Genomic DNA, 56123 nt, shown 5'->3' with positions numbered 1-56123 from the left:
CGCTGCGGACGATGGTCTTTCCCGTGATACACGACCTCGAGCCGGTAGCCGTCGCTGTGCGCCAGTCCGCTCAGGCGCCCACCCGCGTCGTACGCCAATGCGATCGTGTTGCCGGACAGATCTTCGATCCGCTCGAGGCGCGACGAATGTCCCTCGACCAGCGGCGCGAAGACCAGCAACTGGCGGGTATTGCGGTCCAGAATCCGCGGTTCCTGGCGACTGCCAATAAGCCGATAGCGCGGCTCACGCAGGTTGACGCCGTCGAGCGCCACGTCCGGGGCGTCGAAACCAATCGCCAGTCCGGTACCGTCGTGGAATCGCACGAACCGCCCGTCGTCGATTGTCAGGCGTTGCGACCAGTTGTCGGACCAGCGGTAACCCAGCAACCCCTTGTCGTCCGACCGGGTGCGATAACGGCGCCTGAGCGCGAGCGGCAATACCCCGGGAATGGCCAGATCGGTGCGAATTTCCAGCATTTCGCCGGTCGCGACATCCACCGGGTCTTTCTTGCAGGTCGAAACCTCGTCATTCTTGCCGCTGATTTCCGCGCTTTCTGTCGGCTCGGGCGTTTTCAACGCCTCGCCGAGCATGCCGCCAATCCTTGCGCCGATCAGGCCGCCCAGCAAGCCGGCAAGGAATTCCTCAGCGGCGGAGAGCTCGGGATTCCTGGGACCGTATTGTCCAGTCGTCGTGTCGGCCCAGACGCTCTTGCGCCCCGAATTGACCTTGGCGCTGCAGTGAGTGGAGTGCCCGATCCGAACGAGCGGCAAACCATTGATCGTGATCGTCCGGCTACCCTCGACCAGAGGCTCGGGCGAGCTGGAATGTTTCGAACAGGCGACCACATCGGTCACTCTTGCCGCCTTCCGCCCTTCGAACGTGACGTCGGACGAGCCAGTCGTTATCTTTCCGCAGTTGCTGCCCATGTGCTGGCTTGCCGCCGCGAGGGCGCCGCCAAGGCTGAGCCCCCCGGCCATGCAGGCGCCGACAATGAGCGCGCCGGCCAGACCACCGGTCGCCACCGTCGCCGCCACCATTGCGCCGATCGCGACGCCGGTGGCGAGGCCCGCCACCATCCCCCAGAATCCCGACGAATGGGCAATCTCGTCATCCACGCATGCGGGGTGAGGATCGCCATTCCCGATGGTCAGGCCGAGCGCATCCCCTACGCGCTCGGCTCCCTTCTCAATTGCACCGGTTACGCCTATCTTCCCCAGTAGCCACGCCCCCCCCAGCGCCACGGCAGCCGGCACGGCGGCAAGGGCGGCGGCGCCTGCCGCCGCCGCGCCCGTGGCACCCGGCGCAGCGAGCGCCGCCGCCCCGGCTGCGTAGCTGCCATAGCCGACATCTGCGCCCAGCATGCCGTAGTTGGCGCCGTCGACCCACTTCATCTGCTGCTGTTTGGTCGCGTCGCCGTCTTCGAGCGTATTGAGGTATGCGAGCCGCTCGTCCGCACTGCCGGAGGGTACTTCGGAGTCCGTGTTATTCACGTCCTGGTCGGCCATGATCGCGTATCGCTCAGTTCGGTTCGTTTAACTTGAGGCTCTGCACGACGGCCTGCACCTGCGCTCTTTGCGTGTCGCTGAGATGGCCGGGAACCGTGAACGTGAGCATCAGCACCTGCTTGCCATGCTCGACCATCGTGATCAACTGCTGGACCGGCGAGCCGTTATTCAACCATTTGAAGTCGTGCACCGAGGCCTTGCGCCCCGACACCTGCGACTCGCTCGCAGCCACGAACTCGTAACCCGGGACCTGCTTTTCCAGCTTTCTGGCCTCCCCCGCGGTGTACTCCTCGAACCGCATGCCCCAAGGCAGGCGCTCCCGCGTAATCACGAAGCTCACACCCTCGGTGCCCGTCGAGGCGGACACAAACACGTTCATCGTCTTGTCGAGCCACTCGGGTGGCAACGACAACGTCCCTTCCTGCATCTGGTACATGATCTCGTCCGTTCCTGTGGCTCGGCTGGTCAGCCCTCAGGGTTTGTTGTCGGGGTTGATGTGGGTATTGCTCGCCTGGACCTTGATTTGCGATCCGTCGATCGTGATCTTCGACGCGCCCTTGTAGATCTCGATCGCATCGCCGGTCATGTGGATCTTCGTGCCGTCGTCGCCGCCCACCTTGATCCAGAGTTCCTTCGTTTCGATCGTATGGGTGCCAGCCGGCGTCTTCTGGTTCGTATCGCCCTGCGTTACGGTGTCCACCAGATTGCCCGCCGAGACGGTAGTTTTCTGGTCCCCCTTTTCAACCGTGATAGTTCGGTCACCACCGAGAACCTGCGTCGTCTGCGCGTCCTCGACAACGACGTTCATGTCTTTTTCCGCCTGCAGCCATAGCTCCTCGGCCCCCTTCTTGTCCTCGAAGCGAATCGCATTGGCCGTGCTATAACTGCCCGTTGTGGAGCGTGACAGGATGCCGCTTTGCGTCGCATTTTCGGGGAGCTTCCATGGCGGCGGGTTCTGCTGGTTGTAGACGCGGGAGATGATGAGAGGGCGATCCGGGTTGCCGTCGAGAAACGACACGACCACCTCGTCGCCAACCCGGGGAACCTGGACGGCGCCGAAACCCGAGCCGGCCCACGCCTGCCCAACCCGCACCCAGCACGAACTGCGGTGATCCATCTGCCCGAGCCGGTCCCAGTGAAACTGCACTTTCACGCGGCCCAGTTCATCCGTATAAATTTCTTCGCCCTTGGGACCCACCACGATAGCGGTCTGCGGCCCCGCGATCATCGGCTTGGGTGTCGTGAGAGAAGGCCGGAACGGAATCTTCTTGCGAATGCAGACGAAACTGTTGGAATAGGTCGCCGATCCCTGCGCGCTTTGAAAGTTGTTGGTGCCGTGATGACTGACGGCAATCACAAGGAACTCGCGCTCCTCATCCTGGCCGCTGTCGTGATCGTAGTGGCCCGTCAACTGGAAGGTGCGGCCAGCCGTAAGCGTGCGGCAGTTGCTCGCGCCGATGAAAACCTTGCCCTCCGCCTCCAGCGCTTCAAGGCGAAACCGCATCAGTTCCTCACCGCGATCCGTCGAATCGAAACCGTGAGCGCCGAGATAATCGTAGATCTCGTACTTTTCGACATCGCCCTGATTCGTCAACGTGTCGCCGGAGACGTAACGGCGGGCGGCGGGCGCCTTGTAGTCCGCGGTCTTGAGACTGACACGGCCTGACTCCAGCTTGCGGTCCGCGCGAAACTGGGTAACGACGTTTTCCTCGTCGAACATCTCTCCGGTGGCATACCGCAGCACCGGATTGCCGTCGATAGGCTTTGCTACCACGGAGTCGTCCGTAATGATCAAGGTGTGGCCTTGCTCATCATGTTCGAAATAGAAAAAAAGGCCGTCCTGCTCGAGCAACCGCTTGAAAAAATTCAGGTCCGACTCCCTGTACTGCGTGCAATAGCTGTACGGCTTCAACGTCCTGCGGACCCGGAATTCGAATTTGGCGATCGCGCCATACTGGGAGAAAACCTCGCGAAGAATGGCTTCCGACGTTTTCTCCTGAAAGATGCGGATATCGTACCGGCGGCCGAGCATCCATAACCACGGCCGCAGCGTTGCCGAATAGGTCGACAATCCGCCATCCGTGCCGAGATGCACGAAACGCGTCACATAGCCGTGAAAATACCGGGTGGTGCCGTCCTGCATGCTCAGATCGACCGTTAGATCCTTGGCGATCAGCTCTTTCAGTTCAATTGTCGAATCCTGGGACGTCAGCCCTAACTCGATCGTATAGACCCGCGACAATTCCTCGTGATAGGCGAAATCGTTAACAAGCAGTTGCGACTGGCCGGATAACGGGGTCTTGAGCGAAAAGAGCCTGTTATTCTGCAAACTCAGGATCTGGGTGAAATCGGACATCTGCATGCGGCTCCCCTATGCGCATACGGCGCTATCCACGAGAGATCGTGGTTTTTCGACACGAAGGCGGTTAAAATCTTCCCGGCGATTATAGATGGATTTTCCTGCGCCCGAAATCAGTTGTAGCCGGCTTTAACAGTTTGGTCGCCATAGCATTGTGCAATATATAGCCGGTCAGAATTTCCTCGTTGCCAACCCATCTTAAGCAAGTCAGGTAAAAATGGCTGATACCGATTTTTATGCTTGTACGGCGGAAAATCCGGGGGCGCTGTACGGACATCCCGGACTGCTCGGACCGGGAGCGGGCCCCGGGATCGGCCCGGTGCTGGGCATGGGTACCGACGTGGCGGCTACGACTTTCGATATTGGTGGCAGCTATCCGGCCGATCCGGGGGCGGCAAGCCGTTATCTGATTGCAAAGCTCAAGTACGACACTGAAATGACACCGGACGAGCGTCTGAATACGCTTGTCCAGCTTCGGCAGGCATTGCGCGATGCCGAACAGAGTTTCAGCAAGACGGAGTTCGGCAAGCTTTACAAGGAGGCGCAGAGCGTGCCGGGATTGGGCGGCGACGTACTAAATGGTCTCTACGCTCCGACCAACATCGGTTCGACGCTGGCAACGGCTACCGGCGCAGCACTCTCCGCAGCCCAGAAAGCTCCAACGTCCGACTTGCTGGACATACCGGAAGACGTGCGTCAGAAGTTGTTGGCGTGGGCGAGAAAAAGCGGCAATCAAGGGATCAAATCGGCGCGCAAGCGGTTTGGCGACGTGCTGAAACTGACGCGTGTCGACGGCAAATGGATGTTCGAAATTCCCGCCGGCAAAAAGGCGGCGGGCTATGTCTTGCGAAACCGCGCCGCTCAGAACGTGGTCCGCATTCCCGCCTATCGACAGGCGGCACTGGAAGCGCTTGAAGCCAGGAACCGGCTGAACATCGACGGCTTCGGCGAAACAGTCGGCGGTCACATTACCGGCGTAAGCGCGGGTGGTCTGCTTGCGTTAGGGCCGCAGGCCATTTTCGATGCCATTGACGCCGACAACCTGCACCAGTTCATGAGCCTCGAGGCACACAGCCAGCCAGCTAACGCTGCTGGCTGGCTGGCAGGTTGGGGAGCAGGAGCCTATGTACCCGGCATTATCGTCGCAACCCTGGGCCTCCCCGCCGAACTCCCGGCACTGGCTGTTCTGGCAATCGGCTTTGGCGTCGGCCTCGGCGTGCAGGTACTCGTGTCGCATTACGCAGGAAAGCGCATCGGCAACGCATGGGACCGCTTCATGGCAGAACATCATTGGTAAGCAGAGACATGGAACAGGCACTCATCCGTACACCCATTGCTCTGTTTGTTATGACCGTCGTAACCAGCGGATTGGTCGCACTATGTTTCCCGCCGACCACGTGGCTTGTTCTTCCCCTATTGGCTATCGTACTTGCGTATAGCCTGTTCGCGTCCTTCTTCGCGACCCGGTACACGACTTACCATGAGGGGCTGAAATGGCTGCTTACGCTCAATTTCTTTTTATTCATCGCCGCGATGACCCAAACGGCGCTCGATCCGTGGTTGCCACAAGCGGTGCGAATCGCGGTGATAATTACTTACTTTGTTCTGCTGACAATCACCTATCTGATTTGCTACCACAAGGAACGGCGTAGAAGCTGGAGTGAGTTTGATAAAACACTCTCGAATCCCGCGCTCGTCATCGAAAAAGGGAAAGTTCGGCGAATCGTGCGAACCGGGGAATCTGGCAAGAAAACATCGCAGACAAATGCCGTGGCAAGTATCGGAGCGGCACTTGGGATTGCCATGCCCGGTCTTGTCGGGGCACTCTTCGGCGCGACCGGAAAGACTCTGCTACTGATGATAGTGGTGGCGGCATTCATGGTGTCGCCGCTCTTTCTGCTGCGCTATTTCGTTACCTATGGAATTGGTATCCGCGAGGTTCGTAAAGCCGAACGACAACGCAACCAACGTTTCGAGTTCGACAACGTTGCTGCACTTCAAGAAGCCCGCCGCACCATTTTTGTCGCCCGGTTGCTCAATCCCCGCCTGCGCTATCGGGATTGAGCGCCACGAGGCAGATGCCGCCGGATCACTCCGCCTTCACCCCCAACAACTCTCGCAGATACGCAAGCGACCCGTCGTCCTTCACGACGCTCTCAAGCCACACATGAAGCGGCATCTCCGACCACTCCGCCGCTTTGTCCGCGAGATAGGCAACGGGGCTATGCGGCTCCGTCTGCCGGAAGTACCGCGCAACGGCCCGCAACTGCGCCACGGCCTGCGAGCGGCTCCGGATTTCTCCGCCCCCCCCCGCATGCGGTGCCACTCCTGGCTGCGCGGGCGGTTGTTGCGCATGAAGCGGCGTCTTGAAGCCTGGCTCCACTCTCTCCGGCACATTGTCCTGCACCGGTTGGGTCTTTGGCGGCGTATCGCTATACCCCTGCTCTCGCGCGAATCGCTCCGCGAGCCCATACACGTTTTCATATGCATCGTGTAACTGCCGGAAGCTGGGCGCCGCATTGCCCGCATGCTGTTCGAGTTCCTTCTCGAATGCGTCGACCGCCGCCGCGAACACCTTCAAATCCGTGAGCAGCGCTGAATAGAACGCAACCGGCGTCATCCGTTTCGACGCGTCGATCTGCTCGACCGACGGCTTGCCGCGCGCAATGTCGTCAGCATGCTCCGGATTGCGTCGCACCGCTTGCGCCACGTGCTGGGCGACTTCCCAGTCGACCATGCTGAACGCATTAGAGTCGCCTTCGGTCAGTGGCACCGCGCGCAGCAGTTCCGCCGTACGAGCCACGAGCCACGAGACGTTACCAAGCCGATATTCGGCATCGTCACGATCCATTATGGGATGTACGCCTTCCCAGAAGTCGCGGCACAGCCCCTCCAGCAAGGCGTAACCTTGCGTCAATCCCTTGACGCCTTCGTCCATGCCAAGCGCTTCGGTCAGCCACACGGCAAGGCGCAGGTCTTTGGTTCGGGCGCGAAGCAACGTGGTCGATTGTTCGACCACGAAGCCCCAATCTGCTTCCTTGATCTCGGTAACCCACTCCCCCTGGTCGAGCGAGGGATCATCGAAGCGGCGTGCGTGCTGAATCGCATCAAAGTCGGACGAATACAGCAAGTCTTCGCCGCACGGTGAGGTGTCGCTGATCGGTGTCAGCAGTTCGGTCAGATTGATGGACATGGTTCAGGCAATCGAGGGATTCTTCAGTGCGTCATCGTGTGCCGCGCGCAGCAGCGTTCATGCAAGCGTGTACTCGAACTCGCCGGTGTCGTTGGCTCGCACCGTGATCCGGTCGATCGTTCCGCCTTCGGCGAGCCGCTCAAGCACACGAGTCGCAATCTCCGGCAACAGTGTTCCGTTCAGGATGTGATCGACATTGCGTGCGCCTGAATCGACTTCTGTGCAGCGCGCGAGCACCGCGTCGACGAGCGTTTCGTCCCACGAGAACGCGGCGCGATGATTGGCTTCGATCCGCCGGCGAATGCGCTCCAGTTTCAGTTCGATGATCTCTGCCAGCACCTCGTCGGAAATTGGGTAATACGGCACGACTTTCATCCGGCCAAGGAACGCCGGTTTGAACGTCTTGTACAGTTGTGGCCGCAAGGTTTCGGTCAGCGCATCCGGATCCGGCAGATCCTCGGCTGGCTTGTTCAGGCACGCCTGCATTACCGCGGACGAGCCCACATTTGACGTCAAGATGATCAACGTGTTGCGAAAATCGATTTCGCGGCCTTCGGCGTCGTCCATCATGCCCTTGTCGAACACCTGGAAGAACATTTCGAGTACGTCCGGGTGCGCCTTTTCGACCTCGTCGAGCAGCACGACCGAATAGGGGTTGCGCCGAACCGCCTCGGTCAGCACGCCGCCCTCGCCGTAGCCGACATAGCCGGGCGGCGAGCCTTTCAGCCCCGAAACGCTGTGTGCCTCTTGATACTCGCTCATGTTGATCGTGACCATCTTGCGTTCTCCGCCGTACAGGATGTCGGCAAGCGCGAGCGCGGTTTCGGTCTTGCCGACGCCCGAGGGGCCGACGAACATGAATACGCCGCGCGGTTTGTTCGGATCCTCGAGATTTGCCGTAGCGGTTCGCACGCGCTGTACGATGGCCTCAAGTGCATGGTCCTGACCCATCACGCGTGCGGCCAGCAGCGAATGCAGGTTCATCACGGTTCCGATCTCGTCTTTGACCATGCGGCCCAGCGGAATACCGGTCCAGGACGCAACGATTTCCGCAACCGCGTGTCCATCGACCTGCATCGGCACCATAGGCTCGTCGCCCTGAAGCGCATGCAGCGCCGCGACGCGCTCCGCGAGTGCCTCGCGCTTTGCCTGCACGTCAACCGACTTGCCTTCCGCGACGGAAGATCGCGCCGCATCGAGCGCCGCCCGCAGTGGTGCGATCTCGGCCACGATTGCCCGCTCGCGTTCGTAGCGTGCTTCATCGGCTGCCAACTGCGTGCTCGCGCCTTCGCGCTCGGTGCGCAGCTCACCAAGTCGTTCGTCATGCGAAGCACCTGCGGACACCTCGCGCTCGAGCGAGGCGATTTCGGCGTCGATCCGCTCGATCCGTCTCCTGGTGTCGTCGATAACCGAGGGCGTCGTGCTCTGGGCGAGCGCAACCTTGGCGCATGCGGTGTCGAGCACGCTGATCGCCTTGTCGGGCAGTTGCCGGCCGCTAATGTAGCGATGCGACAGACGCACGGCCTCCGTAATCGCATCGTCGAGAATGCGGACGTTGAAATGTTTCTCCATCAGCCCGACCATCCCGCGCAGCATCGACGCCGCGAGGGTCTCGCCGGGTTCCTCGATTTTCACGACCTGGAAGCGCCGCGCAAGCGCCACGTCTTTCTCGAAGTACTTCTTGTATTCGCTCCACGTGGTCGCCGCGATCGTGCGCAGTTCGCCGCGTGCGAGCGCCGGCTTCAACAGGTTCGCGGCATCGTTCTGGCCGGCCTGTCCGCCCGCGCCGATGATCGTATGCGCTTCGTCGATGAACAGGAGGATCGGATGCGGGCTTTTCTTGACCTCGTCGATCACGCCTTTCAGCCGGTTCTCGAATTCGCCCTTCACACTTGCCCCGGCCTGCAACAAGCCCATGTCGAGCATGTGGAGCGCCGCACCGCGCAGCGGCAACGGCACGTCATCAGCCGCAATGCGCAGCGCCAGCCCTTCGACGACGGCCGTTTTGCCAACCCCCGCTTCGCCCGTCATGATCGGATTGTTCTGGCGGCGGCGCATCAGAATATCGATCGTCTGGCGAATCTCGGCTTCGCGGCCAATCACCGGGTCGATCTTGCCGTCGCGCGCGCGCTGCGTGAGATTTGTCGTGTATGTATCTAGCGCGGGAGTCTTCGAGAGCCTCGCAGCCTGCGCCGCATCCGCCGGTTCGGTGCCTGACGCTTCCGGCGTCCCTGCGTTATGCGGCTCGGCCTCCGCCGAACCTTCGGTGAGGAGGTCGAACTTGTGTTTCAAGTCGGCCACGCGCACGCTGGCAAACAGCGCGGACATCTGCTGCGAAAGCTGGACCAGATCTGGCGCGCTCAACAACGCAAGCAGCAGGTGCCCCGACCGGATACGGCCGAACTCCGTATCGAGCGAAGCGATTAGCCACGCCTGTTCGAAAAGCGCGATCAGATGCACGGAGAACACAGGTGTACGCGTGTTGCCCGTCTTCAGCTTCGGCAGTTCGCGCTCCAGGTCCGCACGCACCGCGTGCACGTCGATGCGGCTCGCGCGCAGGGCGAGCGTCACGTCGGACGCGGGATCGTCGATCAGCGCCAGGAACAGATGCTCCAGTTCGATTTCGTAGTGGCCGCGCGAAAGGCACGCGCCTGCCGCACGCTCGGCTGCCCGCCTGCACAGCGGATCCAGTTTGGTGATCAGGGTCTTCAGAGGCGTACTCATGGAAACGGTCTCGCGTGGGTTCGTTGCGTCTTCGTTGTTTTCAGTGGATCACGTGCAGTTCGTAGCGCGCATCGTCGCGATGCCGCCCGGCGTCGCGCGTGCACAGAAAGGCATCCCAGCCAAGACGCGAGCCCGCGCCCAGTACGCTCGCTCCTACGTCTTCGCGGCGCAGCACGAGGACCACCTCGTATTCGATGGTGACGCCAGCGAGCAGCGCCAGCATCCGCTCGAGCGCAAGCGCTTGTTCGCCGCCAGGCAGGAACGCCCCGTAATGGCGCTTAGACAGCGGACCGATCACCAGCCGCACGCGCATGTCCCGTTGCCATACGCGCGCGCCGACGAGCGCGGTCGCTCCCAGCGTAACGTTGAAATTGCCAAGCACGCTAAGCTGGTCCGGCGGCACGTCGTACCACTTGCCGACGAACTGGTCGACGCGTACGGACACGCGAAAATAGTCGGACAGCACGCGCTGCAGATAGGCGGCCGACATCGGTCGATGTCGCGCGGCCAGCGCGTAGCCGGCAACGGCCTCGTCGAGCAGGCCGCCGCGCCCTGCTCCCAGCGCCTCGCTGACGTCGTCGCTTGCCACGCCCGCGATCGCGAGCAGCAGCGGGAGATAGCGTTCGTCACGGTCGGTTTCGTAATGCAACGGCAGCCGGTACTTCTTCCACGCCGTGTAGAACAACGCCGTCGCGCGGTTCGAAAACACGTCGAAGAAAGCGCGTGCTGCACGGTCGCGCTTCAAATGCTCGCGCGCAACGATCTGCTCGGTGTAATGAAGCGGTAAAGCCCCCTGGCTGCCGAGCAAACCAAAGAACGCGGGCGTGAGCTCGACATGGTCGAGTTCGCCAGATGCGAGCGCCGCACTGCGTGCGTCGACGCTCTTCAGCGGTGCGCCGGCTGCGTCAAACGATTCCGCGCTTTCGATCTCGCTCGCCGGAAAGCCGAGCGATAGCGTGTTTCGAAACCCGATACGCTGGGCAACGACATTACCCTGACGCCGGACCTCGGGCGCCTCGACCGCCTGCCGCGCAAACCAGCCCTCGAGCACGCGCACCGCCTGAAAGAATTCGAAGCGATACGGCTCGTCGAGCAACTGGCCGACTACACCAGGATCGATTCGCCGGTTCGGGGTTTGCATCGAATGATCTCCTCGCCGGTGCGCTTCGACACGACGATCAGTTGAACAAAGCTGTTCAGGTGCACATACAACCCGAAGAAGTGATCGAGCACGCGCACGAATGCCGCGAGACTCGAACCGACAAAGTGCTCCTCGTCGATCGTCACACGCACTTCGATACCGCGGACAAACGTCGCGAAGGGCTTGCCGGGCAGCCATTGCACGGCGCCGCGCTGCTCGATGCCGACAATGCCGTCTATCTGCCGCAGCGACACCGCGCTACGCCGCAGGTCATACAGCGTCAGCACTTCCTTCAGCGGTGCCAGCCCGTGATCGGCAAGCGACACGTGATTGAGCGCAAGGTGCGACACCAGCCGCCAGTGCACGGCATGGCCGCGCGCGAAGCGCGCACTGGGTGTCGGCCGGCGGAGCATCGAAATCAAATTTCCGGACTTCTCGCCCCCTTCCATAAACAGGTCGCCACCGGCCAAGCCGAACGCAAGCTGGGCGGGGAGATCGCGGTTCGTGCACGTGAGATCGAGACTCAGCGTGTCCGTTTGCGGCATGCTCGGCTCGAAGTCGATGTCGACGATCGAGATCTCGGTTTCGTACCCCGGGCTTTTCTGCGCGACCTGCTCGTCACGGCGCGCGAACCAGTAGTGGCCCATGCGCGCCGCCTCGCCGTGATGCAACGAATAAAAAGGACGAAACTCGATCACGCTCTCTTCGTGTTCCTTTTGCCGGACGAGCTTCACCGAATCGATCGAATAAATCTCGTATCCAGAAGCTCGCCGACCGTCCGCGATCACCGGATACGACAAAGCCCGGTGCGTGATCCGGATCGGCTCGCCATGTTGCTGGAACAGGTTCACGACCGGCGTGCAGAACAGGCGTAAGTGATTCGCGCTCAGCAGTTCGAGCAAGCGCGCGACGTGCGAATCGCCACGCACGTCCTGCAACACGAGATGCAGCGTTGCACGCCGGCAATGGCCAGCCGCCTGCGCAATCGACGCCAGATCGAAATCGACGAAATCGAACTTGTCCGGAAAAGCGAAGTATTCACTCAGCAGCCGGTACGCCGGATGAGACTTTGCGGGATAGTCGATAAGCGCGTCTGCCTCGTCGTAACCGACCTGGGCAACCGGTGAATTGCGCAGTTTGGTCCAGCGACCGTTACGCTCGGGCTCCACGTACGCGCCCAACACGCTGATGAACAGGCAATCGACAAGAGTCGCCACAAACGACTGCTCGCCTTGAAGATACGCGCGCAACGGTGAGGCTCGCAGCGCACCCAGATCGAGCTGGGGTGCGAGCGATTCGAACGTGATAGAAATGACACCCGTCGCATTTGCCGGCAGCACCGTTGAACCTGGCGCAAGCGCTACCGGTATGTACCGCGCTTCGGAAATACGGATTGGCACAAGCGTCACGTCGTACGCGGTACGGAATTTGCACTCCACGCCCCGTATCGGAAGGCTTCTCAGCGTAGTGCCTCGCGGCACCACACTGGCGCCCGTCTGCTGTCCCTGAGCGGCAGGTGCGAACTGCGCGATCGAACACGACGGAAAGGGCCGCAGATAATGCGGATACAGTACCTCAAGCAGCGCTTCGGTGAATTCGGGGTAGTCGTCGTCGAGCTTTTTGTTGATCCGTGCACCGAGCAGCGCAAACGATTCGATCATCCGCTCGACGTGAGGATCCTCGCAATGCTCGCCGGACAGCGCAAGACGCGCGGCAATCTTTGGGTAGCGCTCGGCAAAATCCCTCGAATAGCGCCGCAGATATGACAACTCGCGCTCGTAATACGGCAGCAGCTCTTCCATCGATGAACCCCAGACTTCTTTCGTTGCCAGATCGCGGGGCGTGCACCGGACGGTCCTCCGGCCCCGCGCGGCATCGAGCGTTACGGCGCTTTCGCGGCCCGTGTGCGCGTAACCGCGTACTGCAGCGTCGAAGGCTGCAGCATCGCATCGAAATTGACCGGCTCTTCGGCCGGATGCACGACAAGCATCGCCTGAATCGCGAAATAGAGCGCGTTGGTCGACTGCTGGTTGAGCTCGAACTTCACCTGCACCCGCTGCAGGCGTGGCTCGTGCCGCTCGATCGCCTGCTGAATCGACTTGCAGATGAACGCACGGTCGTAGTGACTCGCAAGACTCAGCCCGGCGAAATCGTTGAGCCCATAGGTCAGCACCGAATATTGGCACTCGGGGTGCGGCGCGAGATCCTCATCGGCAAACGCGATACGCGTGTTGAGGAGCGCCTCGACGTCACGGGCCACCGTGTTCTTCAGTTCGTCTATCGACAACTGCCGCATGGCCGCCGCGGCAGGCTGGTGCGGTTCGTCGTCGTACAGCTTGTCCAGAAAGCTCGGTTCGAAACGTTTCATCACGCAGCCCGGTCGAAACAAAAGCAGCAACGGAACGGGTGAAACGCCCCGTTGCCTCAGGCCCGCATCAGACCGCGTAGGTCTTGTCGTTCTTCGTCAGGCTCCAGGCGCCCTGCGTGTTACCGCCCTGGTTGCCGCCGATCTTCTGCTGCGTCTGCTTCCACTGCACCGCGGCATACTTCAGCGTGAACGTCTCGATTGGCAGGCCTTCCTGCTCGATGCTCGGCGCCACGCTCGAGATGATCACGTACTTGAGCTTGACTTCGAGATACTTGACACGATTGCCTTCGCCATCCGCGCGCATGAAATCGATCGTCACCTCGTCGAACGTCGTACCACCCGACGAGTGCTGATACAGCAGCGGGCTCGACGAATCGATCTCCTTCGTGAACTGCATGTCGCCGTGGTCGCAGCGCTCCGACGTATGGCCGCCGGACGTCGATGCCGTCGCCGAACGCGGCTGGGTGATCGTGTGGTTCCAGGACTTCAGTTCGACCCAGCCCGAGTGGTCCTTATCGGCGGATTCGCCCTTGATAACCGGATTACCAAACTTCATGTACATATCTAGCATGATGCTTCAACTCCCCATAGGGTGGTTTTAACGTCCTACCCGAGCAACCTCCGTCCGGGCGCTTCACTTACGCATTGGCAGGCTTGGGCAAATCAGCGACGAGACGCAAGGAAATCGAAAGTTCGTCGAGCTGAAAATGTGGCCGCAGGAACGCGACCGAGCGATACGAACCCGGCTTGCCCGGGATCTCGGCGACTTGAATGGACGCCTCGCGCAGCGGAAATTGCGCTTTTTGCTCCTGGGTGGCGTTGTCGTCGAGCAGCACGTATTGCGAGATCCACCGGTTGAGGAACGACTCGACATTCTGCGCGGATGCGAAACTGCCGATCTTGTCCCGCATCATGGCCTTCAGGTAGTGCGCAACACGCGATACCGAGAAGATGTACTGCAACTGGGCAGACAGAACGGCATTCGCATTGGCGCTGTCGGTGTTGTATTTCTTGGGCTTCTGCACCGACTGCGCAGCAAAGAACGCGGCATAGTCGGAATTCTTGCAATGGACGAGCGGGATGAAGCCGAGATCGCTCAGTTCCTTCTCACGACGGTCCGTGATCGCGATTTCGGTCGGGCATTTCAGCGCGATCTCGCCATCGTCGGTCTTGAACGTATGGGTCGGCAAATCTTCGACCAGACCGCCCCCCTCGACACCGCGAATCGCCGCGCACCAGCCGAAGTCGTCGAACGCGGCTGTCAGCCGTGCCGCAAAGGCCCACGCCGCGTTGCACCACAAATATTTATCGTGGTCGGTGCCGTCAACGTCTTCCACGAAGTTGAACGTCTCGGCGATCTGGCCGTCCTTCGGATTGAACGGCAGGCGGCCAAGAAAACGCGGCAGCGTAAGGCCAACATAGCGGGAATCTTCCGAGTCGCGAAACGATTTCCACTTGGCGTATTCGACCGTATCGAACACCTTGCCCAGATCGCGCGGCTTGCCGAGATCGGAAAACGATTCGAGGCCAAGCAGTTCCGGCGACGCCGAGGCGATGAACGGCGCATGCGCGGCTGCCGCCACATGTGACATCTGCTCGATGAAATACATGTCCTCCGGCTGACGCGAGAGCTCGAAGTCGCCGATCAGTGTACCGAACGGCGCGCCGCCGAAAGTACCGAACTCCTCTTCGTAGACCTTCTTGAAGAGCGCACTCTGGTCGAACTCGGTCGCGGCCTTGAAGTCGCGCACGATCTCGCGCTTCGACGCATGCAACGCCTTGATCTTGATCGTCTGGCCGGTATTGCTCTCCTTGACCAGATAATTGAGCCCGCGCCACGTCCCTTCGAGTCTCTGGAATTCCGGCGCGTGCATCACCGCGGAAAGCTGCGCGGAAATCAGCCGGTCGAGTTCCGCGACACGCGCATCGATCGTCGCCGACAGGTTGTCGGACACGATCACCGTGCCGTCCAGCACCTGATGCACGAGTTCGCCGATCAGATCCTTCGCGCGCGCATGCTCCGACTCGGACTTCGCCACCTTGCTCTTCTCGACGATCTCGTCGAGCAGCGTCGTCCCGCCGGCATATTCGGCATCGCCCGTCGGGACCACAGCGCCTTGCTGATTCAGCTGATTCATCTCGACACCCGTCCTCATTCGCCCTGTGAGTCGTCGCCGCCCGCATCCTTCGCAAGCGCCTGCAACTGCTGCGTGTTCTTCAACACTTCGCTCAGCAGATCCTCGAGCTTGTCGTTGCCGGCAAGCTTGTTGCGCAGATCGGCCAGCTTCGAACGCGCTTCGAGCAGGCGCCGGAGCGGCTCGATCTGCTCGACCACCTCGTCGGGACTGAAATCGTCCAGCCCGCGAAACTTGAGGTCGACGGCGAACTTGCCGCCTTCCTGGCTCAGGCGGTTCTCCACCTGAAACGCGGCGCGCGGCTCGATCGCCTTCATGACATCGTCGAAGTTGTCGCGGTCGATACTGACGAACTTGCGGTCGCGCAGCTTGGGCTGCTCGATCTCGGACTGCCCCGCGAGATCGCCCACCACGCCGACAACGAACGGCAGCTCCTTGACCTCGATCGCGTCGCCCTTCTCGACCTCATAGGTCAACTGCACGCGCGGCGGCCGCACCTTCTGCAAACGCTTCTGAATGCTTTCTTTCTTCGCCATCTGCGGCTCCCGTATCTAGTCTGGTCGTACCACGCGCATGCTCAGCGCAACGCGCTGAACGGATCCCCGGCCTTCGCCGGCGCGGGCGCCTGTGCCGCTGCCGTCGGTGCTGCGCCGGCCGGTGCCGGATTCGCGGGCGCGGCGGCGGCCGTTGCGTCGGCACCCGACGCGACGGCCGGAGCCTTCGCATGACGGACCACGCGACGGCGCTTCACCGGCTGCTTGGGCTGCTGGTCCGGCGGGAACAGCTCGGACTCGCCGAGCGTGTCGCGCAACTGGACCGCCAGCGCCTGGGCATCCGACTTCGCATCGCCCTGGAGCGCAGCGTCGTCGCGCAGCTCGCCAAGCGATTCGGTGGCGATGCGCAGGCCGGAAACCGCCAGCACGCTCTTCGCCGTGCGGTCGGTCTGATCGCGCTGCAACGCTTCCTGCGCGGCAACGATGGCCTGCCCATAGTGATTCTGCGAGAACTGGATCTGCGCAATGCGCGACCACGGCTCTTCGCGAGTCGGATCGGCCTTCGCCAGGTCCTGGTAAAGACCGATTGCCTTGTCCTGGTCGCCTGCCTTCGCCACGGCGTCCGCGTCGGCAAGCTGCTTGTTGAACTGGTCCGCGGTGGGCGGGACATTCTGCTGTGTCGACGCGCAGCCGGCCATCACGGCGCAAGCCACCCCACATGCCACCATTACCCCGGAGAATCTTGTAAACAAACGGTTTTTCATCGTTTTTTCACCGATGTGCACGGATGAAGTTTAAAGTTGGATATCGGTTCTTTTTCTTTTTGAGATGCGCCGGTATAGTACCGGTGATTTTTTCATAATTCAATCTTCGCGATCGAGTAAACCTTTATAAATAGTGCGGACGTCCGACAAAGGCGTACCCCAATATACTGGGTGATGCATTATGCATTAGGCGACCCCGTAACATTTACTTGGCAAGCAAACTACACCCCGATTAATCGGGCAAAATTTCCCTGAACCGCTACCCGTTAGTTGTATGCGCAATCGAGACCAGGACCGAGACCAGCACAAAATGGCGGCAAGCCGGATAAACATGAGCGCCCATCTGACTCGCCATGCGCTGCCGCTCGCCGCCTGCGCATTGCTGGCCGGCTGCGCGGCGGCCCCGCTGCTCGGCACCGCCGCGAGCGCCGTCATGCAGGTGGCCGGCATGGGCAAGAGCGACGCCCCGAAGCCGCCGCGCAACGTCGGCATCACGCTGTACGCGGCGCAGAACCTCAATGCGGCGACCGACAACAAGCCGCTCGCGCTCGTCGTGCGGCTCTACGTATTGAAGGATCCGACTTCGTTCCAGCAGGCGCCCTTCGACAGCTTTACCGATCCCGACAAGGAAAAGAGCGTGCTGGGCGCCGACCTGCTGAGCGTGCGCGAAATCACATTGATTCCCGGCCAGCGCTATACGGCGACCGAGAAAGTTTCACGCGACGCTCAAGCGTTCGGCATTGTCGCGCTCTTTAGAGATCCCGCTGTGCAGCGCTGGAAATTGACGTTCGACCCGGCAAAATCGGAGAAATCCGGCATAATCATCGGCCTGCATAATTGCGCGATGACGGTCACGGACGGCAGTGTGATCGCACCGGTTCAGGGAATGCCGTCGCAGCCGCTCAATATGCTTTCGTCGGTTAGCTGCGGTTAGCCGGCGGCCGAGTAAAATGAATGTCGATTTACAAAATTTAACAATTACGGATGCAATTCGGGGGGCTCGACTGCCGATCGCCCTGCTTCATTCATAAACCAGGTGTGACATGAGTTATTCGGCCAAGGTGCTGTGGGGAGAAGGACTGTTCCTGCGGCCGCAGCACTTCCAGCGGCAGGACGCCTACCACGAAGCCCGCCTGTTCGAATCGATCCAGGCCATCCAGCCTTACAACTGGGGCGTGCGCTCGGTGGAATTCGAACGCGACTCGCTCGCAAGTAATGTGCTGCGCGTACGCGAGCTCTCCCTCGTGTTCCAGGATGGCACGCTGTACTCGGCGCCGCAGGCCGACGGCCTGCCGCCGCCCATTGCGCTCGACACGCTGCCCGAAGGCATCAACGACTTCGTGTTCTATCTGGCGCTGCACCCGCTGCGCGAAAACGCCGCCAATTACAGCGACGATCCGGGCGGCGGCTTCAGAACGCGCTTCGTCAGCGAGCGTTCGAGCGTCGGCGACAACTTTACCGATGCGGCCGCAGCCGATATCGACTTCCTGAAGACGCAGGTCAAGCTCATCGCCGAAGGCGAGCCGCGCGATCAACTGCTTTCGGTGCCGCTCGTCCGGGTGCGCCGCACGGCCACCTCGGGATTCGAGATCGACGACAACTTCGTGCCGCCCAGTCTCGCGATCAACGCCTCGTCACTGCTGACCCAGCGGCTGCGCCAACTGATCGATGCGCTGCAGGCGAAGGTCAACGCGCTCTACGGCTTCCATCGCGAACCGTCGAAGAACATCATCGAGTTCCGTTCGGGCGACATTGCCTCGTTCTGGCTCCTGCACACGGCGAACGCCGCGTTCGCCGCGCTGGCGCATCTGCATCAGCATGCGTCGCTGCATCCCGAACGGCTCTTCCAGGAGCTGCTGCGCCTCGCAGGCCAGCTCATGACGTTCTCGAAGGGCTACGCGCTCGCCGATCTCCCCGTCTATCGCCACGAAGATCCGGGCCCCGGCTTCGCGCTGCTCGATACGATGCTGCGCGAGCTGCTCGAAACGGTGATCTCGACGCGCTACTTCGCGATCACGCTCGAAGAGGTGCGGCCGTCGTTCCACGTCGGCCGGCTCGACTCGGGCAAGATCGACGACAAGACCGCGTTCTATCTCGCGGTGTCGGCGGACATGCCGAGCGTCGAGCTCATCGACGCCGTGCCGGCGCGCTTCAAGGTCGGCGCCCCCGACGACGTCGACAAGCTCGTGCTCTCGGCCATGCCCGGCGTCCGGCTCACGTACACGCCGCAGGTGCCGCCCGCCATTCCCGTGCGGCCGGGCGCCTGCTACTTCGCGCTCGATTCGCGCGGCGCGCTCTATGAACGCATGCTGCAGGCCCAGTCCGCAATGATCTACGCGCCGTCTGGCATCAACGACCTGAAATTCGAACTGATCGCCGTCACATCATGAACTACGCTCCCTCCCTGCTTGGCGGCAGCACGCCGCCGCCCACGCGGCCAACGGCCTCGTCGACCGACAACGCGTTCCAGGCGCGCTCGCTGCTCGACTTGCTGTACGACGGGTTTTTCATGCTGTTTCTGCTGAAGAACGGCCGGGAACCCGAAAGCGCGCAGGAGTTCAGCACGCGAATCCAGGAATTTCTGGCCGAGTTCGAGCGCGGCGCGAAGCGGCTCAATATCGCGGCCGACGACGTGTATGCCGCCAAGTTCGCGTTCTGCGCGGCCATCGACGAGCTCGTGCTGTCCTCGCAGCTCAGGATCCGCGCGGACTGGGAACGCCGCCCCCTGCAACTCGTGCTGTTCGGCGAGCAGCTTGCCGGCGAAAAATTCTTCGAATATCTCGAAGAGTGCCGTTCGCGCGGCGCCGCGCGGCTGCAATCGCTCGAAGTGTTCCATATGTGCCTGCTGCTGGGATTTCGCGGCAAGTACCTGCTCGAAGGGCCGGAGAAGCTGGCCTATCTGACCGCGCGCATCGGCGACGAAATCGCCCACCTGAAAGGCAAGCGCGCCCCGTTCGCACCGCACTGGCCGCTGCCGGACCAGATCTCGCACCGGCTGAAGCGCGAGGTGCCGCTGTGGAGCATCGGCGCCGTGTTCGGACTCGTCGCGCTGCTCGCGTTTCTCGGGCTCAACTCGTATCTGAAAGACCAGACGCTCAAGGCGCTCGCGCCCTACTCGCAGATCATCAAGGTCGGGCCCGAATCGGCGAATCTGACGATCTCGCTGCCTTGAGCGGAGCCGGGACGGCGACCTTTTCACGCGGCGGCACATGAGCCATGACGGCGCACTTTGACTCGTTTCCGCGTAGCACGCGGGGCGTCGTGCTTTGCGCCTCTATCGCGCTATACGCCGTCTCGTTGTTTTTGCCCGCAATGTATTTCGAAAGGGAAGCGCCCCTGCCTGGAATCGCCCTTCTCGCTCAGGGCTGGTTCGGTCTTCTGGACGCGAACCCCGCATGGCTCGCCAATCCGTTTTATGCCATCGCCTTCGTGCTGGGCCTGCGCAGACGCTATGGCTATGCCAGCATTTTCTGCGGCGTGGGTGTCGCCTGCGCCCTGTACTCGCCGCTGACCACGAAGTGGTACTTCAACGAGGCCGAGGGAACGCCTGTCGCGGGCCTCGGCATTGCGTTCTACGCATGGCTCGCGGCACAGGTCGTGCTTCTCGTCGGCAGCTTGTGCCTGCGCCGGGAAAGCGCCAATACGCCTGCGAATCGATAAGCCGAGCGAACTCTCGCCGCGAGTCGTAGAATCGTTGGGCTATCCATCCGCTCTGCCCGATCCGGCCCGAAGCTGTCGCGGCGCTGCCCGGGCAACACTTGCGTGCCGGCAGGAGTTTCAGATGACCACCCTCACCGCTCTGTCCGTCAAGGACATCCGCTTTCCCACTTCGCGTTCGCTCGACGGTTCCGACGCGATGAACGCCGCGCCCGACTATTCGGCAACCTATGTGACGCTCGAAACCGATTCGCCCGCGGGACTGACCGGCCACGGCCTGACATTCACCATCGGGCGAGGCAACGAAATCTGCGTGGCCGCGGCGAAGGCGCTTGCGCCGCTCGTGATCGGCAGGACACTCGAAGAGATCGCCGGCAACATGGGCGCGTTCTGGCGCGCGCTGACCTCGGATAGCCAGTTGCGCTGGATCGGCCCCGACAAGGGCGCTATCCATCTCGCGACGGCGGCCGTCGTCAACGCCGTCTGGGATCTGTGGGCGAAAGCGCAGGGCAAGCCGGTGTGGAAGCTGCTCGCCGACATGAGCCCCGAAGAACTCGTGCGCTGCCTCGACTTCCGCTACGTCACCGACGCCCTCACGCCGCAAGAAGCCGTGGCGCTGCTCAATCGCCACGCGAAGACGAAGGGCGAGCGCGAGGCGCAAATGCTCGCGCAAGGCTATCCGGCCTACACGACGTCGGCAGGCTGGCTGGGCTACGACGACGACAAGATCCGCCGGCTCGCGCGCGAAGGCGTGGCGAACGGCTGGACGCACTTCAAGCAGAAGGTGGGCGGCAACATCGAGGAAGACATGCGGCGCGCGCGCATTCTGCGCGAAGAGATCGGCGAGGACCGCAAGCTGATGATGGACGCCAACCAGGTGTGGGACGTCGACGAAGCCGTCGCGAACATGCGGCGGCTCGCGGAGTTCGACCCGTGGTGGATCGAGGAGCCCACGAGCCCCGACGACGTGCTCGGCCACGCCGCCATCCGCCAGCGCATCCGCCCGATCGGCGTGGCGACGGGCGAGCATTGCCAGAATCGCGTGATGTTCAAGCAGTTGCTGCAGGCGCACGCCATCGACTTTTGCCAGGTCGATGCGTGCCGCCTGGGCGGGCTCAACGAAGTGATCGTCGTCCTGCTGATGGCGGCGAAGTACGGCGTGCCGGTATGCCCGCATGCGGGCGGCGTCGGCTTGTGCGAATACGTGCAGCACATTTCGCTCTTCGACTATATCTGCGTGTCGGCGTCGCTGGAAAATCGCGTGCTCGAATACGTGGATCATCTGCACGAGCATTTCATCGACCCCGTCGTGATCCGTAATGGCCGCTACATGCCGCCCCAACAACCCGGCTACAGCATCGAAATGCGTGCATCGTCTCTCGCCGCGCACACCTTTCCTGACGGCCCGGCGTGGCGGTCCTGAGGCGGCGCGGCAAGGGCAGCCGTCGCCGTGTGGACGCTTTTTGTCAGACGTTACGGCCCACCTGAACCGGAACGGTTCGCTTTCCCGCCATCATTCGCGTCGTTTTCGCGCTTAACGCCTATCCTGCAGGGAGACCATCGAACCTGACATGGGGCGGGAACCGGGAGAAAACATGAAAGCCGATCCGAAGGTTATCGAATATCTGAACGCCGAACTGAAACACGAACTCACGGCGATCAATCAGTACTTCCTCCATGCGCGGCTCTACGAGCACTGGGGACTCGAAGCGCTCGGCAAGCACGAGTATGAAGAGTCGATCGAAGAAATGAAGCACGCGGACAAGCTGATCGAGCGCATTCTCATGCTCGACGGACTGCCCAACCTGCAGGATCTGGGCAAGCTCATGATCGGCGAAGAGACGCTAGAGGTGCTTCACTGCGACCTCAAGCTCGAACAGACCGCGCAGGCCACGTTGAAGGAAGCGATTGCCTATTGCGAAACGGTAAAGGATTACGTGTCGAGAGAGATCTTCGTTGAAATCCTCGACGACACCGAAGACCATATCGACTGGCTGGAAATCCAGATCGATCTCGTCGACAAGGTCGGCATCCAGAACTACCAGCAATCGGGCATGGGCAAGGCAAGCTGAGCGGCCGCTGCAAGCGCACTCACTGATCGCACTGCAAATCCTTCTTCTGCACCGCGATGATCGCCGGATAGGTGCCGTGGTCGAGCTCCACGTGGGCGACGACGGCCATGAGCGTGCTGTCGATGTCGTCGTACACGCTCACGCGCTCGCTGCGCAAATCGTCGACGCCCGTGCAACCGGACGTGCGGCCGTCGTCCGAGACCTGGCACTGGATCGGATGGTCCGCGATATAGCGAACCCGGTCGCGCTCGGGCAGCGAGAGATATTCGCGCATGCTCTGCAGCGCGCCCCCGGCGCCGGTGACATAGCCAATGGAGCATTGATCCGCGGATGTGACGCCGCTGCTGGATGCCTGGGCTTGCGCTATCGCGCTGGACGTCGCCATGAGCGCTGCGACTGCCGATGCGAGAAGGTATTTCATGGCGCGGTAAGCTGGGGGATCGAAGTGCAGGATTGTAGTGGCATCCGGCATAAGCTGCCTGGAAACGGGCAGCGCCGCGAACAACCTACCTGAGCACCTCATCTCGACGGCGAAGCCGCGATCCTCGACAATGGAGGCGTCCAGGAACCGTCGAAGTCATGGGAAAAATCCAGCTCGAAACGCCATCGCTCGCCCTGCTGCCCGCCTACGTGTTGGCACTGGAAGCGGGCTGGTCTCCCGATAATATTCGAAAAGAAGCGGCCGCCAGAGAGCAGTTGGAGGCCATCGCGCAGGCGCCTGAGGCATTCGTTGCCAGCCTCGACGACCCGACCGCCGCCGGCGGCCCCATCCCCCTGCCCGACGGCACCGTCATCCCCCGCCTGCCAGGCATCACGAGATGGATCTTCGACGACCATTTCTGCGGCTCGATCGGATTCCGCTGGCAGCCTGGAACATCGATTTTGCCGCCGCATGTGCCGGGACATATGGGCTTCTCCATCGTCCCGTGGAAACGCGGGAACGGCTATGCCGGGCAAGCCCTGCGCCTGATGCTTGCCGAGGCGCAGGGCGAGGGGCTGGAATACGTGGAATTGACCGTGGATCCGGAAAATCTGGCGTCACAGAAGGTGATCGCGTCGTCCGGAGGCATTCTGGTCGAGCGGTTCAGGAAAGCGGCCGCCTATGGCGGCGCCGAAGCTCTGCGGTTCCGTATCGCCCTCGGCGATTAAATGAAGGCTGTTCCAGTGGGAGCCACGCCACCCCACCACGTCACGCTTCGTCCAGAGCATCCCGTGCGCCTCGCGATAACCTCAGAAGTCCTGATCAATGACTAGATCCTTAAACGGATCGCCACCGATCCCTCGCACCTGACGAAGCGAGCGTTTTTACGACAGGCATTGACATCCCCTCAGCCTGTCCGGCAAGATGTCCCGCATGATCTGCGCCCTCTTCACGACTGCGACCACCACCACGACCGCCTCGGGCGGGTCGTGTGGGTGAGACGCGAGCGCAAGATAACGAATCCCCCCCAAGGCCCCGCCCGCAACGGACGGGGCCTTGTCGTTTCTCCGTCCGCCACGGGCTCAACCGGAGAAACGCCATGCCTGAATCCCATCCGCCGCGTCGCGCGCTGCTCATCATCGACATGCAGCGCGGTCTGTTCGCCGGCCCCGATCTCCCGCACGACGGTGCACGCATCCTCGCCAACATCAACTCGCTCGTGCGCAAGGCGCGTGCTGCCCACGCGCCTATCTTCGCCGCACGCCATACCGGGCCTGCGGGTTCGCCCATCGAGCCCGGCAGCCCGCTCACGCACCTGCTGCCGGATCTGCTTGTCGATGACGAGCGGGACACCGTGTTCGACAAGACGCGGCCCAACTGCTTTCACGGCACGCCGCTCGCCGGCTGGCTGGCCGAGGCGTCCATCGGTGAACTGATGATTGCCGGCATGAAGACGCAGTACTGCGTGGACAGCACCTGCCGCGCGGCCGCCGATCTTGGCTTGCGCACGATCCTGATCGCCGATGCGCATACCTGCATGGACACGCCCGCGCTCCCGGCAGCGGCAATCGTCGCGCACCACAACGCCACGTTGACGGGCGCCTTCGTGCAATTGCGCGAGACACAAGCCTGCACGTTCTGACGTCAGCGAAAGCGCCATCGCGCGGAGGCCCATCGCGGAACCGTGATTGTCATATTGCGCGCCTACATTGAGGTTTTCGTTCGAAATCGCGTAATTGGACGATTTTTTCGTTGAATGTCCGCCATGACCCTCATCCAGATCCGCAGCTTCATCGCCGTCGCGCAGCACGGCGGCTTCACGGCCGCCGCGCGGGCGCTCTCCATGAGCCAGACGACCGTCACCTCGCAGATCCAGGCGCTCGAGCACGAGCATGGCGTCGAACTCTTTCACCGGCGCGGCCGGCGCGCGGAGCTTTCCGCAGTCGGGCTGGCGTTCCTGCCGCTCGCACGCCGCATCAGCGGCTACGAGAGCGACGCCATCTCTCTCCTGCACGACAGCGGCGTGCTCCAGCGCGGCACGCTGAAGATCGGCGCGGTCGGCCCGTTCCACGTCACCGAAATGATCGAGGCTTGGCACGCGCTGCATCCGCGCATGCATCTTTCGGTCACGCTCGGGAATTCGGAGGAAGTGCTGCTCGGCCTCGAACAGTACGCGTGCGACGTGGGGATCCTTGCGCGCGCATTCGAGGACGAGCGCTTCCATATGCAGCACTACGCAACATTCCCGGTGATCGCGTTCGTCAATGCTCAGCACCCCTACGCTATGCGCAGCTCGATCACGCTGAAGGATCTCGTGGGCGAGCCGCTCCTGATGCGCGAGCCCGGGTCCACCACGCGCCGCGCGCTGGAAGACGCCCTGCACGACGCGGGCCTCGCGCCGCGCGTGGCAATGGAAATCGGCAGCCGGGAAGCGCTGCGCGAAGCCGTCGCGCGCGGACTTGGCGTCGGCACGGTCTCCCAGGCGGAATACGTGCCCGACGAGCGGCTGCGGCCGTTGCGCATCGAAGGCGATCCCGTCGTCACGCATATCCACGTGTGCTGCCTGCGCGAGCGGCGCGAGAGCCGCCTCGTGGCGTCGTTCTTCGCGGCGGTCGAACGGTGCCGGCCGGTGGTGCGAGAATACCCGCTGCCTCGAACTTGACGAGCTTGCTGCCAGGCCGACGCTGCCGGCAGGGCTCTACCCGCCGCACGGGCGCGCAGGAACCAGACCATCAGGTCATCCGGCAGCGGGCCCCGTATTTCAGCGCGCCACGGCGGCCGGTTCCGCCCACGTCTCGTCAACGCCCTGCGTGCTGCCCTCTTCCAGCGAGACATTGCGCGTCTCACGGCCCTGCCACCACCAGAGCGCGGCGGCGAACGGCCCCGGCAACGCGAGCACGAGCAGCACGATCAAGGCCGAAGAAGGTGTGCCCGACGAAGCGAACACGCTCGTAAGCAGGAGCGGCGCGACCATGGCACCCACGCGGCCAACCGCCACCGAAACGCCCAGGCCCGTGGCACGGATGCGCGTGGGCAGCACTTCGGAGGAAACCACGTAACCGGAGATATACGCCCAGGTCACGCCGTACTGGACCAGGCAGTAGCCGATCACCATGCCGGCCAGCGTGTGCATCGCATAGATCACGCACACGGCGAGCGTGGTGAACGCATAGCTCACGAACAGCGACGCGCGCCGCCCCCACGCCTCGACCAGCAATGCGGCGGTCAACCCGCCGGCAAGCGCGGCGGCATTGCCATAAAGATAATAGATGGGCATGGAGGCGGCGGGCACCTTCATGTACGGCAGGATCACGAGCGCCATCAGCGAAAGCACGCCATAGACGATGGCCGCCTGCGAGAAGTTCAGCGCGCTCGCCAGCGCGCAACGCACGCGGTACTTGCCGAGCAGCGCGCCGACGTTGCGCCAGAAGGTGGGATGCTGCGGCACGAACGCGGTGGGTGCGTAACGTCTGGCCACGGCCGCGCACAGCTCGGCGGACGGGCGGTCTCGCGTGGCCGCGGCGGCGATGCGCTCGACCACGGCCTCGGCGTCGGCCACGCGGCCCTGTTGCAGCAGCCAGCGCGGCGACTCGGGAATCACGCGGCGAATCCAGAAGAACAGCAGCGCCATGGTGGTGCCGAAGCCGAAGCCCACACGCCACGATATGTCGAAGGGGAGATTATTCAGGACCACCCAGGAGACGGCGGCGGAAAGCAGCGCGCCCACGGGAAAGCCGGAGAGGATCATCGAATCGGTGCGGCCGCGATGGCGCTTCGGAATGAATTCGCCCATCGTCGCCGTCACGGCCGAATATTCGCCGCCCACGGCAAGCGCCGTCATCGCGCGGAAAAACAGGAACGATTCGTAGTTCCAGGCAAACACCGTGGCGACGCTGAACGCCGCGTACCAGAGCAATGTGGCGAGGAAGAGGCGCTTGCGGCCGAAGCGGTCGGAGAGATAGCCGAACGCAATCGCGCCAATCAGCATGCCCAGCACCCAGATGCTCACGGCCAGCGACCCCTGCGAGGGCGACAGATGCCATTGCGCCTTGAGTGCCCCGAACACGCTGCCGATGATGTTGGTCTCGAACGAATCGAGCGCCCAGCCCACGCCGAGCGCCACGGTCATCAGCGTGTGAAAGCGCGTCCACGGCATGTTGTCGAGCCGCGTGAGCGCGTCGGTCTGGATCGCGGTTTGAGAGGTCACAATGGAGTCCCTGAAGACAGCCGGCCCGGCGGAACCGGGGCGCAATGTATTCGTCAGGATAGGGACGGCGCGTGACGGCCATGTGATCGAAACGGTCGTTGAATTTCGATGAGTCGAGCGATTTTTTCGTTAGACTGGCCCTCGACCGCATCGGATCCGCGCTACGCCGCGGAGCAAACCGAAGGGACAGAACGCATGCGCGCGTTGCGGCCGATAATGAGCAAAACGCCACACGACCCCCACTGCACGGAGACACCATGCGCAAGCTACGCTCGCAAAGCTGGTTCGGCCGCAACGACAAGGACGGCTTCATTCACCGCTCCTGGATGAAGAACCAGGGCATCCCCCACGACGAGTTCGACGGCCGCCCGGTGATCGGCATCTGCAACACCTGGTCGGAGCTCACGCCCTGCAATGCCCATTTCCGCGAGCTCGCCGACTATGTGAAGCGCGGCGTGCGCGAGGCGGGCGGCCTGCCGCTCGAATTTCCCGTGATGTCGCTCGGCGAAACGAACCTGCGGCCCACGGCGATGCTGTTCCGCAACCTCGCTTCGATGGACGTCGAGGAATCGATTCGCGGCAACCCCATCGACGGCGTCATCCTGCTGGTGGGCTGCGACAAGACCACGCCCGCGCTGCTGATGGGCGCGGCCTCGTGCAACCTGCCAGCGCTCGCCGTCTCCGGCGGCCCCATGCTCAACGGGCGCTTCCGCGGCCGCGATATCGGCTCCGGCACCGGCGTCTGGCAGATGTCCGAGGAAGTGCGCGCGGGCACCATGAGCGAGACCGAGTTCGTCGAGGCCGAATCGTGCATGAACCGGTCGCGCGGCCATTGCATGACGATGGGTACCGCCTCCACCATGGCCTCGATGGTCGAATCGCTCGGCATGGGCCTGCCCCACAACGCGGCCATCCCCGCCGTGGACGCGCGCCGCCAGGTGCTCGCGCATCTGGCCGGCCGGCGCATCGTCGAGATGGTGCGCGACGACGTGACCATGACGAAGATCCTCACGCGCGAAGCTTTCGAGAACGCCATCCGCACGAATGCCGCCATCGGCGGTTCGACGAACGCGGTCGTTCACCTGATCGCGCTCGCGCGGCGCATAGGCGTGCCGCTCTCGCTCGAAGACTGGGAGCTGGGCTCGAATGTGCCGTGCCTCGTGAATCTCCAGCCTTCCGGGCAGTACCTCATGGAGGACTTCTACTACGCGGGCGGTCTGCCCGCAGTGCTGCGCCAGCTCGGCGAGCAGGGCCTGCTGCACCGCGGCGCGCTCACGGTCAACGGCAAGACGATCTGGGAGAACGTGCAGGACGCGGCGAATTACAACAGCGAGGTGATCACCTCGTTCGCCGAACCTTTCAAACCGAAGGCCGGCATCGCCGTGCTCAAGGGCAACCTCGCGCCCAACGGCGCCGTGATCAAGCCTTCCGCGGCCACGCCCGCGCTGCTGCGCCATCGCGGGCGCGCCGTGGTGTTCGAGAACGTGGAGGAACTGCACGAGAAGGTCGACGACGACTCGCTCGACATCGACGAAACCTGCATCATGGTCCTCAAGGGTGCGGGGCCCAAGGGCTACCCGGGCTTCGCGGAGGTCGGCAACATGCCGCTGCCGAAGAAGGTGCTCAAGAAGGGCATCACCGACATGGTGCGCATCTCCGACGGCCGCATGAGCGGCACGGCCTACGGTGCGGTCGTGCTGCACGTTTCGCCCGAGGCGGCGGCGGGCGGCCCGCTCGCGCTCGTGCGCACGGGCGACATGATCGAGCTGGACGTGGACGCGCGGCGCCTGCATCTGGACGTCTCCGACGAAGAACTCGCGCGCCGCAAGGCCGAATGGAAGGCGCCCGATCTGCCCGAACGCGGTTACTACCGGCTCTATGTGAAGCACGTCCTGCAGGCGGACGAAGGCGCCGACCTCGACTTCCTCGTGGGGGCCAGCGGCGCGCCCGTGCCGCGCGAATCGCATTGATCGCATGACGATGCCGCGGGCGGGCAGCCCGAAGATCCGACGCCCACCCGCTCCTTGAGCCCCATGTCGCCCCTGCACGCGACACGCCGCCCGGCCGGCTATCTCCCCGTCCTCGATCCCACCCCCATTCGCCAATCGTTTGCGCGTAGACCTTCAGATTGCGCCGAATCGTCCGTTATGTAGGGTGGGAAGGCAGTCCCTGCTGCCAGATTGGTGTTTTTGGGTAGCGCAAGAGACCGGGAACTCGGAAAAGTGAAACGTCTATCGTTGAATAAGCGAGCATGGAGCATCGTCGCCCTGCTTTGGATTTCGCTCGTCGTCATGGTCGTGGCGAACGCCGTCATGACGCGCCAGGGCATGCTGGACGACCGCAAGGACCTGCTGGCCCAGCAGACCGAGAGCGCCATGGGCCTCATCGCCGGGTATCAGAAGCAGGCGGCCTCGGGCCAGCTTTCGACCGACGACGCGAAGCGCCAGGCGCTCGCCGCGCTGCGCAACATGCGCTACGGAGCCGACCAGAGCGGCTACTTCGGTATCTACGACTCGCAGACCGTGGCCCTGCTCGTGCCGCCCAGGCCCGATATGGAAGGCAAAAGCCAGGCCGACATGGTCGATCCGCAGGGCACGCACGTGGCCGTGGCGATCGTCAAAAGCTCGTCGCCGGGCGGCAATCGCTATAGTCAGTACGTCTGGCCGAAACCCGGGCACAGCTCGCCCGTCGGCAAGATCACCTACTCGGATTTCGTGCCGGCGTGGGACTGGCACGTGTTCACGGGCGTCTACGTGGACGACATCGACGACGCGTTCTATCGCGCCCTCGCGAGCAACCTCGCGCTGGTCTGCCTGATCGGCGCGGCGATCACGCTCGGCATGCTCTGGCTGATCCGCAGCATCCGCACGAGCCTCGGCGGCGAGCCCGACTACGCGGCCGAGATCTGCGCGCGCATCGCCTCGGGCGACCTCGGCGCGCAGGTGAAAATTTCGGGCGGCGGCGAGCGCAGCCTGCTGTATGCGATGAGCCAGATGCAGCATCAGCTCGTGGACACCGTCCGCCGCATCCAGACCTCGGCCGAATCGATCACCACGGGAGCCAACGAGATCGCCACCGGCAACCTCGACCTGTCCTCGCGCACCGAGGAGCAGGCCGCCTCGCTGGAGGAAACGGCCGCGAGCATGGAAGAGCTCACGGCCACGGTCAAGCACAACACCGACAACGCGCGCCAGGGCAATACGCTCGCCGCCAACGCGGCCGAAGTCGCGGCGCGCGGCGGCGAGGTCGTGCGCCGCGTCGTGGCCACGATGCACGCTATCTCGACCACGTCGGAGCGTGTCGAGCAGATCATCGGCGTAATCGACGGCATTGCGTTCCAGACCAACATCCTCGCGCTCAACGCGGCCGTTGAAGCCGCGCGCGCCGGCGACCAGGGGCGCGGCTTCGCCGTGGTCGCCGCCGAAGTACGCAGCCTCGCGCAGCGCAGCGCGAGCGCAGCCAAGGAGATCAAGGAACTGATCGGCCAGTCGGTGACGCAGGTGGTGGAAGGTTCGAAGCTCGTCGACGAAGCGGGTACGACGATCGACGAAGTGGTGCAGTCCGCGAAGTGCGTGGCCGACCTCATGGGCGAGATCTCGGCCGCCTCCGAGGAGCAGCATTCGGGTATCGAGCAGGTCAATCGGGCCGTCTCACAGATGGACGAGATGACCCAGCAGAACGCCGCACTCGTGGAAGAGGCGTCGGCGGCGGCACAGACCATGGCCACGCAATCGCAGGGCCTGCGCGAGGTGGTTTCGGTGTTCCGGATTGGCGGGGCCGCCTACTCGGCCGCTGCCGCGCCGATCGCTCCTGCCGCCCCCGCGCCGCTGGCCGTTTCCACACGCAAGGCGCCGGTGCCGGTGCGTCCAGCAGCCCCGCGCGAACCGGTATTGAAGTCCCGCCCGAGCGCCGCGGCGGCACCCGCACGCCAGCCCGCGGCAACGGCCGAGGCAGCCGCGGGGGACAGTCAGGACTGGGAAACCTTCTGACGCTGCTGGCGCCAGGCGGCAAACGTTGACATGCCCGGTTCGAGCACCGCCGCATCGAGCCGGGTCCAGCTCCAGTGCGCGCCGTCCACGCCGGGCATCGGCACCGGCGTCGCCATGGGCACGCTGGCCGAGCCTGGCCGATACGCTTCGCCCGGCCAGAATACCGGCATCGCGTTTCGGGCCGTCATGGCCTCGAGCAGCTCGGCCGGCCCGCCCTCGTCCGCCACGACGTCGCATTGCGCCACCCAGTCGCGGCTGTCCCACGCCAGAAACACGCCGGTGTTGCCGAGCGCATCGAGGGTCAGCACGGCGTTCTGCTCGGGCCGCCAGTAGTACTCGACAATGCGCTCGCGCTGCGCAAGTTCGTCGAGCACCTCCTGCGTCTGCGGAGCCGCATAGATCGAACCGACCCCGTGCACGCCGATGTGACCACGGCCCGCGCAATACTTCTGCTTCGCCTCGTCGAGCACGCGTGCGAGCTTGCGCGTCATCGCCGGATCGCTCTTCTTCAGGTAGTAGTCGATCAGGCCCGCGTTGAACGCCTCCACGGCGTGCGACTCGTTCGCCGTCCCCGTGAGCAGGATCTTCGAGCACGCCGTGCCGGTCACCGAGGAAAGAAACTGAATGCCGTCCATACCCGGCATTTCGCAGTCCACCACGAGCGCCGCAATATCCTCGAAGCGCGCGGCATCGGCCATCACGTCCTCGCCCAGCGCATTGCCCCCCCGCTTCTCGAATTCCGACCAGGCCGGCCCCGACAACGGACTCTTCGCGGCGTGCCGCTCCGCCCGCGAAGCCACGTGCGCGAGCGCCTCGTGCGGGTCCGTGTAGAAGCGATGCATGGGCGCATCGTGAAAGAACCCGCGCAAGGCGTGGAGAAAATCGGCGCTGTCGTCGACGAACACTACGGATACGGGATACAGCACCGGCTGTCTGACTATCGAACTCATGGTTGCCTCAGTAAATACAGGCCGGGGCGGCAACGATTCCGTGCGCGATACCCGGTGCAAAGCGTCCAGATTATGCGGCGATATCGCATCGCGCAGCAACCTGTGAGCAGTAGTGTGCGGCCTCGAATGCGATGCGCATCAACGGCAAACGTTGGCTACGCCAAGGGCGCAAAAACAGTGTGGTCCGAGCCGTTTTTGCGGCGCACGAAGGGGGCCAGAATGCTCGCATGTCATTTCGCGGAATGACATGCGCGGCTGCCGCCTGCAGTCACCCTCCGGAGTTATACGATGTTCACACGCGAAGCCATTCCCGCCCTCCTTACCCGTGGCACTGCACAGCTCTCCGAGCAGATCACGGATGCAACGCCCAGCAAGACGTTCCATCACGTGATCGACATCTATCTCAAGGACTCCAATGCCTTCATGAACACCTATTTCGCGCGCTATTTCGAATGGCAAGGCATTTGCCGAGAACGCTGGTTCCACGAATGCATCCACAACAATCTGCTCGCTTCGGGTGGCGTGTTCGTGACCAAGCGCGCGCATCAGGAGTACGTTCAGGAGACATTCCCGTTCCAGCGTGTGGATTGCTATCTGAATACGTTCCAGGTGCGGCAATGCTCCGCCTATCTCGTGTTCCGCTTCTGCGTGGACGGGCAGCCGGTATCGCTCGGCTATCAGCAGATCCTGTTCGCCGGCACCGACAAGCGCATTCGCCGCTTCCCGCCGGGCATCATCGAACGGGTCAAGGAATATGAGCTGATCCTGCCTTCGGGCGTGAATTAACCCGCATAGTCCTGCCCCGCCGCCCAGCGGCGGGGTCGCCCCGACATATCATGCAGCGCGCGGTCCGCGGGGGACCCGGGCTGCGGCAGGCGCAGCGTGAACGTGGCGTGGACGCCCGGCTCCGATTCGCATGCGATGCTGCCGCCCAGCGCATCCGCCACGCGCCGGCAGAAAGCGAGGCCCATGCCGACACCGCGGCCATGCGATTTGGTCGAAAAGAACGGGTCGAAAATGCGCGGCAGAATATCCGCGGCAATGCCCGGTCCGGTGTCGCGGAAAGTGAGGACGCAAAAGCCGTTTTCGTCGTGCGCGCCGATCTCGACGCGCCCCGGGCCGCCGGCGTTCTGGATTGCGAAAAGCGCGTTCTTGAGCAGGTTGAAAAGCACGAAGACCACGAGCGAATCGGAACCCGAGAAGCGCAGCGAGGCTTCCATCGGCTCGACGTCCACCATCTCGCGCTCGCCGGCGCGAAACGGAAAGCGTTCGAGCGCCGCGTTCACGCACGAACGCATGGAGCAGATTTCGAAGCTGCGCCGGTCGAGCCGGTCCAGCGTGAACGACGCGAGCGACATCTCGACCACGGTGCTCGTGCTGTCCACCTGCCGGCGGATCGAGGAAGCGAGCGACGTGAGCCGTTCCGACTGCCCGGGATACAGGCCGTCCACGCAGAGCTGATGCTGCACGGCCAGTTGATAGCCGCGCATCAGTTCGGGCAGCACGTTGCCGATCTCCTCGGCGTGCATGCCGATGGCGGCAAGCGGCGTCGCGACTTCGTGCGCGACCGTGGCCGCGAGCAGATACGGCCGCATGAGGCCGTAGCGCACGATCGTCACGGCCAGTATGCCGAGGCTCACGGCAATGAAGAGGGCCCCCACCGGATAGAAGCCGACGCCGTAGTTCACGGCGTAATCGCTGGCGGCGAGGCCGTAGAGGCACAGACTCACCAGGCAGAGGTCGAGCAGCTTGCGGCGGTCGTGCGCGTGCGTCTGCCGGTGTGCCGAAACCAGCAGCCAGCCGCTGCGCAGCGTGAGCACCACCGTCTGCAAGACGTGCAGGGGATGCAGCAGGCCCGCCTTCGGGTAGCGCCCGAAGAAGAACGTGCCATAGCCGTCCACCACCCAGTTGCTCAGGACCAGCAGCACCGCCAGCACGGCGCTCAGGCTGTACGAGGCGACGAGGAACGGCTTCTCGCCGCGCCGCGCGGTGACTTCGGCAACGAAGTGATAGAAGGTGGTGGGCAGGAACAGGATGAAGAGATAGCCCAGCTTGACGAGCATGCCCGAAAGCTCGGGGTCTGAGATCTGGAACAGAAAGGCCCACGTGCCCTGCCAGATGAACGTGGTCGCGCACATCAGGGCGAACGGCACCGAAAGGCGCGTCACGCCTTCCGTGAGCAGCACGTATACGCCGAATCCGAGAAACTGCGCGGACACGAACGCGGGCAGGATCGAGAACATAAGTTTGTCGCGTGGATTGTATTTTTGCCGGCCGATCGCCCCCTCGCAGCGGGCGGCGCTTAATTTCGCAGATTATCGCCGGTATTGTCTTTGCAGGGTGGCGTCTTATCTTGTTCAGGCACAAATGATGTACTGCGGATGCACTGCGCATGCCCTCCCGATGCGCCACGAATCACTTTCTAATCCTTACCGAATCTGGCGGGCTGTCGTACCCGCTGCCGCATGCGAAGCGAAACGCCGGCGATATTCTGCCGGCGTCACGCCGACATGCTTGATGAATGCGCGCCGCAGCGTGTCGGCATTCGCAAACCCGCAGCGGGTCGCGACGCGCTTGGGCGCCTCGCCCGACGTCTCCAGCAGGCCGCGCGCGGCATTGACGCGGACGGTTTCGACCCAGGCCGCCGGCGTCATGCCGACCTCGGACTGGAAGAGCCGTGCGAAATGGCGCGGGCTCAGGCCCACGCGGGCAGCAAGATCGGGCACGCGGTGCGGTTCCTCGGGATGCGCCGCCACCCAGCGCTGCACCTCCTGCAGCGCGGAGCGCCCGGACGGCTGCGCGGCGCCGCCGCGGCTGAACTGCAACTGACCGCCGGGCCGCTTGAAGAACATCACGAGCTGGCTTGCCACCCGCATCGCAATCTCGCGCCCGAGATCCTCCTCCACGAGCGAGAGCGCGAGATCGAGACCGGCCGTCACACCCGCCGCCGTGCGCAACTTGCCGTCGCGCACGTAGAGCGAATCCGCCTCGACAATCGCACCGGGGCACATCTGCGCGAGCCGCTCCGCCGCGGCCCAGTGCGTCGTCACGCGGCGCTTGTGCAACAGGCCGCTCGCGGCAAGCACGAAGGCGCCTGTGCAGACCGATCCGTAGCGCCGGCTGCGCGCGGCGCTCGCCCGCAGCCACGCCTGCACGCGCGCGGGCAACTGCGCGGTGGCGGCGTCGGGCGCGCCGGCCACGAGCAGCGTGTCGATGCGCTCCTGCCCCTCGCCCGCTGCCTGCGTTCCGGCTTGCCCCTGAGCGGCCGCAGCGCCGGCCACCGCATCGGCCACCAGCCGCACGCCCGAGGAACTGCGAATGGGGCCGGGCCGGCATGCTACCACGCGCAGATCGTAGACATGCCGGCCGGCCTCCCGATTCGCTTGCGCGAAGACGTCGAGCGGCCCGCTCACGTCCAGCAGCTGGACGCCCGGCAACGCAAGAATGGCGACGATTCTGGCCATGTTTCCTGTCACTCCGCTTCCATGTCCGGATCCTGCGCGAAATGGCAGAATCTGGCGCCTTCAGTCAATTGAGGACAATTCTCGCACGAACCACAATAGATGCACACCGCTTCCCACACGGAGATTCCCATGAGCTTCGACCTGAACGACGTTGCAATTCCCGATAGCCAACTGGCCCGGGAGATCACCGAATTCGTGCGCGACACCGAAACGCCGCTGCTGTTCCATCATTCGAGCCGGGTGTACTACTTCGGCGCGCTCGCGGGCCGGCAGCGCGGACTGAAATTCGACCCCGAGCTGCTCTACGCAGGCGCGATGTTCCATGACGTGGGCCTTATGCACGCGCACAGCAGTCCGCACGAGCGCTTCGAAGTGGACGGCGCCAACGCGGCGCGCGATTTCCTGAAGAGCCACGGCATCGCGCAACAGGACATCGATCTCGTGTGGACCGCCATCGCGCTTCACACGACACCTGGCATTCCCGAACATATGCATCCGGTAATCGCGCTCGTGACGGCAGGTGTCGAAATGGACGTGCTCGGCCTCGCCTATGAAAAATACAGCGACGCCGAACGCGAAGCGATCGTGCACGCGCATCCGCGCACCCCGCATTTCAAGGAAGACATCATCCAGGCGTTCTACGATGGCATCCACCACAAGCCGGCGACGACGTTCGGCAACGTGAAGACCGACGTGCTCGCCGACAAGGATCCGCATTTTCACGCCGGCAACTTCTGCAGCGTGATCCGCCACTCGGCCTGGCGCGGGTAAGACGTCGAAGGTGGAAGGACCGCCACCGTCCGGGCATTCGCGGGCGATGCTATCCTTGGCCCATTGTCCGGACCGGCCCAGCCCGCGCCCTGCGGGCGGTGGCCCCGGATTTCACGCGCTGCTTCGGCGGATCGGGGAGATCCATGGATCGTACGGCGGACCCATCGCGGCAAACAGGCAAGCACGCGGCTACCCAGACCGGCAAGCACGCGGGCATCGTTTCCCGCATCGTGATGAAGCGTCCGCGCCTGATCGTGACGTTATGCTTCGTTTGCGCGATGGCGCTCGTGGCGACCGTCGGGATACGTCAGCTCTACCAGATAACCCGCCAGGACCTGGAAAACCGGCAGCGCGACCTGGAGGTCCGGGCCGCGGGCGTGAATGCGCTGATCGCCTCCGAAAGCCGCCGGCTGCTGTTTCTGCGCGACTATGCACAGCACGTACTGGCGTCCATCCCGGAGCCGGAGCCGCCGCACAACGCCCGTCCGTCCCACGCAACCCCGCCCCACCCCGCTCCGGCTGCCACGTCCACCGCCGATTCCGACACGAGCCTGAACACCTGGGAAATCGCCGGCGCCATGGATGGACCGCCCGTGTTCGGCACGAACGCTGCGGGCCTCTACGGACTCAAAGGTTTTCGCCGCGACGACGCCACGCTCCCGGCGGACCTCGTGCTCGCCCGCCAGATCGGACCGCTCCTCGCGATCAGCCAGAATGCGGACGCCGTGGAAAGGACCGCGGCGTTCATCTCGTCGAACGGGCTCTACGTGATCTCGCCGCAACGCCCGGCGGCCAATGTCGAAGCCATGTTCCGCCGCTTCGAAAAAATGCCCTATTACCGCGGCCAGTTGCCTGACAGCAATACGTCCCACGACGTCGTCTGGACACCGGTCTACACGGAATTTCAGCAAGGAGAAGCCATCGCAACCCTCAGCGCGCCGGTCTACGTCCGCGGCCGCTTTCGCGGCGTGGTGCTCATGGACGTCACGCCGTCGCGCCTGCTCGCGCTGCAACTCTCGTCAGGCATCCTCACCGACGACGAAGCGGCTGCCGACTTCGCGCTCGTCAACAGCAACGGCAACGCCATCTATTTCCACAACGGCGACATGATCGCGGCCCGGCCCGCGTCCTTTACCGATGACCTGCTGCAGGCCGCACACACCTCCGCCGGCGCCTGGCTGCGCGACGGCAAGACGGTGGTGGAGCGCGGCGGCCATTACCTGATCTTCCAGCGCATCGGCGACACGCAATGGGGGCTGACGAGCGCAACCGACAACCTGGAACTCACCCTCAACGCCGCGAAGCACGTGTTCAGCAGCCCCTTGATCGTCGCCTGGCTCGCGCTCGCCGTCCTGCTGTTCGGCACACTGCGCGTCGTAAACCATATTTTCGGCCGCTACGTCGAAGCGAGCGCCCGGCTCGCGGCGCTCGCGCGCAGCGACCCGCTCACGGGTCTCGCCAACCGGCGCTCCTTCGACGAAGCGTTCGCCAGAGCCATCGCACACGCCGCCCGCGCGCCCGGCGGCCCGACACCCATCGCAGTGCTGATGATCGACATCGACCACTTCAAGCACGTCAACGACCGGTGGGGCCATACCACGGGGGATCGCGTGCTGGAAATCCTCGCCGACCTCATGCGCACGAGCCTTCGCACCGTGGACGTGCCGGCGCGCCTCGGCGGCGAGGAGTTCGCGGCGTTGCTGCCCGACGCGGATCGCGCCACCGCCGCCGCCGTGGCCGAGCGGCTGCGCCGCGCCGTGGAAATGCACGCCGGGCACGCGGGCAGCGGCGGTCAGCCCGATGCGGCGAGGCCCGAGACGATTCCGTTCTCGATCTCGATTGGCGTAGCGGCAAGCCCCGAAGACGGCCCCGCCACCTGCGAGACGCTGATGGCGGCGGCCGACCGCCGCCTCTATCGCGCGAAGGAAAACGGGCGCAACCGCGTCGTGTCCGACGACGCAGCCCGCTCCGGACCTGTCAAAGCGTAAGCTGCGCGCCGGGCGGCGCCGTCCGGACACATGCCGTCCAGCTTCGCGCGAAAGCCGCTAACATCGGACGAAATCGTCTCTCGCCGCGCCGGCCTGACGCCTTGCCAGGGGGCCGGCCGCGTCGGCTCTCATGCCGTCCCGTTCGTCGAAGCCGCGCAAAACCGCCTGCCCTATATGGCCAGCAGACTGACAACGTTGGCAACGATTGCCCTCGCCGCGCTTGCCGTTTCGGTAACGCTGGCGGTCGTCACCTATACGATGAGCGCCGTGACCGAGCGCCACCAGCGCGCCCAGGTCGACGAATACGCACGGCGGGCGCTCATGCGCGCCGAACTCGTGACCGACGACGCGCAAGCCGCCTTGCGCGAACTCTCGCACTACAGCGGCCCACCCTGCACGGCGGACCATCTTCGGCTGCTCCGGCAAGTGGAAGCGGAGCACCGCTACGTACGCGGGGCCGCCTGGAACGACGGTCAGGGTACCGCCTGCTCGACGCTCAACGACGCCGGCGCCCCGCTGCCGCCGCCCGAACTGACCTTGCCGGGCGGCTTCCCGGCGTGGCAGAGCACGACCGGCAAACCGGGCCACGAACAGCGCATGTTCCATATCCGCTACGGCAACTATTTCGTCGTGCTCGATCCACGCTTCTACCTCGACATCGTGCCGCTCGACGACACGATCGAAATCGGCATACTGGAGACGCACAATGCGCTCGTCATCGCGCGCTGGCCGAACGCCGATCCGGACGCCGTACGCGAAGCCGTGCGCCGCGGCAGTCCCTCGACTTATACCGACGACCGTTACTACGTCATCGAGCGGTCGAGCCGCTATCCGCTCGCCGTCGTGGCCTACGAACCCGAACGCAGCATCCGCCCCGACTGGCTGCGGTGGATGAAGACACTCATCCTCCCCGCCCTGCTCGCCAGCACCTTCGTCGCCTGGCTCGTGCTCGCCTGGCGGCGGCGCCAGCGCACCCCGCGCGCGGCATTGCTGGAGGGAATCCGCCAACGCCAGTTCGAGGCCTGGTTCCAGCCTATCGTGGAACTGCAGAGCGGCCGCTGTGTCGGCGCCGAGGCATTGGTGCGCTGGCGCCTCGGCGACGGCACCATCGTCGCGCCGGATTCGTTCATTCCCATGGCCGAGCAGCTAGGCCTGATCCAGCCGATCACGGACCTCGTGATCCGTTCGGTGTTCGAGGGCGTGGGCGCTTTGCTCGCCGGGCACCGCGATCTGCACGTGTCGATCAATCTCACGCCCGACGATCTCGAAACCTCGCGCATGATGGACACCTTGCAGGCCGGCTGCGAGCAATACGGCGTGCGGCCGAGGCAAATCTGGTTCGAGGCCATCGAGCGCGCATTCATCGACGCACGCCGTTTCGCTCCTGTGCTCGACCGCTATCGTGCAGCGGGCCACCGGATCCTGATCGACGATTTCGGCACCGGCTATTCGAACCTGGCCTACCTGCAGGAGTTGCCCGTGGACGGCATCAAGATCGATCGGGCCTTCGTCCGTGCCCTGCGTACGGGCGCGCAAGTCGACGCGATCGTGCCGCACATCATTGCCATGGCGAACGGCCTCGGGCTCGAAGTGATCGCCGAAGGCGTGGAAACCGCGGACCAGGCCGACTGGCTCGAAAGCCATGGCGTGCGGTACGGGCAGGGATGGCGGTATGCGAAGGCAATGCCGGCCGAACAGTTCGTGCGCTATGCGCTGGCGACGGGTGTCCCGCCCAATGCCCGCGGCACGGTCCCAACCGGGTGACGCCTTGCGGCGCCCGATTCACTGGAGCAGCGTGACGGGCGTATGCGTGAGCCGGCGCAGCCGCGCAAGCATGCCCCACTTGCGAAAGAAGCCGAGGCGGCTCGCGTCGAGCACGACGATGTCGGCATGACCACTCTCCGCGCAAGTCGCGATGATCCGCTCGGGCTGGCCGAACACGCGCTTCCAGGTATAGGGCACGCCCGCGTCGTCGAGGATCGCGCGCGTGCGCAGGAGCGCGTCGCGCATAGTCTGCTTTTCGGAGCGCCGCAACTCGCTTCTCGACCGGAAAGCCGAGCTCCGGTCCTGCCCGACCTCGTCCAGCACTTCGACGATCTCGACCTCGGAAACGCAGCGCTCCGCGAAGAGAAATGCGCCGTGGCGCGCGGCTTCCAGTGCGCCGTTACGATCGAGTATGGGAATCAGCAGTTTCAACACCGCGCACCTCGCTGGGCCATATGCCCGCTGCTTTTTGATGGAATGACGCCCGATGCGCCTGATCTCACGATACCGGGCGGCCCGGCAAAAAGCTGCAAGGAATCCTGATGGCTCCGCAAAAATTGCGTAAACGTCAATGCGTCAATGCGCGTCAGGCCTTGGCGGCGGGATTCAACTCCGCGTACAGGATCACGAGCCAGCGACGCGGGCACGCCGCCGCGATCTCGATGCCCGGCAGTGGGCCTTGCGTTCCGCGTCGGATATGGCCGCGCTCGCGGGCATGCTGCCAGGCGCGGCGCGCGTCCGCCTGCAGCCAGTAGCTCACCAGCGCACAGGTCACGTAGCCGAAGATCAAGGAAGGCATGGCGGACACGTCCGGATCGAGGGTCCGTGCGGCCATCCCGAAGAGCATGACCAGCACCTGGCTGAAAGCAATCGTCACCAGCACGATCTTGAGCAGCGCACGCGTGCGCAGGCCCTGCCGGATGCGTGCTTCCTCTTCCTGCCCGGAAGGCGGCGGGCGCCGGTCATCGCTCATAACGGCAGATGCGCGGCGCCGCGCGGCAATGCGCCAGGTGGCGTAGATACCGGGAAAGCTGGGAAAGCCGGAAACGGCCACCCGGTCGTGGCGGGCTTGCTGAGAATCGCGCTATCGTAGCCGCGGCCCGCGAAGCGCACGACATCGACAAGGCTGAACCCGTGAGCCCGGTAGTAGTCGATCAGATGCGTGGCAGGAAACGGCGTGTCTAGCGCGAGTTGCGTGAAACCGCGCGCGGCGGCCCAATAGCCCGCAAAGGCAAGCAGCGCACGGCCAATGCCGCGTTGCTGCCACGCAGGATCTACGCCGAACTGATGCAGCGAGGCGACGTGACGTTGACGGTACTGCTCGCACTGCGAGGCGCTGTCGCGCGACTCGAGCGTCATCGTCCCAACGATGCGCCCGTTGCACACCGCAACGAAGCAGTCGCCAGCCAGCGCCCGCTGCCGCGTGACGCTCGCGCCCTGATCCACGCAGCCGCAGTGCAGGCCAAGCGCCGCAAGCCTCGCGAACGCGCGATGCAGCAGCTTCGTGAGATGTTCCCAAGAGTCGCGCTGGGGATCGAATCGTCGCAGCACGAGCCGTCCCATACCCGGCTGATTGCAGATGATCCGTTCTTCTCCATTCCCCGACGCTGTGCGCTGCTTCGACATAGCCCCTCCGGTCCTTGCTCTATACCGAAGTCTAGGGTTGGCGCCGCGCGTGCCACAAGAAAAAATGTCGTAAAAGCCGGCGGGTTTTGTGTTGCTGGCGCATCATGCGCGCCGCCCAGGCATGCAGGGTTTTGCTTGTGCGAACAAAGGATTGGGTGCCCGCCTGCCTTCCTGCAATAATGCCGATGCACCGCTTGCCTCATCGCCGCGCTGCATTCCAGAACGCATCTGCCGAGTGTAAAGACCCGATGAAAACGCTGTTCTACTATCCCAGCAATGCCAGCATGGCTCCGCACATCCTGCTCGAGGAAATCGGGCAGCCGTTCGAGCTGAAGCTCGTCGATCGAACCCACGACGAGCACAAATCGGCCGATTACCTCAAGCTGAATCCCAACGGCCTGATTCCCGTGCTGGTGGACGACGACCTGGTGCTCTACGAAACGGCCGCCATTTGCCTGCACCTCGCCGACACGCATCCCGCGAAAGCACTGGCCCCGGCGCTCGGCACGCCGCAGCGCGCGCACTTCTATCAGTGGCTCGCGTGGCTCACGAATACGCTGCAAGCCGCACTGATCGTCTACTTCTATCCCGAGCGCTGGGTCGATGCCGGCAATATCGAAGGCGCGCGGCAGGTCGCGGCCCAGGCCGAAGCAAAGATCGCCGGGCTGCTCGATCAGATCGAAGCGCAGCTCGCGGCTGCGGGCGGCCCGTGGCTGCTCGGCGAGCACTATACGGCGCTCGATCCGTACGCGCTGATGCTATGCCGCTGGACCCGCGGCTTCCACCGCCCCGCGCGTACGTGGCCGCAGATCGGCGCTTACCTCGCGCGCATGCTCGAACGCCCGGCCGTCGTGCGTGCCTTCGAAACCGAGCAGCTCGCACAGCCTTGGGTGTGACGCACGACAATCGACACAACGGCCGGCATGACGGCCGGCCGCAACCAGATGTACCGCCAATTACTTAGTTATGCATGGCAACATGACGCGCCGCCCGGACAGCGGCGGCGTGCCCTTTCGGCTTAGACGAAGCGCTCGCGCCCAACTGCTGCCGAAAGCTGGCGATTCTTCCAGTACATATTGTGCAGCCGCGACTGCAGGCTCGTGAGCACATGGGCGTCGATCGAGTGGAAAGTCAGCGCCACGGCGGGCCGGGAGCCGTCGCCCTCGATAAACGCGATCTCATCGAAAGGCGGGAAGCCATATTTGACGAGCAGGTCGCGAATCTCGTCGCCGGTCGTCCCCGGTTCGATGTTGCCCAACAGCATATGCATCATGTCACTTCTCCGTGATTCTGGTGGCTGACACGCCGCCGCTCCGCGGCTACCCTTGTTGCACCGGCGCGCAGCCCCTATTAAACACACTTCGGCGGTATGCCGCCTTGCGCGCGGTAAAAGTACACATTCAAAAATGCGAGATCGCCCGCGTGCATTTGCGCACGGACCTACCCCCTCCATCGCCAGAACCGAGGACGCTTCATGAACGCAACGCTCGCCACCCGCCATGACCAGCCCGAACCGCGCGAACCCGTGCTCGATACCGTCGACCGCGTTTCCGAACTGTGTTTTGGCCTCTTCATGGCGCTCACGTTCGTCGGGGCGGTCTCCGTGGTGAGCGCGGGGCACGATGCCGGGCGCAAAATGCTCTATTCGGCGCTCGGCTGCAACCTCGCATGGGGACTGGCCGACGCCGTCATGTTCCTCGTGCGCACGTTCACGGGCCGAGGCAAGCGGCTTTCGCTCGCCTTGAGCATCAAGCGGGAAGGCGACCCCGCCGCCGCGGTCCGGAAGCTGCACGACGCGCTGCCGCCTTCGCTGCGCGGACTGGTCGCCGCGCCCGAGCTCGAACTCATACGCGCCCGCATTGCCGCGATGGAAACCCTGCCCCGCCACGCCCGGCTGGACGCCGCGGACTTCGCGGGCGCGCTCGGGATCTTCACGATCGTCGTGCTCTCCACGTTCCCGGTTGCGCTGCCCTTCGTGCTGTTCCAGAACCTCGCCGTCGCCCTGATCGTCTCGCGCGTGCTGACCCTGCTGATGCTCTTCGCGGGCGGCTATGCGCTGGGACGTTTCGCCGGCACGGGAGGCTGGCGGCCGGGCCTAGGCATGGTGGCGCTGGGCAGCGCGCTGACGATGGCCATCGTGGCCCTGGGCGGTTGACGGGAGCATTTGCCCCCTATGGCACCCGCCTCACGCGCGCACGACCGTCACACCCGCCTGCTCGACCGGCGCAATCAGTGACTCTGGCGTCGAGGCTTCGACGATGATGGTCTGGGCCAGCGAAATGTCGCCGATCCGGTACGCCGAGGCGGCATTGAGCTTGGCCGCCGATGCGAGCACAACGGTCTCTGCGGCGCGCGCGGCGAGCGCGCGCTTGATATAGGCTTCCTCGAAATCGCCGGTGCTCAGCCCGGCCTGCGGGTGCACGCCCGTCACCCCCATGAAGTAGAGATCGGCGTGAATGTGCGAGATCGCCTCCACGGCGGCCGCGCCAACCGACACGATCGAATGCTTGTAAAGCTTCCCGCCGATCAGCACGACTTCCAGCGCGGGATGCTCCGCGAGCGCGACGGCGACACTCGGACTGTGCGTCACGATCGTCGCCGCGAGGTCGGGCGCGAGATGGGCGACGAGGAGCGCCGAGGTGGTCCCGCCATCCACGATCACCACCTGCCCCGGTGCAATCATCGCCGCCGCGCACCGCGCAATGCGCCGCTTGGCCGCCGTCTCCATCCCCTCGCGCTGCGCGAAAGGCGCCACGGCGGGCGAGGCCGGCAGCGCACCGCCATGCACGCGCTGCAGCAACCCCTCCGCGGCCAGTTCCCGCAGATCGCGGCGCACCGTGTCCTCCGACACGCCAAACCGTTCGCTCAGGTTGCCTGCCAGCACCTGCCCCTCGCGCCGCAGCGTTTCCAGAATGGCCTTCTTGCGTTGACTGGTCAGCATGGTTTGCACGAAATTTCTTGATATTGCGCGAATATGCACGTTACCATGCAAGTCACCGATCTGTCGAATGGAGAGTGCCATGACCGCAACGCGCGAGCGGGTCCGTATCGTCGAAACGACTGTCCTGTCCGACGACTGGTATGTGCTGAAAAAGGTGACGTTCGATTTCCTCCGCCGCGACGGGAGCTGGCAGCGGCAGAACCGGGAGACCTACGACCGCGGCGACGGCGCGACGATCCTGCTGTGGAATCCCGAAACCGCGCACGTCGTGCTGACACGCCAGTTCCGCATGCCGGCATTCGTCACCGGCCATGACGGCATGCTGATCGAGGCCGCGGGCGGTCTGCTCGACAATGCCACGCCCGAGGCGCGCATCCGCGCCGAAGTCGAGGAGGAAACCGGCTATCGCGTGCGCGAGGTGCGCAAGGTGTTCGAGGCTTTCATGAGCCCCGGTTCGGTGACCGAGCGATTGCACTTCTACGTGGGCGAATACGACCCGTCCATGCGCGTGGGCCGTGGCGGCGGCGTGGAAGCCGAAGGCGAGGAAATCGAAGTCGTCGAGTTGCCGTTGAGCACGGCGCTCGAATGGATCGGGGCAGGCCGGATCGAAGACGGGAAAACCATCATGCTTCTACAGTATGCCGCCCTGCATCTGGGCAAACCGGCACGCGCGGCATGACGCTCGCAAAATCGTTTCGTATCACGACGCATTCGAGGCTCAGCCTCCCGCAGCCCGCGTAGCGGGTACGTGATGAGCCGCGCTCCAGGTTAAGATGCGGGCCGCCAGTTTCATCCCCTTCAACGGAGTATTTCGAGTGATTCAGCCGAGCAACGTATTCAAGGACAACCTCGCCCAACTGCCCGCCATCGAAGGCGTCGAGCGCATCGACCTGGTCGACGGCCAGGGCGCCGTGACGGCAAGCATCGAAAACAAACCGGGCAGGCAGGGGTCGCTGGCGGTCTATCACTACCTGAAGCAGGCCTTCGGCACGCTCGATGCACGCGCCGCCGAGCATGGCCTTGCTGTATTCGCCGAACACACTGCCGATGCGCGCACTCGTCCAGGCGCGCATCCGAACGTCGACCGCCTGCTCGCCATCGCGGCCGGCGGCGAAGCCTTGCGTATCGACGTGATTCCGGCGGCCTGAGCGCGTCATCGCCTCTTCGCGCGATGCAAAGGTGCCCATGTGCCGTACGTCGAATTCGACACCGGTGATTTCGCTCGTCTCGACACGCCGGTCCCGATTTGGTGAAAAGCCCTCTAGACGCCGGCATGCCTGAGCTGCTGCACGAGCTCCGCATTGGTATGCACGCCGGCGCGCTCATGGATTGCCTGCAGATGATTACGCACGGTGGCCGGTGCGAGCGCAAGCGCCTTCGCGATTTCCTTGTGCGTGAGGCCTGCGACCACCAGTTTCGCGACTTCGAGCTCGCGCGGCGAGAGCGCGTCGACCGGTACGCGCACACGGGCGCGCACGAAAACGACATCGTGCACGACCTCGATGACGAAGAGCGCCGCGCGCCCCTGAAAGCGCGCTTTCCTGCCTCCGCCGATCACGCCGGCAAGCTGCGTGGGCAAATTACGGTACGCGTGGCTCGGCCACTCCACACGCAGCAGATCGCAAAAGCCCGGCTCGGCGAAGCGGAACTCCCCGGCCGTATCGCAGATGGCGAGCGACCATGCGACTTCGCCGCCGCGCGGCCTGATCCGCTCCATGTGGAAGGCCATGCTGGTTTGCAAAGCCTCCGTAAGATGCGGGAACACGACCTCCAGCATCCGGCGCTGCGCCTCCGCGAACGGTTTGTCCTCGCGAGCCCGGTACAGCGAGATCGCCTGATGCATGCCCGCTTCCCCGCACTGGCGGCCGATGATCAAAGCCTGAATATGCCCGTAACGGTGCACATAGTTGAGTAGTCCCGGACTGCGATTTTTCCCGAACAGGTCTGGCAGATCGAGATTCAGCGCCGTGATTTGTCTAAGCAGATTAAGTGCATGCTCCTGGAAGGCCTCGACCGGAACTTCGCGGGCCGCGGCATGCAACGACAACAGGAAACCATCTGGTTCGTGCACGGGTGCCTCCTTTCACGACTTCTGTCTGGCGCGCCCCCCGGCTGAACCCTGAAAGCCCCACTATCGATTCTTGTTCTTTTCTTGGTCTTTCTGCTTACTTTGATAGCACAAAACCGGATCGATCCCAAGTGCACGAACGAGTGCTGCTGTGGTCGTTCGCATGGAACATGAGAAAGCCCGATTGCGCAATCGCCAGATTTGCGTTCGCGACACCGGTTTAGACGGCGTTTAATTAAAAGCCCTTTTCTGCATGCTCCGGATGGAGCAATTGCATTATTGCCCGCCTCCCCAGAAGGATCGGATATTCCAGGAACCGGGATCTCCCCATGGCTGATTGCCAGAAAAGATTCGCCGTAGTTATCCGGATGCGTTGGGCGAACGAGAGATTTTCCCGGGACACACGTGCAATACGATATGCTTCCATCGCCGCCTGGATACGCAGATTCATGGTTTTCGTTTTGCTTTCATGCGTTTGATGGCGGCGTGTCTTTCCTCGTTCGTTCTCTCTTGCCGCCCGCTCAAACTCATGTTCAGCCCGCTCGCGCTATTCGGGATTTTGATCGTATCCTGCCTGATGAGCGTCGCCATTCTGGGCTCGCTGCACCGGACTGCGGTGCCGGGGGTAGACCGCTGGTGCGCTTCCTACGCACTGTTCGCGGTAACGTCGTCATTCGTGCTGCTCGCCGGCGAGCGGCCACGCCAGATTGCGATCGTCGTCACTTCCCTCGTTGCGCTGGTGGCCGTGCTGCTGCTCGTGCAGGGTACGCGCCAGTTCTTCGGCATGCGCCCTGCCCGGCATAAAGAGTCGGCGGCGTTCGGCGGCGTTTTTGCCGCACTGGTGTACTTTACGTGCGTCTCGCCGAACATCGATGCGAGAGTCGTCCTCCTGTCCATCGTCTTCGCCTACGGACGGATCGCCGTGGGTATCCTGGCGCTGCGTCACACGCCGCGTGACGGCGCGCGCTATGCCTTTCGATTCGTCACCGCCGCGGCCTGGCTTGGCGCCTTGATCCACATCGCGCGGGCCGTCGCGGTCGTCTTCGGCCTCGTGCCGCCCAGCACATTTCTGCAAGCGTCACCCTGGAACGTTTTGCTCGTGGGTCTGGGGATCGTTTCGCTGCCCTGCATGTCGATCGGCATGGTGATGTTGGTCCACGATCAAATCGTCAAGAGGATGGACAAGCTCGCGACGATCGACGAGCTGACCGGCGCACTCATGCGGCGCGCATTCATGGCGAAAGCGAACAGACTGCTTTCCGACGTGTTGGCAACCGGCAAGCCGCTGTCCATCGCCATTCTCGACATCGACAACTTCAAGTCGATCAACGACCGCTTTGGTCACGCAATTGGCGACCGGGCGCTTACGCACATCGCGTCGGTTGTGTTCGGTCAACTGCGATCCGACGATCTTTTTGGAAGGCTGGGTGGCGAAGAGTTCGCGATTGTGTTCGTGGATGCGCGCAAGAACAGCGCTGCGGAGTTGACGGATGCATTGCGGCTCGCTGTGGAACAGTCGCCTGTTGAGGGCGTGCGTTGTACGCTCAGCGCGGGGGTCGACCAGATCGCTCCGGACGATACGCTGGAGCGCGCCATGGCGCGGGCCGACGCCGCACTTTATACGGCGAAGGCAATGGGACGTAACCGCATTGTGACGGCGCCCGAGGTCGAGGTGCGGGACGTGGCATAGCAACGGCGGGCGCCAGTTCTACGAGTACACGGCAATAGGGCGGAGGCCCGGGCGCCTCGCCGGGCTCCCCCTGATCCTCGGCGTACGAGAAAAGAAAAACGTACTGCCTTCTTCGCGCTACCCGAAACGCCCAACCGATATCAGAATTCGCTCCGGTAAGCAAAAAGCCCGGGAAGACCACCGGTCATGACGAAAAGAATATTCTGCCCGGCAACGTAGTTTCCGCAGGTCGCATTTTGCAAGAGGCCGGCAAAGGCCTTTCCGCCATACACGGGATCGAGCAACAGCCCTTCCGTCGACGCCATCAGGCGAACGGTCTCTCGCATTCCTTCCGTTGGGATTCCATAGCCAGGCCCAAGCTGCGCTTCATCAATCGAAATCGCCGCGCTATCGACGCTCAGGCCCGTATTGATGAGCCGGACCGTCTGATTGGCTTTCTCGAGCGTGGTAGCCCGCGCCTGCCCGGCCTTCCCGTACACCGTGAATGCGGAAACGATCGACGGATCCCGTTCCAATGCGATAAATCCGGCAACGAGTCCGGCGTGCATCCCGCCACTGCCGTTGGGAACAACGATGCGATCGAAGGACAAACCGGCGGCATTCGATTGCGCCACGATTTCGGCGGCGCAATCCGCGTATCCGAGGCAGCCCACCGGACTGGAGCCGCCGAGCGGGCAGACATAGACGTTACGGCCTTTCGCGCGCAACTCGTTTGCGCGCTCCTCGGCGTATTGCAACGCGTTTGCCGAGCCCGGCAAATCATGCACGCGCGCACCCAGCAAGCCATCCAGCAGGATGTTTCCGTTGTCGATATAGTCGGCGTCGAAACGGGGCACCGCCCGGGTCAGAACGAGCTCGCAATGCAGGCCGACACGCGCCGCCGCTGCAGCCGTCAAGCGCGCGTGATTCGACTGCCGGGCGCCCACGGTAATGATCGTATCCGCACCGCCCGCCAGCGCTTCGCCGATCAGGAACTCGAGCTTGCGCAGCTTGTTACCGCCGCCCCCCAGGCCGTTCAGATCTTCTCGTTTGACGTAAATGTTGATGCCGCCAAGGTGAGCGCTCAGGCGAGGAAGATGCTGAATGGGCGTCGGTCCATCGAGGAGCACATGACGCGGGAACCTCGAAAGGTCGAGCTGGGATAGGGGTGCGGTGGTCATGGGATTGGGTGACTAGGGAGCCTCACAGGCATGATAGGTTATCGCAGCCCGCCATACGGACTTATCGATGAAACGATGCGGGGAATCCGGGCTGCCCCCCGAAGTTGCAGGAGGCAGCCCGCGCGTCGTCTCCCGCCAGCCCCGCCTTTCCGTTCGGGAAAGCCTGCTTGAACATCGATCGATTATCGAGCCCGCGAAAATCGCGCAACATGGTCTCCAACTGATCGAAGGAAGGAGACACGGCGATGATGCGGCCTTTGGAAGGTGTCCGGGTACTCGAAATGGGGCAGCTCATCGCGGGCCCTTTCGCGGGGAAAATGCTGGCGGAGTTCGGCGCCGAGGTGATCAAGATCGAGCCGCCGCAAACCGGCGACCCGTTGCGCAAATGGCGTCTGCTGCACGAAGGCACGTCGGTCTGGTGGGCTGTGCAGTCGCGCAACAAGCAATCCGTGACACTCGATCTGCGCACGCCCGAAGGTCAGGACGCCGCGCGCCGCCTGATCGCGCAAAGCGACGTGCTGATCGAAAACTTCCGGCCCGGCACGCTCGAAGCGTGGGGGCTCGGCTGGGACGAACTGCAAACGATCAATCCGCAGCTCGTCATGCTGCGCGTCTCCGGCTATGGCCAGTCCGGGCCCTATCGCGACCGCCCCGGCTTCGGCGTGGTGGCCGAAGCCATGGGTGGCTTGCGCCACCTCAGCGGCGAACCCGGCCGTCCACCCGTTCGCGTGGGCATCTCGCTCGGCGACTCGCTCTCCGCGCTGCACGGCGTGATCGGCATCCTGCTCGCCCTTCGGCACCGCGAGCAGCAAGGCGGCCGCGGCCAGGTGGTGGACGTCGCCCTGTACGAATCCGTCTTCAACATGATGGAAAGCCTGCTGCCCGAATATTCCGTGTTCGGCGCGGTCCGGCAGCCTGCGGGCAGCAGTCTGCCCGGCATCGCGCCCAGCAACGCCTACCGGTGCAGCGACGGCCGCTACGCGCTGATTGCCGGCAACGGCGACAGCATCTTCCGCCGGCTCATGGACCTGATTGGCCGCCCCGACCTGGGCAGCGATCCGGCGCTCGCGCAGAACGACGGGCGCGTGAAGGACGTCGAGCGCATCGACGCGGCCATTGGCGAATGGGCGGCCCGCCTCACGCTCGACGAGGTGCTCGCGGCGCTCAACGAAGCGAAGATTCCGGCCGGCCGTGTCTACGACGCCGCCGACATTGCCGCCGACCCGCACTACCGGGCCCGCGACATGATCGTCGAGGCTGCGCTGCCCGACGGCACGCCGGTGCAGGTACCCGGCATCGTGCCGAAGCTGAGCGAGACGCCCGGCACAATCGAACGCCCCGCGCCCGCGCTCGGCGAACACACCGATGACGTGCTCGGCGCGCTCGGTATCGATGCCGGCACGCGCGCCGCCTGGCGCTCGCGCGGCATCATCTAGCAAGGAGCGCCACCATGACGCCTGCACGAAAGAAGCTCTCTATCCACGAAGTCGCCACGCGCGACGGCTTCCAGAACGAAGCGCGCTTCGTCGATACGGATGCCAAGATCGCTCTCGTGAACCGCCTCGGACAGTGCGGCTTCGCGAAGATAGAAGTCACCTCGTTCACGTCGCCCAAAGCGATTCCCGCGCTGCGCGACGCCGAAGCGGTAATGCACGGGATCACGCGCGTACCCGGCGTGGTCTACACGGTGCTCGTGCCGAACGTGCGCGGCGCCGAGCGCGCATTGGCCTGCGGTATCGATGAAGTCAATCTCGTGATGTCGGTCAGCGAGAGTCACAACCGCACGAACCTGCGCATGAGCCGCGAGCAATCGTTCGCACAGCTTCGCGATGTCGTTGCAGCCGTGCGCGGGAGCGGGAGCGATGTGGCCATCAACGTGTCGCTCTCGACGGCCATGGGCTGCCCGATGGAAGGCGACGTGCCGGCCGCCGCCGTGCTGGACTGGATGAGCCGGTTCTCCGATCTGGGCGTGCGCGGCATCACGCTGTGCGACACGACCGGCATGGCCTTTCCCTCGCAGGTGGGCGATCTGTGCCGCCAGGCAATCGACGCGTTCCCTCACCTCGAACTCACGCTGCACTTCCACAACACGCGCGGCATGGCCCTGGCGAACACGCTCGCGGCGCTCGCAGCCGGCGTGGTCCGCTTCGATTCGTCGCTCGGCGGGCTCGGCGGCTGCCCTTATGCACCGGGCGCGACCGGCAACGTCTGCACGGAAGAACTCGTGCACATGCTGGAACTCGACGGCTACGACACCGGCGTCAATCTCGCAGCAACGCTCGATGCCGCTGCCCTGCTGCCCGATCTTGTCGGCCACGACGTGCCCAGTCAGATCCTGAAAGCCGGCCGCCGCCTCGACCTTCACCTGGCGCCGCCGGCACTGGCCGACGGCGTTCCCGAACAGCGCGCGTTCGCGCAACAAGGAGCATGACATGGCCCTGATCGATCACCTCGATCATCTCGTCCTCACCTGCGTGGCCCCCGAAGCCACGAAGGACTTCTATACCCGCGTGCTGCAGATGGAGCTGGAGACGTTCGGCGCGGGCCGCATCGCCTTCCGCTTCGGCAACCAGAAGATCAATCTGCACGTGCGCGGCGCCGAATTCGAGCCCAAGGCTCACCTGCCCGCTCCGGGCGCGTTGGACCTCTGCTTCATCGCGACGGTCCCGCTCGACGAAGTCATCGCTCATCTGAAGCACGCGAACTGGCCGATTGTGGAAGGGCCGGTGCCACGCACCGGCGCCACGCACAAGATCCGCTCGGTTTATGTGCGAGACCCCGACCTGAACCTGATCGAGATTGCCGAGCTGCTGAACTAGCCGTTGCACGATGACGGCATGGCAACGGCCCTCGCCACGGGGCGTAGATCCCGGGAAGCCACACGCCGCACCCCGAACATCAAGGAGACATCATGGGCATCAACCCGCTCGACCGGCGCGGCGTAGCGACCGCGGGCACCCCTTTGCCGCTGTTCGGCGCCGACGCAGGGCAGCGCGTCGCTCGCGAGACAACACAAGAGCGGACTCAGGAAGCCACGCTCGGCAGCCTGATAGACGACATGCCGGTGGGCACGCTGCACCGGTTCGTCGTATGGGTGGTCGGCATCGGGCTCTTCTTCGACATGTACGAGATCTTTCTCGTCAGCTCGATCGGCTCCGCGCTGCAACACGACTTCGGCATCGCCCGGCAGAGCGCCGATTTCAAGCTGCTGCTCGCCTCGGCCTTCATCGGCATGTTTTTCGGCTCGCTCTGCCTCGGCAGCCTCGCCGACCGCATCGGCAGGCGCAAGGCGTTCGTGTTCTGCCTCGTGTGGTACAGCGCGTTTTCGCTGCTCGGCGCCTTGTCGGTCAATGCGGATATGCTGGTGCTCTGCCGCTTTCTGACCGGTATCGGCGTTGGGGCCATCTATCCTGTTTCGGATAGCTATCTTTCGGAGATTCTGCCTAAGGAGCGCCGCGGCCGCCTCGCCGCCTGGGCCTATACCGTCTCCTACGTCGCGGTGCCCCTCGTCGGCTTCCTCGCCGTATGGCTCAATACCCTGCAGATCGGCTCGGTGGCGGGATGGCGCCTGATTCTCGCCGTTGGCGGAGTGGGCGGGATATTCGTGCTGTTCGTCCAGCATCGTCTGCCCGAAAGCCCCCGCTGGCTGCTGGCGCGCGGCCGCTTCGACGAAGCGCAAAACCAGTTGCGCCGCTTTGCCGACAGCGCGGGCGCGAAACTGCCCGCCGTGATCGCCAGCGAACCCGCCACGCCGCACGCGATGGGCCTCGCCGAACATATCGCCGTGCTGCGCCAGGCGCCCTACGACAAGCGATTCCTGATGCTGGTGGTCTTCCATCTGTTCCAGTGCTTCGGCTACTACGGATTCGGCACGCTCGCGAGCCTCGTGGTCAAGAGCCGGGGCTTCGACGTCACCGCAAGCACCCTGTTCATGGCCCTCTCCTTCCTCGGCTACCCGGCCGGCTCCCTGCTCTCGATCCCGCTCCTCAACTGGCTCGAACGCCGCACGCTCGTGATCACATCGATCCTTTCGATCGCGGTCTTCGGCTTCGGCTTCGCGTATTCGGAGGACACGATCCTCATCGTCGTCTTCGGTGTGCTAACGACTTGTGCCTCGAACGTTTTCAGCAATGCCTACCACGTCTACCAAGCCGAGATTTTTCCGGCGCGCGTGCGTTCCACCGCCATCGGCAGCACCTATGCCCTGTCCCGCATCATGAGCGGCGCGCTGCCTTTCCTGCTGCTGCCGGTGTTGAACGGGTACGGCGCCGGGGCGATGTTCGGCGTCATCTCCACCGCGCTCGTGATCGTGGCCGTAACCGTGCGCGTGCTCGGCCCATTGACGACGCGACGCAGCCAGGACGAAATCAATCCTGTGTGAACCTGCTGTCGCCACGGTCGCCGCCACTCGCGAATCAAGAGGACTCCGGCTGCGCGCCGCCGGAGAGGAAATCGAACAGCCTAGCGACCTCCGGCGCGGACAACGACGAATCGTTCGCGCTGATCCAGAGCGTCCGGCTCGCCCAGGCATCGGTAAGCCGCACCATGCCGAGCCGGCTGACGAGGAGTTCGGGCCGCACCGCCTCGCGCGGCAGGATACCGATTCCAAGTCCCGACTCGATCATGCGGCAAATGCCGTCGAAGCTCGACACCTGAATCCTGAGCTTGAGCGGCCGGCCCGCTTCGAATGCCGCGTCGGTCAGCCGGGCGAACAACGAGCTGCCGGTGTTGAGCCCAACGTAGTCCTCGTCGAGCGTCTGCGCAAAATCGACATGCGCCTCGCGGGCCAGCGGATGCGACTGCGGCACGAGCAGGACCAGTTCGTCGCGCCGGTACAGCCGCCGCGCCATGCCGTAAGCGGGTACGTTGTCCGCGAAGATGCCAAGATCCGCCTTGCCCGACTTCACCGCTTCGACGATGTCGCCGCTCAGGCGTTCCTCCAGGCTGATCCTGATCGACCGGTTCGCGCCGAGAAAGCCCGCGAGATCGCCCGGCAGGAATTGCACGACGGCCGAGGTATTGGCCCAGAGCCTCACGTGCCCGCGCACGCCGATCGCATAGTCGCTCATTTCGCTGGCCATGCTGTTCACCTGGTCGAGCACACGGCTTGCATGCTCGACGAGACCACGCCCCGCGGCCGTCAGTTCGATGCCGCGCGGCCGGCGGATCAGCAGTGCGCAGTCCGTCACGCTTTCGAGTTCGGCAATGCGCTTGCTCACGGCCGATAGCGTCAGATGGCCACGCTCGGCCGCTTTCGTGAGACTGCCTTGCTCGGCCACCATCAGAAACACCCGGAGCGACTGCAGATCGAAATGCGTGGGATTGACCATTGCGGGAATTCCAGTGGGCACGATGCGCCAAGGCGAACCCGGCAAAGTCTACACCGGCCTCGTCGCGGACCTTGGCATGCCGATGATCTGCCCACAAAATGCTGACGCGCTCACAGAACAGATCGGCACGAATGCGGCTGCGGGCGGTCGAATTCCGGTAACCGCCCACCTGCCGACGCGACTATTTCATGAACGGGCTTGCGAATCTGGTCCTGGTGCTGCACGCGTTGCTCGTGCTCTTCATCGTTGGCGGCCTCGCCGCGATCTGGGCCGGCGCCGCCGTCAGGCAGCGGTGGGCGCGCAACCGTGTGTTCCGCACCACGCACCTCGTCGCGATCGGCATCGTCGCAACGCTTGCGGTGCTCGATGTGCCGTGCCCGCTCACCGTGCTCGAAGATTACCTGCGCAATGGGACCGCCGGAACGATCGGAGCAGCCGGCCAGCCTGGCTTCATACAGCACTGGGTCAGCGTCTGGATGTACTACGATTTTCCGGGCTGGGTGTTTACGCTTGCCTACGTCGCGTTCCTGCTTGCCGTCGTGCTGACCTGGCGCCTGATCCCGCCTGAGCGGTGAGCTAAAGCCTCGAACCGGAAAGCACCCACATAGTAGAACTCCCAACTGTTGGATCTCCAATCATTTGCTTTAATGCAGTCGTTCACCCTTTTCATCCGGGTCGATCCTCCATGAGCCAGAACAAGTCGAATGCCGCCCGCCAGCCGAAACTGCTGGAAGATCAGCCCGAACCGCGCTACTCGCCGCCGGAGATTGCGTTTGGCGAGCTCGAACAAACGATTGGTTTCCATTTGCGCCTGGCCCAGCAGGCTTCGTTTCAGGCATTCGCGCGCCGTGTGGGCGCGAGCGATCTGCGCCCCGGTTTCTACGCCACGCTGGAGCTGATTCACGAGAATCCCGGTATTTCCCAGACCGCGCTGAGTCAGGCCAACGGACGCGACAAGTCCACGCTGACGCCCGTGCTCGACGCGCTCGAAAAACGCGGACTGGTGATACGCGAGCGTCTTGCCACGGACCGCCGCAGCTACGCCCTGCGGCTGACGACGGAAGGCGTGAAAGCCTTGAAAACGCTGCGGATGCACGCACGCGAGCACGACAAGATGCTGGACGAATTGATCGGGCCCGCCTCCAAAGAGGCGTTTCTGCATTCGCTGCGCAAGATCATCGCGCACCTCGCGTGAGGCTACCGGTCGAGGCCGCGCCGCCAACCGACGGCGGCACCATCAAGCGGTCCTTCATTAAACGGAGGGGTACATCATGGAAAGGTCGGACGGACGTTCGAAACTCGTGCTGCTTTTGCTGTTCCTGACGTGGGGAACGGTCTTTCT

The 56123-nt window shown here is 63.8% G+C and carries 55 protein-coding genes (2 of these 55 cut by a window edge); 29 read left to right on the top strand and 26 right to left on the bottom strand.

What is annotated here, in order from left to right; genetic code table 11:
* The 3 genes in view from WJ542_RS28850 to WJ542_RS28840 are tightly spaced (at most 36 nt apart) and all read right to left on the bottom strand, a layout consistent with a single transcriptional unit that may run on beyond the window.
* Positions 1 to 1505, bottom strand: partial view of a DUF6531 domain-containing protein gene (locus tag WJ542_RS28850; protein WP_411192970.1) — the 5' portion only. 3076 nt of this gene lie to the left of the window's left edge; the window shows 1505 of its 4581 coding nt (coding positions 1-1505); it begins with the start codon at positions 1503 to 1505; its stop codon lies off the left edge, out of view.
* A gap of 13 nt (positions 1506 to 1518) precedes the next feature.
* Positions 1519 to 1941, bottom strand: a complete 423-nt coding sequence (locus WJ542_RS28845) for a DUF1795 domain-containing protein (protein WP_411192969.1) — start codon at positions 1939 to 1941, stop codon at positions 1519 to 1521.
* A gap of 36 nt (positions 1942 to 1977) precedes the next feature.
* The gene (locus WJ542_RS28840) at positions 1978 to 3867 is read right to left on the bottom strand and encodes a type VI secretion system Vgr family protein (protein ID WP_411192968.1); all 1890 of its coding nucleotides are present in this window, start codon (positions 3865 to 3867) and stop codon (positions 1978 to 1980) included.
* A 214-nt stretch (positions 3868 to 4081) separates the two neighbouring features.
* Between WJ542_RS28840 and WJ542_RS28835 the strand changes: the two genes are divergently transcribed.
* Together WJ542_RS28835 and WJ542_RS28830 are read left to right on the top strand one after the other, a co-directional pair.
* The gene (locus WJ542_RS28835) at positions 4082 to 5161 is read left to right on the top strand and encodes a hypothetical protein (protein WP_411192967.1); all 1080 of its coding nucleotides are present in this window, start codon (positions 4082 to 4084) and stop codon (positions 5159 to 5161) included.
* 8 nt (positions 5162 to 5169) lie between these two features.
* Positions 5170 to 5928 carry a hypothetical protein gene (locus tag WJ542_RS28830; protein ID WP_411192966.1) on the top strand — a complete coding sequence of 253 codons (759 nt, stop codon included), beginning with the start codon at positions 5170 to 5172 and terminating at the stop codon, positions 5926 to 5928.
* Between the two features lie 25 nt (positions 5929 to 5953).
* Here the strand turns inward: WJ542_RS28830 and tssA are convergent, their stop codons facing one another.
* The 9 genes from tssA to WJ542_RS28785 form a co-directional block, all read right to left on the bottom strand.
* Positions 5954 to 7057: a type VI secretion system protein TssA gene (gene tssA / locus WJ542_RS28825; protein WP_411192965.1), complete on the bottom strand. Its 1104-nt coding sequence runs from the start codon at positions 7055 to 7057 to the stop codon at positions 5954 to 5956.
* Positions 7058 to 7114: 57 nt separating this feature from the next.
* On the bottom strand, positions 7115 to 9781 hold the full coding sequence (gene tssH, locus WJ542_RS28820; protein WP_411192964.1) for a type VI secretion system ATPase TssH: 2667 nt from the start codon (positions 9779 to 9781) through the stop codon (positions 7115 to 7117).
* 40 nt (positions 9782 to 9821) lie between these two features.
* The gene (gene tssG, locus WJ542_RS28815; protein WP_411192963.1) at positions 9822 to 10922 is read right to left on the bottom strand and encodes a type VI secretion system baseplate subunit TssG; all 1101 of its coding nucleotides are present in this window, start codon (positions 10920 to 10922) and stop codon (positions 9822 to 9824) included.
* Positions 10886 to 12724, bottom strand: a complete 1839-nt coding sequence (gene tssF, locus WJ542_RS28810) for a type VI secretion system baseplate subunit TssF (RefSeq protein ID WP_411192962.1) — start codon at positions 12722 to 12724, stop codon at positions 10886 to 10888. Before tssF ends, tssG begins: the two co-directional genes overlap by 37 nt.
* Positions 12725 to 12804: 80 nt before the next feature.
* Positions 12805 to 13290 (bottom strand): type VI secretion system baseplate subunit TssE, encoded by a 486-nt coding sequence (tssE, locus tag WJ542_RS28805; RefSeq protein ID WP_411192961.1) that lies wholly within the window; start codon positions 13288 to 13290, stop codon positions 12805 to 12807.
* Positions 13291 to 13357: 67 nt separating this feature from the next.
* Positions 13358 to 13861, bottom strand: a complete 504-nt coding sequence (locus WJ542_RS28800; protein ID WP_411192960.1) for an Hcp family type VI secretion system effector — start codon at positions 13859 to 13861, stop codon at positions 13358 to 13360.
* A gap of 67 nt (positions 13862 to 13928) precedes the next feature.
* On the bottom strand, positions 13929 to 15428 hold the full coding sequence (gene tssC, locus WJ542_RS28795; protein ID WP_411192959.1) for a type VI secretion system contractile sheath large subunit: 1500 nt from the start codon (positions 15426 to 15428) through the stop codon (positions 13929 to 13931).
* A 14-nt stretch (positions 15429 to 15442) separates the two neighbouring features.
* Complete coding sequence (gene tssB, locus WJ542_RS28790; RefSeq protein WP_411192958.1) at positions 15443 to 15961, bottom strand: type VI secretion system contractile sheath small subunit; 519 nt, start codon at positions 15959 to 15961, stop codon at positions 15443 to 15445.
* A gap of 41 nt (positions 15962 to 16002) precedes the next feature.
* A complete protein-coding gene (locus tag WJ542_RS28785) occupies positions 16003 to 16683 on the bottom strand; it encodes a tetratricopeptide repeat protein (RefSeq protein WP_411192957.1) in 681 nt (226 codons plus the stop codon).
* Positions 16684 to 17014: 331 nt separating this feature from the next.
* On the opposite strand from WJ542_RS28785, the gene tssJ reads away from it, so the two are divergent.
* From tssJ to bfr, 6 genes are all read left to right on the top strand, one after another.
* Complete coding sequence (gene tssJ, locus WJ542_RS28780; RefSeq protein ID WP_411192956.1) at positions 17015 to 17617, top strand: type VI secretion system lipoprotein TssJ; 603 nt, start codon at positions 17015 to 17017, stop codon at positions 17615 to 17617.
* Positions 17618 to 17726: 109 nt separating this feature from the next.
* The gene (gene tssK / locus WJ542_RS28775; RefSeq protein ID WP_411192955.1) at positions 17727 to 19073 is read left to right on the top strand and encodes a type VI secretion system baseplate subunit TssK; all 1347 of its coding nucleotides are present in this window, start codon (positions 17727 to 17729) and stop codon (positions 19071 to 19073) included.
* Positions 19070 to 19855: a type IVB secretion system protein IcmH/DotU gene (gene icmH / locus WJ542_RS28770; RefSeq protein WP_411192954.1), complete on the top strand. Its 786-nt coding sequence runs from the start codon at positions 19070 to 19072 to the stop codon at positions 19853 to 19855. The genes tssK and icmH overlap by 4 nt, the downstream gene beginning before the upstream one ends.
* A 140-nt stretch (positions 19856 to 19995) precedes the next feature.
* Entirely contained in the window at positions 19996 to 20343 is a 348-nt protein-coding gene (locus WJ542_RS28765; RefSeq protein WP_411192953.1) for a hypothetical protein, read from the top strand.
* A 121-nt stretch (positions 20344 to 20464) separates the two neighbouring features.
* Entirely contained in the window at positions 20465 to 21763 is a 1299-nt protein-coding gene (locus tag WJ542_RS28760; RefSeq protein ID WP_411192952.1) for an L-fuconate dehydratase, read from the top strand.
* A 172-nt stretch (positions 21764 to 21935) separates the two neighbouring features.
* A complete protein-coding gene (gene bfr / locus WJ542_RS28755; RefSeq protein WP_411192951.1) occupies positions 21936 to 22412 on the top strand; it encodes a bacterioferritin in 477 nt (158 codons plus the stop codon).
* A gap of 19 nt (positions 22413 to 22431) precedes the next feature.
* Here the strand turns inward: bfr and WJ542_RS28750 are convergent, their stop codons facing one another.
* Positions 22432 to 22797 (bottom strand): hypothetical protein, encoded by a 366-nt coding sequence (locus tag WJ542_RS28750; RefSeq protein ID WP_411192950.1) that lies wholly within the window; start codon positions 22795 to 22797, stop codon positions 22432 to 22434.
* A 194-nt stretch (positions 22798 to 22991) separates the two neighbouring features.
* Here WJ542_RS28750 and WJ542_RS28745 point away from each other — a divergent pair, with 194 nt between their 5' ends.
* The 3 genes from WJ542_RS28745 to WJ542_RS28735 all read left to right on the top strand — a co-directional run bounded on the left by WJ542_RS28745 (position 22992) and on the right by WJ542_RS28735 (position 25495).
* Positions 22992 to 23561 carry a GNAT family N-acetyltransferase gene (locus tag WJ542_RS28745; RefSeq protein ID WP_411192949.1) on the top strand — a complete coding sequence of 190 codons (570 nt, stop codon included), beginning with the start codon at positions 22992 to 22994 and terminating at the stop codon, positions 23559 to 23561.
* Between the two features lie 371 nt (positions 23562 to 23932).
* Positions 23933 to 24475: a cysteine hydrolase family protein gene (locus WJ542_RS28740; RefSeq protein ID WP_411192948.1), complete on the top strand. Its 543-nt coding sequence runs from the start codon at positions 23933 to 23935 to the stop codon at positions 24473 to 24475.
* Between the two features lie 123 nt (positions 24476 to 24598).
* Positions 24599 to 25495 (top strand): LysR substrate-binding domain-containing protein, encoded by an 897-nt coding sequence (locus tag WJ542_RS28735; RefSeq protein ID WP_411193532.1) that lies wholly within the window; start codon positions 24599 to 24601, stop codon positions 25493 to 25495.
* A 99-nt stretch (positions 25496 to 25594) separates the two neighbouring features.
* On the opposite strand, the gene WJ542_RS28730 is transcribed toward WJ542_RS28735, so the two are convergent.
* Positions 25595 to 26989, bottom strand: a complete 1395-nt coding sequence (locus WJ542_RS28730; RefSeq protein WP_411193530.1) for an MFS transporter — start codon at positions 26987 to 26989, stop codon at positions 25595 to 25597.
* A gap of 308 nt (positions 26990 to 27297) precedes the next feature.
* On the opposite strand from WJ542_RS28730, the gene WJ542_RS28725 reads away from it, so the two are divergent.
* Positions 27298 to 29010 (top strand): IlvD/Edd family dehydratase, encoded by a 1713-nt coding sequence (locus WJ542_RS28725; protein ID WP_411192947.1) that lies wholly within the window; start codon positions 27298 to 27300, stop codon positions 29008 to 29010.
* 252 nt (positions 29011 to 29262) lie between these two features.
* The gene (locus WJ542_RS28720; protein ID WP_411192946.1) at positions 29263 to 31029 is read left to right on the top strand and encodes a methyl-accepting chemotaxis protein; all 1767 of its coding nucleotides are present in this window, start codon (positions 29263 to 29265) and stop codon (positions 31027 to 31029) included.
* Here WJ542_RS28720 and WJ542_RS28715 read toward each other — a convergent pair.
* Entirely contained in the window at positions 31008 to 31979 is a 972-nt protein-coding gene (locus WJ542_RS28715; RefSeq protein WP_411192945.1) for a response regulator, read from the bottom strand. The two genes, WJ542_RS28720 and WJ542_RS28715, sit on opposite strands and share 22 nt — an antisense overlap.
* A 288-nt stretch (positions 31980 to 32267) precedes the next feature.
* Between WJ542_RS28715 and WJ542_RS28710 the strand changes: the two genes are divergently transcribed.
* Positions 32268 to 32765, top strand: coding sequence for an acyl-CoA thioesterase (locus tag WJ542_RS28710; RefSeq protein ID WP_411192944.1), 498 nt, complete (start codon positions 32268 to 32270; stop codon positions 32763 to 32765).
* Here the strand turns inward: WJ542_RS28710 and WJ542_RS28705 are convergent.
* Complete coding sequence (locus WJ542_RS28705) at positions 32762 to 34222, bottom strand: sensor histidine kinase (protein WP_411192943.1); 1461 nt, start codon at positions 34220 to 34222, stop codon at positions 32762 to 32764. The two genes, WJ542_RS28710 and WJ542_RS28705, sit on opposite strands and share 4 nt — an antisense overlap.
* A gap of 186 nt (positions 34223 to 34408) precedes the next feature.
* Positions 34409 to 35443 carry a GlxA family transcriptional regulator gene (locus WJ542_RS28700; protein WP_411192942.1) on the bottom strand — a complete coding sequence of 345 codons (1035 nt, stop codon included), beginning with the start codon at positions 35441 to 35443 and terminating at the stop codon, positions 34409 to 34411.
* A 129-nt stretch (positions 35444 to 35572) separates the two neighbouring features.
* Between WJ542_RS28700 and WJ542_RS28695 the strand changes: the two genes are divergently transcribed.
* The 3 genes from WJ542_RS28695 (at position 35573) to WJ542_RS28685 (ending at position 39966) form a co-directional block, all read left to right on the top strand.
* Positions 35573 to 36214 (top strand): HD domain-containing protein, encoded by a 642-nt coding sequence (locus tag WJ542_RS28695; protein WP_411192941.1) that lies wholly within the window; start codon positions 35573 to 35575, stop codon positions 36212 to 36214.
* A gap of 143 nt (positions 36215 to 36357) precedes the next feature.
* Positions 36358 to 38202: a diguanylate cyclase gene (locus WJ542_RS28690; protein WP_411192940.1), complete on the top strand. Its 1845-nt coding sequence runs from the start codon at positions 36358 to 36360 to the stop codon at positions 38200 to 38202.
* A gap of 195 nt (positions 38203 to 38397) precedes the next feature.
* Positions 38398 to 39966, top strand: coding sequence for an EAL domain-containing protein (locus WJ542_RS28685; RefSeq protein ID WP_411192939.1), 1569 nt, complete (start codon positions 38398 to 38400; stop codon positions 39964 to 39966).
* An 18-nt stretch (positions 39967 to 39984) separates the two neighbouring features.
* Here WJ542_RS28685 and WJ542_RS28680 read toward each other — a convergent pair whose 3' ends face one another.
* The 3 genes from WJ542_RS28680 to WJ542_RS28670 all read right to left on the bottom strand — a co-directional run bounded on the left by WJ542_RS28680 (position 39985) and on the right by WJ542_RS28670 (position 41529).
* Positions 39985 to 40401 (bottom strand): universal stress protein, encoded by a 417-nt coding sequence (locus WJ542_RS28680; RefSeq protein WP_411192938.1) that lies wholly within the window; start codon positions 40399 to 40401, stop codon positions 39985 to 39987.
* Between the two features lie 151 nt (positions 40402 to 40552).
* On the bottom strand, positions 40553 to 40939 hold the full coding sequence (locus WJ542_RS28675; protein WP_411192937.1) for a hypothetical protein: 387 nt from the start codon (positions 40937 to 40939) through the stop codon (positions 40553 to 40555).
* A complete protein-coding gene (locus WJ542_RS28670; RefSeq protein ID WP_411193528.1) occupies positions 40936 to 41529 on the bottom strand; it encodes a GNAT family N-acetyltransferase in 594 nt (197 codons plus the stop codon). Before WJ542_RS28670 ends, WJ542_RS28675 begins: the two co-directional genes overlap by 4 nt.
* A 311-nt stretch (positions 41530 to 41840) precedes the next feature.
* Between WJ542_RS28670 and WJ542_RS28665 the strand changes: the two genes are divergently transcribed.
* The gene (locus WJ542_RS28665; protein WP_411192936.1) at positions 41841 to 42488 is read left to right on the top strand and encodes a glutathione S-transferase family protein; all 648 of its coding nucleotides are present in this window, start codon (positions 41841 to 41843) and stop codon (positions 42486 to 42488) included.
* Between the two features lie 122 nt (positions 42489 to 42610).
* On the opposite strand, the gene WJ542_RS28660 is transcribed toward WJ542_RS28665, so the two are convergent.
* A complete protein-coding gene (locus tag WJ542_RS28660; protein ID WP_411192935.1) occupies positions 42611 to 42865 on the bottom strand; it encodes an RNA-binding protein in 255 nt (84 codons plus the stop codon).
* A gap of 201 nt (positions 42866 to 43066) precedes the next feature.
* On the opposite strand from WJ542_RS28660, the gene WJ542_RS28655 reads away from it, so the two are divergent.
* Entirely contained in the window at positions 43067 to 43747 is a 681-nt protein-coding gene (locus WJ542_RS28655; RefSeq protein ID WP_411192934.1) for a hypothetical protein, read from the top strand.
* Between the two features lie 30 nt (positions 43748 to 43777).
* Here WJ542_RS28655 and WJ542_RS28650 read toward each other — a convergent pair whose 3' ends face one another.
* A complete protein-coding gene (locus tag WJ542_RS28650; protein WP_411192933.1) occupies positions 43778 to 44533 on the bottom strand; it encodes a DeoR/GlpR family DNA-binding transcription regulator in 756 nt (251 codons plus the stop codon).
* 79 nt (positions 44534 to 44612) lie between these two features.
* On the opposite strand from WJ542_RS28650, the gene WJ542_RS28645 reads away from it, so the two are divergent.
* Positions 44613 to 45212 carry an NUDIX domain-containing protein gene (locus tag WJ542_RS28645; protein ID WP_411192932.1) on the top strand — a complete coding sequence of 200 codons (600 nt, stop codon included), beginning with the start codon at positions 44613 to 44615 and terminating at the stop codon, positions 45210 to 45212.
* A gap of 136 nt (positions 45213 to 45348) precedes the next feature.
* Entirely contained in the window at positions 45349 to 45681 is a 333-nt protein-coding gene (locus WJ542_RS28640; protein WP_411192931.1) for a DUF2322 family protein, read from the top strand.
* A gap of 113 nt (positions 45682 to 45794) precedes the next feature.
* Here the strand turns inward: WJ542_RS28640 and WJ542_RS28635 are convergent, their stop codons facing one another.
* Together WJ542_RS28635 and WJ542_RS28630 are read right to left on the bottom strand one after the other, a co-directional pair.
* Positions 45795 to 46604: a helix-turn-helix transcriptional regulator gene (locus WJ542_RS28635; RefSeq protein WP_411192930.1), complete on the bottom strand. Its 810-nt coding sequence runs from the start codon at positions 46602 to 46604 to the stop codon at positions 45795 to 45797.
* 232 nt (positions 46605 to 46836) lie between these two features.
* Positions 46837 to 47052 carry a hypothetical protein gene (locus WJ542_RS28630; RefSeq protein WP_411192929.1) on the bottom strand — a complete coding sequence of 72 codons (216 nt, stop codon included), beginning with the start codon at positions 47050 to 47052 and terminating at the stop codon, positions 46837 to 46839.
* Positions 47053 to 47130: 78 nt separating this feature from the next.
* Here WJ542_RS28630 and WJ542_RS28625 point away from each other — a divergent pair, with 78 nt between their 5' ends.
* On the top strand, positions 47131 to 48291 hold the full coding sequence (locus tag WJ542_RS28625; protein WP_411192928.1) for a GGDEF domain-containing protein: 1161 nt from the start codon (positions 47131 to 47133) through the stop codon (positions 48289 to 48291).
* A gap of 140 nt (positions 48292 to 48431) precedes the next feature.
* Here WJ542_RS28625 and WJ542_RS28620 read toward each other — a convergent pair whose 3' ends face one another.
* Entirely contained in the window at positions 48432 to 49451 is a 1020-nt protein-coding gene (locus WJ542_RS28620; RefSeq protein ID WP_411192927.1) for a D-cysteine desulfhydrase family protein, read from the bottom strand.
* A 245-nt stretch (positions 49452 to 49696) separates the two neighbouring features.
* Between WJ542_RS28620 and WJ542_RS28615 the strand changes: the two genes are divergently transcribed.
* The 4 genes from WJ542_RS28615 (at position 49697) to WJ542_RS28600 (ending at position 53832) form a co-directional block, all read left to right on the top strand.
* Entirely contained in the window at positions 49697 to 50887 is a 1191-nt protein-coding gene (locus WJ542_RS28615; RefSeq protein ID WP_411192926.1) for a CaiB/BaiF CoA transferase family protein, read from the top strand.
* Positions 50888 to 50901: 14 nt separating this feature from the next.
* Positions 50902 to 51882, top strand: coding sequence for a hydroxymethylglutaryl-CoA lyase (locus WJ542_RS28610; protein ID WP_411192925.1), 981 nt, complete (start codon positions 50902 to 50904; stop codon positions 51880 to 51882).
* 1 nt (position 51883) lies between these two features.
* On the top strand, positions 51884 to 52270 hold the full coding sequence (locus WJ542_RS28605) for a VOC family protein (RefSeq protein WP_411192924.1): 387 nt from the start codon (positions 51884 to 51886) through the stop codon (positions 52268 to 52270).
* 92 nt (positions 52271 to 52362) lie between these two features.
* The gene (locus WJ542_RS28600) at positions 52363 to 53832 is read left to right on the top strand and encodes an MFS transporter (RefSeq protein WP_411192923.1); all 1470 of its coding nucleotides are present in this window, start codon (positions 52363 to 52365) and stop codon (positions 53830 to 53832) included.
* A gap of 34 nt (positions 53833 to 53866) precedes the next feature.
* Here WJ542_RS28600 and WJ542_RS28595 read toward each other — a convergent pair whose 3' ends face one another.
* Positions 53867 to 54781 (bottom strand): LysR family transcriptional regulator, encoded by a 915-nt coding sequence (locus WJ542_RS28595; RefSeq protein WP_411192922.1) that lies wholly within the window; start codon positions 54779 to 54781, stop codon positions 53867 to 53869.
* A gap of 188 nt (positions 54782 to 54969) precedes the next feature.
* Here WJ542_RS28595 and WJ542_RS28590 point away from each other — a divergent pair, with 188 nt between their 5' ends.
* The 3 genes from WJ542_RS28590 to WJ542_RS28580 all read left to right on the top strand — a co-directional run.
* Positions 54970 to 55356, top strand: coding sequence for a DUF2784 domain-containing protein (locus tag WJ542_RS28590; RefSeq protein WP_411192921.1), 387 nt, complete (start codon positions 54970 to 54972; stop codon positions 55354 to 55356).
* A 110-nt stretch (positions 55357 to 55466) separates the two neighbouring features.
* Positions 55467 to 55976 carry a MarR family winged helix-turn-helix transcriptional regulator gene (locus WJ542_RS28585; RefSeq protein ID WP_411192920.1) on the top strand — a complete coding sequence of 170 codons (510 nt, stop codon included), beginning with the start codon at positions 55467 to 55469 and terminating at the stop codon, positions 55974 to 55976.
* A gap of 76 nt (positions 55977 to 56052) precedes the next feature.
* Positions 56053 to 56123: the 5' end (the start) of an MFS transporter gene (locus tag WJ542_RS28580; RefSeq protein ID WP_411192919.1), read on the top strand. It continues 1159 nt past the right edge of the window; only the first 71 of its 1230 coding nucleotides appear in the window; its start codon is at positions 56053 to 56055; its stop codon lies off the right edge, out of view.

This window comes from Paraburkholderia yinzeri (genome assembly GCF_046581065.1).
Taxonomy (GTDB): domain Bacteria; phylum Pseudomonadota; class Gammaproteobacteria; order Burkholderiales; family Burkholderiaceae; genus Paraburkholderia.
The sequence above is the reverse complement of the archived record's forward strand: the minus strand, read 5'-3'. Positions and strand labels throughout refer to the sequence as shown.

Excerpts from the sequence above, each read along its gene's own strand:
- WJ542_RS28845 (WP_411192969.1), bottom strand. The coding sequence starts at position 1,941 with ATGTACCAGATGCAGGAAGGGACGTTGTCGTTGCCACCCGAGTGGCTC.
- WJ542_RS28840 (WP_411192968.1), bottom strand. The coding sequence starts at position 3,867 with ATGCAGATGTCCGATTTCACCCAGATCCTGAGTTTGCAGAATAACAGG.
- WJ542_RS28835 (WP_411192967.1), top strand. The coding sequence starts at position 4,082 with ATGGCTGATACCGATTTTTATGCTTGTACGGCGGAAAATCCGGGGGCG.
- WJ542_RS28830 (WP_411192966.1), top strand. The coding sequence starts at position 5,170 with ATGGAACAGGCACTCATCCGTACACCCATTGCTCTGTTTGTTATGACC.
- tssA (WP_411192965.1), bottom strand. The coding sequence starts at position 7,057 with ATGTCCATCAATCTGACCGAACTGCTGACACCGATCAGCGACACCTCA.
- tssH (WP_411192964.1), bottom strand. The coding sequence starts at position 9,781 with ATGAGTACGCCTCTGAAGACCCTGATCACCAAACTGGATCCGCTGTGC.
- tssG (WP_411192963.1), bottom strand. The coding sequence starts at position 10,922 with ATGCAAACCCCGAACCGGCGAATCGATCCTGGTGTAGTCGGCCAGTTG.
- tssF (WP_411192962.1), bottom strand. The coding sequence starts at position 12,724 with ATGGAAGAGCTGCTGCCGTATTACGAGCGCGAGTTGTCATATCTGCGG.
- tssE (WP_411192961.1), bottom strand. The coding sequence starts at position 13,290 with ATGAAACGTTTCGAACCGAGCTTTCTGGACAAGCTGTACGACGACGAA.
- WJ542_RS28800 (WP_411192960.1), bottom strand. The coding sequence starts at position 13,861 with ATGCTAGATATGTACATGAAGTTTGGTAATCCGGTTATCAAGGGCGAA.
- tssC (WP_411192959.1), bottom strand. The coding sequence starts at position 15,428 with ATGAATCAGCTGAATCAGCAAGGCGCTGTGGTCCCGACGGGCGATGCC.
- tssB (WP_411192958.1), bottom strand. The coding sequence starts at position 15,961 with ATGGCGAAGAAAGAAAGCATTCAGAAGCGTTTGCAGAAGGTGCGGCCG.
- WJ542_RS28785 (WP_411192957.1), bottom strand. The coding sequence starts at position 16,683 with ATGAAAAACCGTTTGTTTACAAGATTCTCCGGGGTAATGGTGGCATGT.
- tssJ (WP_411192956.1), top strand. The coding sequence starts at position 17,015 with ATGAGCGCCCATCTGACTCGCCATGCGCTGCCGCTCGCCGCCTGCGCA.
- tssK (WP_411192955.1), top strand. The coding sequence starts at position 17,727 with ATGAGTTATTCGGCCAAGGTGCTGTGGGGAGAAGGACTGTTCCTGCGG.
- icmH (WP_411192954.1), top strand. The coding sequence starts at position 19,070 with ATGAACTACGCTCCCTCCCTGCTTGGCGGCAGCACGCCGCCGCCCACG.
- WJ542_RS28765 (WP_411192953.1), top strand. The coding sequence starts at position 19,996 with ATGTATTTCGAAAGGGAAGCGCCCCTGCCTGGAATCGCCCTTCTCGCT.
- WJ542_RS28760 (WP_411192952.1), top strand. The coding sequence starts at position 20,465 with ATGACCACCCTCACCGCTCTGTCCGTCAAGGACATCCGCTTTCCCACT.
- bfr (WP_411192951.1), top strand. The coding sequence starts at position 21,936 with ATGAAAGCCGATCCGAAGGTTATCGAATATCTGAACGCCGAACTGAAA.
- WJ542_RS28750 (WP_411192950.1), bottom strand. The coding sequence starts at position 22,797 with ATGGCGACGTCCAGCGCGATAGCGCAAGCCCAGGCATCCAGCAGCGGC.
- WJ542_RS28745 (WP_411192949.1), top strand. The coding sequence starts at position 22,992 with ATGGGAAAAATCCAGCTCGAAACGCCATCGCTCGCCCTGCTGCCCGCC.
- WJ542_RS28740 (WP_411192948.1), top strand. The coding sequence starts at position 23,933 with ATGCCTGAATCCCATCCGCCGCGTCGCGCGCTGCTCATCATCGACATG.
- WJ542_RS28735 (WP_411193532.1), top strand. The coding sequence starts at position 24,599 with ATGACCCTCATCCAGATCCGCAGCTTCATCGCCGTCGCGCAGCACGGC.
- WJ542_RS28730 (WP_411193530.1), bottom strand. The coding sequence starts at position 26,989 with ATGCCGTGGACGCGCTTTCACACGCTGATGACCGTGGCGCTCGGCGTG.
- WJ542_RS28725 (WP_411192947.1), top strand. The coding sequence starts at position 27,298 with ATGCGCAAGCTACGCTCGCAAAGCTGGTTCGGCCGCAACGACAAGGAC.
- WJ542_RS28715 (WP_411192945.1), bottom strand. The coding sequence starts at position 31,979 with ATGAGTTCGATAGTCAGACAGCCGGTGCTGTATCCCGTATCCGTAGTG.
- WJ542_RS28710 (WP_411192944.1), top strand. The coding sequence starts at position 32,268 with ATGTTCACACGCGAAGCCATTCCCGCCCTCCTTACCCGTGGCACTGCA.
- WJ542_RS28705 (WP_411192943.1), bottom strand. The coding sequence starts at position 34,222 with ATGTTCTCGATCCTGCCCGCGTTCGTGTCCGCGCAGTTTCTCGGATTC.
- WJ542_RS28700 (WP_411192942.1), bottom strand. The coding sequence starts at position 35,443 with ATGGCCAGAATCGTCGCCATTCTTGCGTTGCCGGGCGTCCAGCTGCTG.
- WJ542_RS28695 (WP_411192941.1), top strand. The coding sequence starts at position 35,573 with ATGAGCTTCGACCTGAACGACGTTGCAATTCCCGATAGCCAACTGGCC.
- WJ542_RS28690 (WP_411192940.1), top strand. The coding sequence starts at position 36,358 with ATGGATCGTACGGCGGACCCATCGCGGCAAACAGGCAAGCACGCGGCT.
- WJ542_RS28675 (WP_411192937.1), bottom strand. The coding sequence starts at position 40,939 with ATGAGCGATGACCGGCGCCCGCCGCCTTCCGGGCAGGAAGAGGAAGCA.
- WJ542_RS28670 (WP_411193528.1), bottom strand. The coding sequence starts at position 41,529 with ATGGGACGGCTCGTGCTGCGACGATTCGATCCCCAGCGCGACTCTTGG.
- WJ542_RS28665 (WP_411192936.1), top strand. The coding sequence starts at position 41,841 with ATGAAAACGCTGTTCTACTATCCCAGCAATGCCAGCATGGCTCCGCAC.
- WJ542_RS28660 (WP_411192935.1), bottom strand. The coding sequence starts at position 42,865 with ATGATGCATATGCTGTTGGGCAACATCGAACCGGGGACGACCGGCGAC.
- WJ542_RS28655 (WP_411192934.1), top strand. The coding sequence starts at position 43,067 with ATGAACGCAACGCTCGCCACCCGCCATGACCAGCCCGAACCGCGCGAA.
- WJ542_RS28650 (WP_411192933.1), bottom strand. The coding sequence starts at position 44,533 with ATGCTGACCAGTCAACGCAAGAAGGCCATTCTGGAAACGCTGCGGCGC.
- WJ542_RS28645 (WP_411192932.1), top strand. The coding sequence starts at position 44,613 with ATGACCGCAACGCGCGAGCGGGTCCGTATCGTCGAAACGACTGTCCTG.
- WJ542_RS28630 (WP_411192929.1), bottom strand. The coding sequence starts at position 47,052 with ATGAATCTGCGTATCCAGGCGGCGATGGAAGCATATCGTATTGCACGT.
- WJ542_RS28625 (WP_411192928.1), top strand. The coding sequence starts at position 47,131 with ATGTTCAGCCCGCTCGCGCTATTCGGGATTTTGATCGTATCCTGCCTG.
- WJ542_RS28620 (WP_411192927.1), bottom strand. The coding sequence starts at position 49,451 with ATGACCACCGCACCCCTATCCCAGCTCGACCTTTCGAGGTTCCCGCGT.
- WJ542_RS28615 (WP_411192926.1), top strand. The coding sequence starts at position 49,697 with ATGATGCGGCCTTTGGAAGGTGTCCGGGTACTCGAAATGGGGCAGCTC.
- WJ542_RS28610 (WP_411192925.1), top strand. The coding sequence starts at position 50,902 with ATGACGCCTGCACGAAAGAAGCTCTCTATCCACGAAGTCGCCACGCGC.
- WJ542_RS28605 (WP_411192924.1), top strand. The coding sequence starts at position 51,884 with ATGGCCCTGATCGATCACCTCGATCATCTCGTCCTCACCTGCGTGGCC.
- WJ542_RS28600 (WP_411192923.1), top strand. The coding sequence starts at position 52,363 with ATGGGCATCAACCCGCTCGACCGGCGCGGCGTAGCGACCGCGGGCACC.
- WJ542_RS28595 (WP_411192922.1), bottom strand. The coding sequence starts at position 54,781 with ATGGTCAATCCCACGCATTTCGATCTGCAGTCGCTCCGGGTGTTTCTG.
- WJ542_RS28590 (WP_411192921.1), top strand. The coding sequence starts at position 54,970 with ATGAACGGGCTTGCGAATCTGGTCCTGGTGCTGCACGCGTTGCTCGTG.
- WJ542_RS28585 (WP_411192920.1), top strand. The coding sequence starts at position 55,467 with ATGAGCCAGAACAAGTCGAATGCCGCCCGCCAGCCGAAACTGCTGGAA.